Source organism: Agrobacterium salinitolerans, assembly GCF_002008225.1.
Taxonomy (GTDB): Bacteria; Pseudomonadota; Alphaproteobacteria; order Rhizobiales; family Rhizobiaceae; genus Agrobacterium; species Agrobacterium salinitolerans.
The window spans coordinates 1-57671 of record NZ_MRDH01000015.1 but is presented as its reverse complement, the minus strand read 5'-3'; the positions used below and the strand labels follow the sequence as shown (position 1 = coordinate 57671).

The following is a 57671-nucleotide window of genomic DNA, read 5'->3' as shown; positions in this document are numbered from 1 at the left end:
TCGCCGTCATGGAAGCGGCGGGAGTGATGGCGTTGACGAGAATGCCCGCCGTCGCCAGTTCCTTGCCGAGACTTTTGGTCATGGCCACAAGTCCTGCCTTGGAGGCGCTATAGGCGGCTGCCTGATGCATCCCTTCCTTGGCCTGAATGGAAGCGACATTAACGATGCGGCCGTAACGGCTCGTTCTAGCCGTTTCGATCATTAATGGCACCAGCGCGCGGCAAACCAGAAAAGAGCCGATGAGATTGATGTCGATGATCCTGCGAAACTCCTCGATGGGAATTTCCCACAAAGGAGCGACATTGCCGACAATACCTGCATTGTTGACGAGAATATCCAGCCTGCCGAACCGCTGCTTCAGATCGATGGCAGCCGTTTCGATGCTTTTTGCATTGCTGATATCAACACCGGCATTTGGGAAATCGCCAAGGGCACCATCTTTCACGGCAGCCGGCAAGTCCCAGTGAATTACCGTTGCCCCGCAGTCGCGTAGTCGTTGACTGATGGCGACACCGAAGCCGCCGGTAGCGCCAGTGACGACCGCCACCCGGCCGTCGAGATCATAATGTGTGGACATGTTTGAAACCATTGTTCCGCAGTGAGCCCGGCAGAGCTGGCCGGGCTCCTGGCGTTGCGACTATTTCGCGATCAGGCTGTTGGTAAAGAAGGCGTCCGCCGGCATATCGGTCTTGATGTCCTGATATTCTTTCATCAGATCAAGCGTTTGCTGCCAGTCTGCCGCGGCCATTTCGCCGAGTGGTGCGGATGGGGCAGAAGGTGATGGAAGAAGCTTGAGTGAGATTTCGAGCTGCTCCTTCAGAAGCTTTGGATCGCCTGTCGGCTTTTCCTTCACCGCTGCCGCAACGGCGGCGTCCGGATCCGCTTTGGCTGCCTCAATCGATTTTAGCGATGCGGTAACGAAGCGCTTCACCAGATCCTGGTTGCTGTCGACCAGCTTGGTGTTGGTGATGATCGTCAGGCCCTGCGTGTTGACGCCGAGCTCTGCAAAAGAAAACACCGTCTGCTCCAGGCCTTTGGACTTTAGAACGACGACCTGGTTTTCAAGTCCGCCGAGAATACCTGCCGCACGATCCTGCATGATGGCGATGATCTTTCCAGGGCCATCCACATTCAGAATGTTGACCTTGGATGCATCGACGCCGTTTTTCTTCCAGATGGCGGGCAGAAGAGCGAGAGAAGCTTCGCCGGCGCTGGCTGCTACCGTTTTGCCCTCCACATCCTTGATGGACTTCACACCGGAATCAGCGCGAAACGTCATCGCGTATGGTGAAGTGTTGAGCAGACCGAGCACGGATTTGACCGGCGCGCCTTTCGAAGCGCCGGCAATGACGCTGCCGCCATCCGCGATGCCGAACATGTCGCCGCCGGTCGCGACTGACTGGACCGTGCGCGCCGAGCCCTGGCCTTCGCCAATCTGCAGATCGATGCCAGCCTCCTTGTAGAAACCCTTTTCTGCACCGTAATAAAAGATTGTGTGGACACCACTCAAAAGGAAATTGAGACGGAGTGTGACCTTGTCTTCAGCCGCAGCTGACTGAATTCCTGCCAGACCAACGGCGAACGCGATCGCACCGCCCGCAAGCGTTTTCTTCATTGTGTTGAACATTTTATCCTCCCGTTTTTAATTGAAGTTCGAATTCAGGTCGCGCTTTTCCCGACAGCGAAGTCGTCACGGCGCTGTGAAACGTGCCAGGGGATCGCGAAGCGTTCGATCATTTCCACGATGCCGTAGAGAAGAAGGCCGAGAAGGCTGAGCACGATGATGACGGCGAAGGTCATGCTGGTATTCATGTTGCCGTTATAGTTCAGCAGCAGGTATCCAAGTCCGTTGTCGGAGGCGACGAATTCCGCCACCACGGCGGCCGTCGCGGACAGTGCCGCGGCCACCTTGAAGCCGGCAAAAAGCGAGGGCAGGGCGCCTGGCAGTTCCACCTTCCAGAAAATCTTCAGTCGTCCGGCGCGATAGCTCTTCGCGAGATCGTAGACGTCAGGTTCGATGGACTTGAACGCTACGATAGAATTGACCACGATCGGAAAAAAAGAAAGCAGGAAGACCAGCAGGATTTTCGACGGCAGGCCGAAGCCGACCCAAATAATGAAAAGAGGTGCGATGGCGATCTTGGGGATGATCTGCAGGATCACCAGCAGCGGATAGAAGATCGCCTCGAATGCGCGCGAATAGACGACCAGCAGGGCGAGCAACGTTCCCATGACGACGGCCACGAGGAAGCCGAGCACCATGGGCTGTAGCGTGTAGAGTGATGCGGTGAAGACAATAGGTACATTGTAATAAAGGTCCGCAAAGACCTTGCTCGGCGCCGGCAGGATATATTCCGGAACATTGAGGAGACGCACCGCGATCTCCCAGACAATGCCTGCGCCCACGAGGCTGCCTACGGTGTGGGCCTGTCCTTTGATGGCACCGATTACTTTCGAAAACATGCTTCCTCCCGAATTGCCCGCTCATTACCGGACAATTGTATAATGTTGGAACAATGTTCCATATGGACTAATGTTTCGTCAAGTGCTATTTCGGAGGCAGCAGAAGAATGAAACGCAGCGGGAGGAACGCATGTTGCAGAAGAAGAACGACAGGACCGGTTATGAGCCCGGCGTCCTACTGAAGGGCGTCAGCAAATATTTCGGGCATGCGGACGCGCCTGTTGTCGCCTTGGAAAAACTCGACCTGACGATTGGTGACGGGGAGTTCGTTGCAATTGTCGGTCCGTCGGGGTGCGGCAAGTCAACGATGATGCGGCTGATCTCGCGACTTTCTCACACCAGCACAGGCGAGATTTCCGTTTTCGGCGACGTATCCAACGAGCCGCCGCCTGGAATGAGTATCGTTTTTCAGAATCATGTGCTCCTCGCCTGGCGGACGATTATCGATAACGTGCTGTTCCCTGCCGAAATGACCGGGCGAAACCGCGAGGAGTTGCGGCCGCACGCGCTTGTGCTTCTCGAATCCGTCGGTTTGAAGGATTTCGCCGACAGGTATCCGCACGAACTTTCAGGCGGCATGAAGCAGCGCGCATCAATTGCCCGCGCTCTGTTGCTTCAGCCGCGATTGCTGTTGATGGATGAGCCTTTCGGTGCGCTGGACGCGCTGACGCGCGAACAGATGCGTATCGATTTGGAGGCGCTGTGGCTGAAGAACCGGATGACGGTTGTCTTCATCACCCATTCCATCGACGAAGCAGTTCTTCTTGCGGACCGCGTCATTGTCATGACCCCAAGGCCCGGACGGATCGAAAGGATATTGGAGATTGACATGCCTCGGCCGCGTGGTCTGGCGGCACGTCGAGAACCGGAATTCATCGAAAAATCCGAGGAAATTACCGAAATTTTTCTGTCTCGCGGAATTTTGCAACGGCATGCCTGAAAAGATGGGGCCATTTGTCCAGCTGTTAAGCGGTGCCAGAAGGGCCCTATATCCTCTTAATGATGCGTTGCCCTTTGCTGAAAATTGGTGACGCAGATGCGACCGGAGAATGAAATGGACAGGACGACCAATGTGCCAAGCGGCGGCGTCGAGCGGACGATCGCCATGCTGGAGCTCCTCGCCTTGGCCGAGGAGCCGCTCAAGCTATCCGATGTCGCTCATCAGCTCGACATACCGAAAAGTGCATGTCACCGCATCCTGACCTCGCTTATTGACAATGGCTGGGCTTGGCAGAGCCCTGAGAGCGATTGTTACGCGCTGACCATGCGTATGGCGCTGGTGGGACAGAAGCAGTTGGCGCGGCTACAGGTCTCGGATTTGCGCCAGCCGATCCTCAATGCGCTCGCCGAACGCACCCGCGAACTCGTTCGTTTGACGGCTGTGCAGAATAATAGACTTGTCTGGGTCGGCTCCGCCCGCGGTCGCCGCTCAGGCCTGGTGTTTGAACCCGATATGAGCGCCAGCATCGTACCCTATGCGACGGCGAACGGTAAAATATGGCTGGCGAGCCTGGAGCGGGAGAGGGCGCTCAGGATCGCCCTCGAAGCTGGATTGGGCCAGCCTGGCCATCAGGCCGCCAACGCCATCACCACAATCGAGGCGCTCAACAGGGAACTCGACGCCGTTGCAGGTCTCGGTTACGGCCGTGCAGTTGGCGAGGCCGAGGAGGGAGTGGGAGCAATTGCTGTCGCCATCCGCCAAGGGAATGAGGTTGTCGGCACCATGAGCGTGGCGGCGCCGTTAACTCGTCTTACGGATGAGCGTGTGGCGGAGATATTGCCGCTTCTGGCAAGGGCTGCGAGTGACATGGAAATCGCCTGGTAGCTAATCTGGCTATTTTGGGGCTCAAGCTTAAGATAGCCGAAAAGCAAATTCGGGCGGCAGAGCCGCCCGATTTCATTTTGGTGTCAAGCGACGTCGGCGTCGAACTGGATGCTGTGGAGCCGCTTGTAAAGACCGTCATTCGCCAACAATTCACGCCGGCTGCCCTGTTCGACCACTTCACCATTGTCCATGACGACAATCTTGTCGGCGCGGTTGATGGTGGAAAGGCGGTGGGCGATGACGATGGATGTTTTGTTGAGCGTCAGACGCTCCAGCGCATCGCGCACGAGGGATTCGGATTCGGAATCCAGCGCACTCGTCGCTTCATCGAGGATCAGAATATCCGCGTCTCGAAGCATTGCGCGAGCAATGGCCACGCGCTGGCGCTGACCGCCCGACAGACCCGAGCCGTTCTCACCGAGCCTGGTATCGTATCCGTCCTGCATCTTCATGATGAAATCATGCGCATTTGCGGCCTTGGCTGCAGCGATGATCTCTTCCTCTGTCGCATTGTCGCGACCGACGGAGATGTTGTGCTTGACCGTTCCGGAGAACAGGAAGGTTTCCTGGCCTACATAAGAAACGTGTTCACGCAGGCTGGCAAAGGAAACATCGCGCAGATCCGTGCCGTTGATTTCAACAGAGCCGTTCTGTGGGTCGTAAAGACGCATCATGAGGTTGATGATAGTCGACTTGCCACTGCCAGAGGGGCCGACCAGCGCCGTCATTTTGCCGCCTTCGAAAAGGACGCTGACGTCCCTGAGAACCGGCTGACCGGACACGTACTCGAAGCTGACGTTCTTGAGTTCGACATCGCCGCTTGCCTTCGGGAGCGCTACTGCGTCTTTCTTTTCCGTTAGTGTTAGCGGCGCATCCAGCACCTCGAACATCATACGCACGCCGATCATCCCGCCTTCGATCTGTACGCGCATTCTAGCAAGTCGCTTAGCCGGTTCGTAGGCTAGGAGAAGAGCGGTAATGAATGCCATCAGATCGCCGGGGGAGCCGCCTTTTTCGAGCACGGTGTATCCAGAGACAGCAATTACCACTGCGATGGCAAGGCCAGACAGGGTTTCCATGATCGGGCTCGTAGCTGCCTCGAGCTTGGCAATCCCATTGGCACGGTGCTCAACATCTGACACCGCCTTGTTCATGCGCTGGCGCATCAGTTTCTCGAGCGAAAATGCCTTGATGACGCGAACGCCAATACTCGTTTCCTGAACGACATTGACAATTTCACCCAGCGAGGCGAGTTCGGCCTCCATGATCTTGCGAACACGACGCAGGACGAGACGAACGCTGAAGATCGCCAACGGACCAATAATCATGGAAATCGCACTCAGAAGGAAATTCTGGGCGAACATCACGATGATCAGTCCCAGGAGCGAAAAAAGGTCCCGGACAAAAGAGGTGACGATCGTGTCTATGACGCTGCGGGCAGCTTGCGCGTTGTAGGTTACACGCACTAGCAGTTCGGAAGACGGCAGGTTCTGAAAAAAGGACACTCCTTGTTTCAACAGCCGATCATAAATCTTACGTTGCTGCTCGGCAACGATGCTGTTGCCAGCCTTGCTTAGATAATAGCTCTGCACAAAGGTGGCCAGGCCCTTCACTATGAAAATGGCTGCCACTGCAAACGCAATCTCGAGAACTACATCGAAACCCTGCTTTAAATAAACGCTGTTGACGATATCACGCATTATCCATGCGCTGAGAGAAGTCATGCCAGCGACAACGAGCATCGCAGCAATTGCCGCAGAATACCAGCCAACGTGTTTTTTGAAATTTTCCTTAAACAGCCGCGTTAGCAGCTTTTTGTCGTCTGGCGACAAAAATGATCCGATCACTGCAATATCCTTGCGAGTTCAAGATAAATAGCGTTGCATAGCAAGATTTGCTCACCGTCCTATGGCAAAGTTAATCATTTTGTCACATAGTCAGTGTGTCACTCGAATTCACCTCGTTAGGCCATCAATCCGCGCCGCGCGGCGATGTGCAGATCGCGAGTGCGAAAAGTAATCCGGAAAACTGCCTCTGCTAGGATTAATAGCTCCAACTCGATGACGTACATTGGTCGCTAGCAGATAGTCTCCCTCATTCTGTCTGTCAATATGTCAGGGGTCGACTGGCAGGCAGTGAATGGGTGAAGCTGATCTTCCCCTGTTTCGTCCTCAAGTCTTCCTCCATAGTGATATAGAAATTCCGGTTGAGCCAATTCACTACTTCACAACGAAAGCCCAAGTTGCGCGTCCTAGATGCCGTAGTGGACCGGCACCTCATGAGTAGCCAGTTGGGTGGCTGTGGCTAAGAATGATGATGTTTTGAACGAGGTCCGAGCGATCGTCCTCAGGCATCACGAGAGGAGCAGCCATGGAATAGTGTGCAGGAATCGACGTCTCGCTGAAAGAGAGCAACGTCTGGGTGGTGGACACGACAGGCAAGCTGGTTCGCGAGGTTAAGGTGGGCAGGGAGCCAGAATGGCTGGTTGGGTATTTTGCTCAACTGGATATTCGGGTAGAGCGCATCGGCCTTGAAGCGGGCCCGTTGTCCCGATGGCTGCATACAGCTCTTGTTGCTGCGGGTCATGATATGGTTTTGTTGGAGAACCGGCAGGTGAAGGCGGCGTTCTCAGTGATGACGGTGAAGACCGACGGCAGAGGCGCATGAGGGATAGCGCAACTCCTTCGAACGGGGTGGTATTGTCCGGTCCTCGCAGAATCGGCAGTGGCCCAAGAAACTCGAGCCCTTCTTGTTGGTCGCAAGCTTCTGCAATCCAAGCTACTCGACGTCGAGCTCAGCATCTGAGGTATCCCGCGTGGCTATGAAGGCGAGGTGAGCTGTCGCGTTTCGGGGCGCGCAATTCGCAAAAACTTTCTCGGGTAAAAGAAGTGCCAGAATAGTCTTGAAATCGGATGCCAGAGGCGGAAAAGACGCTGGCGTGAAATTCAACTAGTTCCCCATTGCTACGGCCGGGCCATAAGACTAGAAAGCCACACTCATTGACGCTGCGGAATGTACAAAACACACAAAGGAAATGCTGTGGAGCGGGAAATAATAAAGACGCTGTCATGTGGAGTGCAGCGCGTTGAGGCCATAATTTTCCTCATTATTTTGTCCCCATTGGCAAATTCTTGGCAACGCATTAGTCCCAGTTGGGACGACACGTTTTTTCTGCATAACGGGATATGTCTGGCGAGATCTTTTTGGAATGCCAATCTTCAAGGGATGGAAGGCTGCATGGGGCAGATTGCCAAATCTCCTATCATGGCGATGCTGTTGATACCTGCCGGACCAAGTGAATTGCGGTTAGAAAGTTTGAGCGTTGCGCCATTCATGTTATCGTTGGCCATAGCCACTATGATATTGGTTCTGCATTATTTTCTTCGACTTGCAAAGGTCCCTTACATAGCCATTCTCTTGGCTGCTTGTTTCGCGATTACCACTCCGTCTATGTGGTCAAGCGGAGCTCCTTTTATGGTTGATGGGCTCCTGGCTATCGTTGTAGCCTGTAGTATCGCGTTTGTTTTCGTTGAGTATGAGAATTCGACATTGTCGCCTACTGAATCGGTGAAGCGCGGCATGATTTGGGCTCTTCTGATTACGATAGGCATGCTTTCCAAAACGACCTATGCCGTCATTGCAATACTAATAGCGCCGATAGCAATATGGATGTCGATTTTGCGCAGCGGTATTAATATGACGCTTATGAAATTGCTTTCCCTTCTCGTTTTCTTAATTCCGTTAGCGATCATTCTCATTCGTTACGGTGACATTTACCTGGCTCATGCTAAAAATTCGTCGTTCGGCCCGCTTTCGTCTTTTTATAACGATGGACTATCCCCGTTCAGATTTATACTGGACAGCTGCGCTCAAAATTGGAGTTTATGGGTCGGGATTTTGCTTCTCGTGGTATTTGCCGTAGCGCGCGGATTAGAGCGCGAACGAGCTATCGCAGGTCTCTTAGTTGCGTTGGTGATTTTGGTCTACTTTGTCATCTCATCGACAAGCCCGAACAAGGATCCCCGTTTCTTTTGGCTCGTTTGGCTAACCTTGCCCTTTTGTGCTGCTTGTTCGATCGCACCGCAGCGGAACGGTTCGTTGTCTATTGGTCCTTCGCCGACGATGAAATTCTTATGCGCTTTGCTCATTGCTGTCCCCGCAGTGGGGCGTCTCGATCTTGAAAAATTCCGGACAAGTGTGGCTGCCATTGCAACCTTGCCTGCACATGCAAATGCGACACTATACGTTGCAACTGACAGTGCCCACTTCAACATCGAGACGTTGTTGCTAGCTCAGCAGTTGGAATGGAGGCAATATTCCCAGTTGCAAATCAGAACAGTTGTTTATGACGTTGTTTCCGAAAAATCGCCGCAGAAGTCCCTCGAGAGGTTGGCAAGTGCCGATTATGTACTAGGTCAGTTTCCAGTCCCCGGTGATGCGCCAGATTGGGCCAACAGGTATGCGTCCGTTTTCGAGCAGAGCTTGAGGATTTCCGACAAAGTGACTAAGGAACTCCCGGCTGATCCGTCTATCCACATTTTTTCCAAGCGAGGGCCTTGAGATACGTCGCAGTTTTGCGTTTAGGCGTTCCGAAGAGGAAGGATAGGCCAATCCGCTAATCTTGGTTGCATAACTCTAATAGCGTCCGTCCCCAGTTCGGGTTCAGCGGCAGCTTCTTGTTGCAGGGGAGGGCCTTTTTCGTTAGAGGGTGACGGACTTTTGGAAACAGATAACCTGCGGATTTGATTTACGATGAAGATTGGCACGCGTGATCCAGCGATACCGCTGAATGTGAATGTTATGGACAGCGAGGAGATTCTTGCGGCCAAAGCCGTTCTGGACTCCGGCTTTTTTACGATGGGGAAGAAATGCGCCGAATTTGAGTCTGAATTCGCGCGTTATGTTGGCTCCAAACATGCGCTTATGGTCAATTCCGGCTCTTCCGCAAATTTGATCGCGACGTTTGCCCTTGCAAACAAATTGCTTAATGATCCAAAGGGGCGTCGTCGCATTGAACCGGGCAGCGAGGTCATTGTTCCCGCGCTAACATGGTCCACCACGGTCTGGCCATTTGTCCAGGCGGGGGCCGTTCCTGTATTCGTTGACTGCGATCCCGCGACGCTTCAGGTTCATCCGGCAGCCATTGAGGCAGCAATTACGGATAAAACACGGGCAATCGCAATTGTTCACGTGCTTGGCGGTGCGGTTGATGCAAGTGCGGTGCGCGAGATCGCGGATCGCCGCAATATATGGCTCATTGAAGATACCTGTGAGTCGCTGGGCGTGCGCTGGGACGGTAAGCAGGTCGGCTCATTTGGCGATATCGGAACCTACAGCTTTTACTTTGCTCATCATATCACAACCATTGAAGGTGGTATGGTGGTAACCGATGACGATGATCTTGCGGATCTTTTGACGGCGGTCCGATCGCATGGCTGGACGCGGCATATGCGCAATCCGAATAAATATCTTGAAGCCAATCCCCATATTGATCCCCGTTTTCATTTTGTTACGACCGGATTTAATGTACGTCCGACCGAAATCAATGGCGCGATTGGCCTTGTTCAATTGGGCAAGCTTGACCGCTTTAATGAACGTCGGCGCGAGATCGGGGCGGCTCTCGACACTGCCCTGAAGCCATTGTGTGAGTCGGGCAAGCTTGTAACGATGAGTTTCAGCGAGCGTTGTGATGCCGCGCCTTTTGGTTACCCTGTTCTCTGCGAGAGCACGGAGACACGCAATGCGCTACTAGCACATCTCGAAGAGCAGGGTATTGAAACGCGACCGATCATCTGTGGCAATCTCGCCCGCCAACCGGCTATGAATGTTGTAGATCATGTGGTACCGGCACCACTTGATGGTGCAAATCGTGTGATGGATACGGGGCTTTATTGGGGCACGCATCCGCTGATGACCACCAACGACATAACATACATAACCAAAGCTGTGATGGATTATTTCAAATGAAGCGTGCGTTGATTAGCGGGATAACTGGGCAAGACGGGTCTTATCTGGCGGAATTTCTCCTGAATAAAGGCTACGAAGTGCATGGCATCATTCGACGCTCATCATCCTTCAATAGCGGCCGTATCATTCATCTTTTCAAAGACATTCATGAGAGTGACGCGCGTCTTAAACTCCATTATGGAGATTTAACCGATAGTAGCCGGCTAGAAAAGCTTATCGAAATCATTGAGCCGCATGAGGTCTACAATCTGGGGGCCCAGAGTCATGTGCGCGTATCCTTCGATGAGCCGGTTTACACCTCGGATGCAGTTGGGCTTGGCACGCTGAGGATGTTGGAAGCTATTCGGAATGTTGGCGCGGTTCAAACGGTGCGATTTTATCAGGCTTCATCATCGGAGATGTACGGCCTGGTTCAGGCGGTTCCGCAGAGCGAAACGACACCATTTCATCCGCGTTCGCCCTATGCTTGCGCGAAGGTCTATGCTCATTGGCAGGTGGTCAATTACCGTGAGGCTTACGATCTACACGCTTCGAACGGGATTCTTTTCAATCACGAAAGCCCGCGTCGTGGTGAAACATTTGTGACACGCAAGATCACGCGAGGCTTGGCAAGAATTTTGTCTGGCAAGGACAAAAAACTCTATATGGGCAATCTCGACGCAAAGCGTGATTGGGGCTTTGCTGGCGACTACGTTGAGGCAATGTGGCTAATGTTACAGCAGGATAATGCTGACGATTACGTAATAGCTACCGGCCAAACTTGGACTGTGAAAGATTTTCTGGACCGCGCTTTCAAGCTCGTTGATCTTGATTGGCGCGATTTCGTAGAATTTGACTCGCGCTATCTGCGCCCGTCCGAAGTCGATCTACTTATCGGTGACGCCTCCAAAGCAAAGGCGAAGCTTGGGTGGGAGCCAAGGACTTCCTTCGACGAACTTGTTCGCATGATGGTATTCGCTGACCTTGAGTTGGAAAATCAAGCTCATCGGATGGCCGCCTAATGTATCGTAGCCCGCTTACCGCCGAGGACTTTCATCCAGAGACACGGTCGTTTTTCAAGGGGCGACGCGTCGCGTTGTTTGGCGGTTCGGGCTTCATTGGTAGTCACGTCGTTGAACATCTGATTGCGCTGGGTGCGTCGCCAATTGTTCTAAGCCGACAGGCTCAGCCGACCTTTCTTCAGGCCGCCGGCGCCGACGTTGAGATCATTCAAGGCGATATCAGCGATTATTCCTGTACCGTTTTAGTTGCAAAAAAGGCGTCTGTCGTTCTAAATCTTGCGGCGGCTGTTGCGGGCATCGAATGGAACGCGGCGCACCCGGCGTCCATGTTCATGACCAATATGGAACTCTTCTTCAATGTCATACGCGCTTCTGCAGAAGCAGGTGTTGACCGTTTCCTAGCGACTAGCTCAGCGTGCGTTTATCCACGGCATTGCTCGGTACCAACGCCGGAAAGTGAAGGTTTTTTGGATCAACCCGAACCGACTAATTCAGGCTATGGCTGGGCGAAGCGTATGGAAGAATTTGTAGGGCAATCGGCAATAGTCGAATACGGTCTTTCCGTTGCTATCGCTCGTCCTTACAACGCCTATGGGCCTCGCGACGATTTTGACCTGAAAACATCCCACGTTCTTCCGGCACTCATTCGCAAGGCAATTGAGAGCCCTGATGGAAGGTTTAAGGTTTGGGGAGACGGTTCTCATTCTCGTAGTTTCCTCTATGTTGACGACTTCGCCCGTGGTCTGCTTGAGGTGGCCGCGCGTGCGCCTGATGGGGTTGCAATTAATATTGGGTCTTCGAAGGAAACCACAGTATTAGAAGCGGCGAGCCTTATAGCAAATGTTGTAAGTGAAATTCGGCAGACGGAAATTGTGCCAGTTTTCGATCCTCAGGGATTAACCGGTCAGCCACGTCGCGCCAGCGACACTCGTCTAGCAGAGGAATTGATAGGTTACAGATCGCGTGTGAGCTTTGAAGACGGCATTCGTAAAACGATAGAGTGGTATCTGGCATGAAGATTACGTTGTGCATTCTTACCCGAAATGAACGAGAATGTGTGGAGGTGATCTACCCGCGGCTGCCAGCGCCAGGGCCCGAGTCCGGTTTCGATGAGGTTGTCGTTATTGACGGTGGTTCCACGGATGGGACAGTCGAATATTTTATCGAGCGTGGGGTGAACGTTCTTGGCCAGAGTAAGCGAGGCAGGGGGGAAGCCTTTCTTATTGCGTTCGAACGGCTAGATACAGATGCTTTTTTGTTCTTTTCTCCGGATGGTAACGAAGATGTCGATGATTTGGCTAGATTTCGGCCGCTGCTTGAAAGTGGCGCTGATCTAGTAATTGCGTCACGAATGATGAAGGGCGCGGTAAATGAAGAGGACGTCAATTTCCTCAAGCCCAGAAAGTGGGCTAACAATGTATTTAACATCCTGGCCAATATTGCATTCCGCAGGCAAGGGAAGTTCGTAACTGATTCCATCAACGGCTATCGAGCGATTACTGCTTCTGCGGCAAGTCGCTTGGCGTTGGACGCATCCGACTATACAATCGAATATCAGATGACAATGAGGTCATTTAAAAGCCGTCTTAAGATCGCTGAGTTTCCAACCATTGAGCATCAGCGAGTGGCTGGCGGCACACAGGCGCATAGTATCCCTACTGGGCTCCGCTTTATCAAGGCGTTTTGGCGAGAACTGTTTATAAGAGCGACTGCGTCATGACTGGTTCTAGGAGTGGGATCATAGGAGAAAATCGCTCGCGCGTTTTACTGCCACTGCCGGCTGCGCTCAAAACCGTGGTGTCCGTCTCGATTTTGGTGGTGCTCTATTTGAAGTTCAGTTCACAGCTGCCAGCTATCACATCCGTGGATGTCGCCGCGATCGTTTGCGCCTCGGCGGTCTTGCTTCTTCAACCGGTGTTGATCGGCATCCGCTGGCGTCATGTGCTGATTGCATACAACATGCGCCCGCCAACTGGTGGGTTGATTAATATCACTTGGGTATCCGTATTCGCGAACCAGTTTCTGCCCGCCGGTGTAGGTGGCGATGCCATTCGAATATTTTATGCACAGCGTAGTGGCGTACCCATCAATGTCTCGATCGCCAGCGTTGTTGTGGATCGTTTGGTCGCGCTCGTTGCGCTCACCATCCTTTTGGTTGGCTCCGTCTTTTATATAAATGGCCTAGTTGACAGATATATAACTATCTCGCTTGCCTTGGCGCTTTCGTCGGGTCTTGTCATCGTCTACCTGCTTGCTCGCCGGCTTGAGCAGCCGCTTCCGCAAAAATTTAGCGAGCGGCCGCTCATGGTGAAAATCGCGACTGGCCTGCGTTTCATGCTTACTATACTCAACAGCCGGACTAATTGCCTTATTGTGCTTGTTAATGCTGTAGGTGTTCATCTCCTTTCGGTTTTGGCCTTCGTCATCGTAGCGCGCGCGATTGTTATAGATCAATCGACCTTCACCATAGTCACTGTGGCGCTTGCTCTTACCTTCGTTCAAATGATACCAGTCTCAATTGGTGGATGGGGCCTGCGTGAGATGGCGTCAGTTGGACTTTTTTCGGCTTATGGCGTCGATGGCGGGCATGCAGCGCTTGCTTCGATTTTGCTAGGGGTAGCGTATCTCATAGCGAGTCTTCCAGGTGCGGTTCTATGGCTTTTTACATCTAAGAATGAAGATACAGCCAAAGCATCAAATGGCTGAGAGCCATCTCGTTCTCAAAAACGGCGGGAATCTGTTCTATAGAGACGATGCAAAGATGTTACGATTATAGTCGTGGGAAAACTTGAGTTGGACGGTGTGACTTCTATTCTGGAGAGCTTTGTAAGTGCGACGTACTTTTTAGTTGCTGCATAAGTTCGCCGTCGGAACTGCGTAGGACTAAAATCGTATGGACTAGATATTAGGTTTCCTGAGGGCTAAAATTTGGAAATGAACGATATGGAATTCGGGGAAGGCTTATACATAGACCGGCTCGTCGTTGAAGTTAATCAAGTGCAGCGCAGCTTGTTTATCCGGCGAGGGACAACGGACTCTCAGATCGTTGGCCAGATTTTTGTGGACAACGCATTTAGTCTTTCCGGCCTGCCCTGTGAAGGTAAATTACTGTCGAAGTTAAGCGATATACGCCAATCAGGGAAGAGGCCGCTAATAGTAGACGCGGGTGCAAATATTGGACTTTCCGCAATTAGCTTCGTGGCACAGGTGCCTGATTCATTGGTTGTTGCGATTGAACCAGAACTGGGCAATTTTCGAATTCTGGTCGCCAACACGGAAGGTTTACCGATTCTGCCCCTCCCTTTCGCGCTCGGCGGCCGTTTTGGCTTAGTGGAGGTTACGAATCCATCTGAAGGTGAATGGGGCTATCGCACACACGCATTGGATAAAGAGCAGGCCGGCGTCGACGCAATCCCTTCAATAACAGTGGGGGATATCTTGAACGAATTTTCCGGCGCTTTTACACCCTTCATTGTCAAGCTTGATATTGAGGGTGCGGAGAAAGATGTCTTCAGCTATGACACTGGCTGGATTGACAAGGTGCCGCTTATAATCGTCGAGCCGCACGATTGGATGTTGCCTGGGGAGCTTTCATTTGCCCCTTTTCTTCGAGCGATTGCATTTTCCAACAGAGATTTCGTGATCCGCGGTGAGAATATTTTCTCCACTTGTTTGATGACTTAGTTCTTCGCGGTGGAGATGGAGAGAGATTTATGGAAAATTCGAGAGAAAACAGAGTTACTGATAAATATAAAGATCTATTACTTGTTGCCGCCGAAAGAATAAATGCCCATTCTGGTCAACTTGGCAACAAAGACTTTGATATTCAGTATCGGTTGTTAGAGTATACTGAGGCTGAAAATAGTCGTAAAATTCAAGATCTTAAGAAGAAAATCGACGATCAGAACTCAGAAATAAATAGTCTAACCATCAAAATTGCGTCGCTGAGGGCAGATAACCATATTCTGAGTGAGCTGCACCGTCTGAGTCAAATATTGGCTCGCCGGGCCGGTAGATTTCCCTTCTCAATTTATTTCCGTGTTAAAAAAAAATATAGACGTATACTCAGGTCTATTCGAAACTCCTCGGTTTCAGGTTCCAGTCTTAATGGGTACAGCGGCGCGTCGGCTTACGACCTCGCGACGCAGGACATATGTCAGCGATTTGGATCTTCGGAGCTGGATTTTTCCATAAAGCCCCTTCATATACTTGCTGGCAGCGAAGCTGTCGTGCGCAATGTTCTCGAACGGGCACCCGTACGGGCGAGTATTCCGACCAATGTTGCGCCAACCTTCAGCATAGTCACTCCCTTTTTCAAGCATGATGTTTTCTTTCGTAAATGCGTAGAAAGCGTCTCCGCGCTCTTTCGTTTTGAGGCGGCCAAAAACGTTGCTGACCTTCCTGAATGGGTAGTCGTGAACGATGATCCGAGTTTTTCGAAAGAAGATCTGTTAAGTTTTATTCCCGATGACCTGCGCCGGCATGTGCAGATAATTTCGGATGGCGAAAATATAGGCATTGCAGCTGCTTTGAATAAAGGGATTCGTTCGGCACGAAACGCCTGGGTGATGTTGCTCGATTGCGACGATATGATTGAAGCGAACGCGGTCGATGTGGTAACTCAAGCCATAAAGGCAAATCCCGGAGTTCGATATTTCAGTTCGGCTATGATCGACATCGACGATGCCGGGACAGAACTGCGTCGTAGAAAACAGGATAACGCGCCTACGGAAATTTTCAGTGCGGGAATGGTGATGGGTCACCTTGTCGCTTTCTCAGTCGACATGTTTGAAGAATATGGCGGATTCGATGAGAGTTTCTCCGGAGTTCAGGATTACGATCTTGCTTTAAGGGTTTCAGCTAAAGAAAAATTGGGGCGCATTTCAGATCACCTTTATAGATATCGATGGCATGGCGGATCTGTTTCCGTTAGCCGTCGACAGCGTCAGGCACGTCTGACAGATAAAGTGCGCATGGAATTTTTCCGCAATGAATTTAAAATCGAGCGCCCGTGTGCGTTCTCAAAAACAAAACTGAGAGAAACGCCGACCGCCCTGTGCATTATTCGCACACAGGGGAAACGCATGGAACTTTTGGCCTCGGCGGTCGAGTCGGTACGAGATCAATCTATCGCAATGACGCCTTGCATCGTTGTTCACGGGAGCGTTGCTGCCCGCGATTTTGTAGCGAGAAATCTGCCCGCTAATTTTTTCCAGGGTGCGGACAATTCACCCGTAGTTCTTTCGGCGCCTGACCTAGGCAGGCGTCGGGGTTATCCCTGTAATGTTGGTCTGCAATATCTTAAAGACCACGCCGACGCATATGATTTTCTTTGCTTTCTCGACGACGACGATCATTTACTTCCGCGGTTTGGTGAACAACTGTCGGACGCAGTGAGAATGAACGATGCTGATTTCGCCTATGGTATGACAAACGCTTTGCCACAGCTCGGTGCGCCATTTATCCAGCACAATCTCTTGCCAGCAACTGCACTTCTTGTTGGCAACTTTATACCCATACATAGCTATCTCCTGCGGACTGAATTGGTGTTGGGATCGAACCTCAGTTTTGACGAAGATCTCGATTACCTTGAGGATTGGGACTTCTTGGTGCAGATTGTTGGGGCTGGAGGGAAAGGTGTCCCTCTGTTTGAGGTCGTTTCGGAGTACAGGCTGTTAGGAGATGGCAATACCACCCAAAGGAATGATCCCGCTCATTTTGAAGAATGTACGAACAAAGTGGTTTTACGTGGAAAGTCCCAAGCAAAAAAAATTGGAGCTTCGCAGTTTTGGGCGGAAGTCTTAGACTTCCCCACAGACAGACGCAAAGCGCTGAATGTTCACGAGATTGCCCATCTTGACGCGACACGAAATCTCTTCCGGCCCTTGGAGATAAAATGAACGATCGCTTTCCCGGCATTAGCGTCCTGCTGCCAGTGTTTATGAGGGATGTATCAGTAGAAAGTATCGGTTTGCTGAAGGTCGCAATTCAATCAATTGCTGATCAGGAGTATGCTGGTCCGCTGGAGATACTGCTGATTGATGATGGTAGCCCTGTAGCCGTTGAAAATTTCAAGGATGAAGTCGGTTCTGCCGCAAACTTGGTGCGTTGGATCCGATTGCCGCACAATCGTGGTATTGTTTTCGCTCTTAATCACGGGATAAAGCATGCTCGATATGAGTTCATTGGTCGAATGGACGCAGACGATTGCTGGCTACCCGGCAAGCTGCGAGACCAAATGAAGCTATTTGCCGAAGATAGCGATCTCTCGATAGTCGCTACAGGTATGAGTCGCGTTGATGCCACGGGCGGCTTCATCGACAATCACATTCGTCCAGGCGACTGGAAGGGCATATTGAGTTTTTTTGTGGAAGGCGGCTGCCCGTTTCCCCACGGCAGCGTCGTAGCGCGACGAGAGATTTATCAGTTGCTGGGAGGATATTCTCACGCGGCAGATGTACAGCATTGTGAAGATTACGCTCTATGGGGTACATGGCTACGTTTTTTCAAGCCTGCAATGGTTGAGAAGCCTCTTTACCAGTATCGCGTGAGTGGAAGTTCAGTGTCATCACAGCACGAGTCCGCACAACTGACGGCATCCCGTTTGGTCCGGCAGAGATTTGCGTCACTTCAACTGACAAACGATTTACCTCAGGCGCTGCAGATGTTTGCGAATGCACTAGACTCCTCTCTGATAGAGGCAGGCAAAATCGCATATGCAATGTGGCAGTATGGCGCGTGCGTTGCGCTGCCAGATTCAGCGCGCGAACCTCTTAGTGTCATTCTACCTGACCGGTTGATTAGTAGTTGTGAAGCAGCTTTGAGTTGGCGATCTATCATAGGCTTATCTCCCACTGGAAATGAAGGGAAATTGGTTGGCTTGGCAGCGCGGCCCTATTAGGGGTTGGTATGGCGATACGTTTTCTGCGACTTGGGGCGGCATCTGCTTAGCGTATAGCGAATTCGAGTGTTGACTAGCAAATAGTTCATATTTGAATATTGGATCAATCTCTCGACTTAACTCGGGGAATAGGATATCCGCCTTCAGGCTAGGGCAGCGTATCCGCCGAGGAAAACAATGACTAAAGACCTTGACTATGACGGCGAACGTTATTTACAGGCTAACGATGGAGATTTCCGCATTGAGCGTCTACATCGATATCATCTGGCGAAACATGCTGTCAGAGGCAAAGATATTTTGGATTTGGGAAGCGGTGATGGGGCTGGAACCGCACTTTTAGCGGAAATTTGCCGGTCGGCGGTTGGTGTGGAAGCTTCAAACGAAGCAGTGCTTCATGCTCGCACAAAGTATAACGCTGAAAACATTTCCTTCAGAGTCGGATCGTGGATTGATATTCCCGCGTCTCCCACGTCTGTGGATGTTATTGTCTGTTTTAGAACGTTAGAAAATGTCAAGGATCATGAACGTTTTATACAGGAGGTAAAGCGTGTTTTGCGTTCTGACGGGGTATTGCTTGTCTTCAAGCCCGAGGAGAAAGGTGGCGCAACGGCTGGACCGGTTAGTTCTCTCCTATCGAATGAACTATTCAATCGACATTTCCGCGAAGTGTTGGAAGGCGATTTCGATCACATGTCAATTTACCGCCAAAGAGTCAGTTTTGACTCGATCCTGACGTCGGAAAGCCACGTTCCACCTTCATTTGATTCGATAGCCCAGAATGCCGCAACTAACAATGGAGTCATGGCGCCTATTGATTTGCCAACCACAACTTGGGATCTTCCAGATGAGAACACCAGCGCGAGCGAGGTTGTCTCGCAAGGTGTCAAATCGACTGAAACGGTTCTGAGGCATTTAGAGTTGGAAAAGGCCCAGTGGTCTGATGCTCTGATGAGGGACATCGATCATATTTCGGGACAGGTGGACGCACTTCAGCGAAGTAATTGGATGAGCAACGCTTCGTTGGGAAAACTATTGAAGCGACTTATTTATGCTAGAATTCTTTATGCGTTATCAAATTTTAAAGTCTTTGATGCGCGTCGGCGAAAAAGATTTTTGAAGTCTGCCGAGAAACGTGATCCCATGTTGTTATCCCGCAAGGTAGATCAATTTTGCGTCGAATATTATCGGAAGATAACGGCGAATAAAATAATCGCTGACAGCCGATCGAATATCAAAGCGCGTAGTGGAGTAACGGTAACTGCGATTGTGCCGAATTTCAACCATGCACGATATCTCCCGCAGCGTCTAGATAGTATCTTGGCTCAGACATATCCGCTAATCGATATTCTTGTGCTCGATGACTGTTCCAGCGACGATAGCAGGCTGATCATCGACTCCTACGTCAAGCGATTTCCAGAGCGAATTAAAGCCATCTATAATACTGTAAACTCCGCAAATGTTTTTCACCAATGGCAAAAAGGGCATTCTCAGGCAAAGGGTGACCTCATTTGGATCTGCGAAAGTGACGATTTCTGCGAGCCGACATTTATCGAGCGGACGATAAATACATTTAGAGATCCCAGCGTAATGTTGGCCTTCGGTCGGACTCAGTTTGTAAATGAGGAGGGCGACTACTTTGCGGGGCTGGACCAATACCGAGAAGAAAGCGAGCCTGGCATTTGGGATGGTCGTACGGTCCGTCCGGCCGCGCAATGGTTTCGCGGCGGCTTCGGTGTGAAGAATGTGATTGCAAACGTTGGCGGTAGTTTATGGCGTCGTTCCGATATTCCGAATGAAGTTTGGGAAAAAGCGCGAAGTTTTAAAATCATGGGAGATTGGTATCTTTATTCCGTTATAGCCGCCGGTGGTCAAATAGCTTACGAGCCGAGCGCAGTGAGCTATTTCCGTATTCATCGGAGCAATACCTCAGGTAAGAGCGCGCAATCTAAACCGGAATATTATAGAGAATATAGCCGCCTGATGACGAGCTTAAAGGAACGTTGGGATATTGCCGACGACACCCTCGATCGCTTTATCGAAGTTTGCCGTAGGGTTGCGAGGGGGGCGGGAATTGTCGGGGTGCACTTCGATGCGATGCTAAATGAACCTGCTCTACGCGCCGTGCAGCGAAAGAACATTCATGTTCTTATTGGGATTTTAGGTTTTTCTTTCGGGGGTGGGGAGATATTCCCGATACACCTCGCAAATGCGCTTCGCCGTAAAGGCGCTATGGTTTCGATACTCCAGATACATGATGCCGACGACCATCCGGAAGTCCGGGGAATGCTGAATGCAGGCATTCCAGTGTATACTGTAAACGCGGTACGTGATGTGGGAGTCGATAACTTCATCGAAAATGCAGGCATATCGATCGTGCATTCACATGTTGCGAATGTTGAAGGATTTTTGTTGAGGCGCGATGATATTTCCGTTCCATATATAACGACTTTGCACGGCTCGTACGAAGCGATGGATGTTGGAACAAAGAGGATCGCGCGATGGAGCAAAAAGATCGACAGATTTGCGTATACTGCCGATCGGAATCTGGAGCCATTTAATAATATACAGGTCCCAAAAAACAAATTTCTGAAAATAAAAAATGCTATGCCTATCGATATGGCGGCATTTCCAAGTACTCGTGCACAATTAGGTGTAGGCGAAGATGCAGTTGTCTTTTCGCTAGTTGCAAGAGGACGTGAAGGGAAGGGCTGGTCTGAAGCGGTGAAAGCCTATCTGCTTCTACGGCAAAAACGGCCTGATATACCTATGGCCCTGCTTATGGTTGGAGACGGTCCCGAAACGGAGGCAGCAAAGCAATTGGCGCTTTCGGATCCAACGATCCATTTTCTTGGCTTTGTGAAGGAGATTCACGGACTGTACCGGATGAGCGATGTTGCTCTAATCCCAACGCGCTTTCCAGGAGAATCTTATCCTCTTTGCCTAATACAGGCGCTGCAGGTTGGTGTGCCATGCGTCGCTACCGACATCGGCGAGATTAAAGCCATGTCCCGGGTGGGTGACAAACAGGCTGGGATCATCATCGCTAATGAAAGTGATGATGATCGGTTCATAGCCCACCTAACGGTTGCAATGGAGAATATTCTCGATGGCGCGGTCCGTGAAGTACTTCGGGAAAATGCCGGGATATTGGGAAAGTCGTATGATATAGATGTGTTGGCGAGTGAGTATCTAGATGAGTATAACTCGATTATAAGTCGCCGCCGTTCCGCAGCCGAAATGAGGTGATAGGCTTTTTATGAAGATATTGGTTCTCGGCGGCGGTGGGTTCATCGGCTACCATCTTGTCGAAGATTTGGTGGTCGCGGGACACGAGGTGAAGGTGCTGGGAAGAAGCCGTCTTCCTGTTCGTCCGCTGCCGGCAGGTGTGCAGTATGTTTCGGGAGAGTTGGCTGATAGCCAGCTGATGCGCGAGCTTCTGGTGGATGTCGGCGCCGTGGCGCATCTTGTCAGCGGGACGGTGCCGTCCACGGGAGATAAGGACCCCGGCAAGGATGTTGAGCTTAATCTTCTCGGAACCCTGAGCCTCCTCGAGGATATGGCAGCATGCAATGTAACCCGCATTCTCTACCTATCGTCGGGTGGAACTGTCTACGGCAAGCCGCAGGAGGTCCCAATTCCGGAGGGGCATATACTCGATCCGATATGTTCGTATGGCGTAGTGAAGGTTGCGATAGAGTCCTATCTTAAACTCTATGAGATCAAGGCCGGTATACGGCCTGTTGTGATCCGAGCCTCCAATCCTTACGGTCTCTATCAGGGTAACCTGGGCGTCCAAGGCATAATAGGCACATATCTCAACCTTGCCCTGAAGCACCAGCCCATCGAAATATGGGGAGATGGCTCCACGATTCGCGACTATATTCACGTCAAAGACCTTAGCAGCCTATGCGTCACCGCGCTTCTCAGTGACAGGGTCGGCGTCTACAACGGGGGTAGCGGAACTGGGACTTCCGTCCTCCACATCGCGGAAATCGTACAGGAGATTACGGGTAATCCCATTCCAATAGTCTATAAGCCTCATCGAAGCCTCGACGTTCCAGTATCCGTTCTCGACATAGAGCGGGCAAAGATGGATTTTGACTGGGAGCCAAAGATAGGTTTGAGAGAGGGGATTGCCGGCGTCTGGTCATGGCTGAAGGAACATGAATAGCGATTGCTATTACGCACTCGTTCGCTTCATGGTTGACGTTTGATAGATTCGACTGCGCCCTTGAGAAAGCCGGCGGCCTTGGCCCGCCGGCGCGCTGAGAATAAAGCGCTGGGCGACATGATCAGCGCGAAGGCTTGAACGAAAGTCGAAAGTCTTGGAAGCGGCCGCCGGTGCTTGATACCGGTATAAATTCTCGATTGCGCCATATGAAACGCCTTGAGCCGAGCGATTTCGGGAGAACGGCCTGACGAATGCCCAGCCGCATGGGAAACAAGGGCATCGCGTGCAAATACGAGTTGCCCTAATTTTGCAAGGCGCAACGATAGGTCATCATCTTCGTGATAAAGAAAGATAGCTGGGTCAAAGCCATCAACCGCGTCGAATTTTTGTCTTGAAACAAAAAAAGCGGCCCCGCTCAAAACGGGAACGACGGTATCGACTGCGGGCCAGCCCTTTTTCATGTAGCGGCGGCGTGGCAATAACCAGGACCGCCGCTTGAAATATTCACTTCCGTCCGAGTTGGAAATTCTTGGATTAAATGCAACGCCCGACGGGTGACGATCAATGGCCTCCAGCAAGGCTTCAATCGCGCCTGCGGTCAATCGGGCGTCAGGGTTTAAAAACAGGATCCAAGGTGTCTGCGCCACCGCCGCGCCTGCATTGCAGCCGCGACCGAAGCCCTGATTGTCCTCCAACTGAACAATCCTGATTTTTCTGCCGGCAGGGAGGTTCGCAAAACTATTCGTTTTTCCGTTGTCGACGAGTACTATTGGTGTTTCCTCAGGCACCGTCGCGATCATCTCCGCTATGAGCGCATCACTCTTGTAGCAAACAGAGATCACCGTTACGTCCGAGAGTGACAAACTAGGCATTTTGACTCCAGAGACCAGGCGCACGATCCTGCCTCAACTTGGCAACCTTTGATGAGTTGCTGTAGCGGAAGGTGTTAATGCGGTTTTGTTCAACTCGAAGCGGAGGCATATGACAGCGCACTTACGAGGAAGCGAGTCTCCTTAGATATACGCCATAATCACCTTTACCGGCATTTTCTGCGAGTGCTGAGAATTCGGATCTCGTGATGAAGCCTTTGCTCAGAGCAATCTCTTCCGGGCATGCAATCTTGAAGCCCTGCCGCTTTTCAAGCGTCCGCACAAACTCGCCCGCCTCGAGAAGACTGTCCGGTGTGCCGGTATCAAGCCAGGCGTAACCGCGTCCCATGATGGATACTTTCAGCTTGCCGCGCTCGAGATAGGTCCGATTGACGTCCGTAATCTCGTATTCGCCGCGTGGCGATGGTTTGAGATTGGCGGCGATGTCGACAACATCGGCATCGTAAAAATAAAGACCCGTGACCGCCCAGTTGGATTTGGGTTTTGCCGGCTTTTCCTCGATGGAGAGCGCGCGCATTTCGCTATCGAAATCGACCACGCCATAACGTTCGGGATCGTTCACATGATAGGCGAAGACGGTAGCACCGTCGCTAACGCTCGTACCGGCCTGCAAAAGTTCCGGTAATCCGTGGCCGTAATAGATGTTGTCACCCAGGATGAGGCAGGATGGTGAACCCGCCACGAAATCGGCGCCGATCATATACGCCTGCGCCAGCCCATCCGGGCTTGGCTGGACCGCATATTCAATGGAAAGACCCCATTTTGAACCATCACCCAAAAGGGACTGGAAAAGCGGCATGTCATGGGGGGTCGAGATAATCAAAATCTCGCGAATGCCGGCCAACATCAGCGTGGTCAGTGGATAATAGATCATCGGCTTGTCGTAGACCGGCAGGATCTGCTTCGAGACCGCCAATGTCATCGGATGCAGGCGTGTGCCGCTGCCACCGGCCAGAATGATGCCCTTCATGGCTTTTCCTTTTTGCTCTGCGCAAGAGCGGTGACCACCGCGCGCGTTGATGTTTGCCAGCTCGGCAGCTTTATACCGTAAACCTCTTCAAGCTTGCTGCAATCAAGCCGCGAGTTTGCCGGACGCCGGGCCGGGGTAGGGTATTGTGCAGTCGTGATGTCGTTGACGATCATCGACTTTCCACCGTGTTCTTCCGCGAATGCGAATATTTGTTTCGCGAAATTCGCCCAGTTCGTTTCACCTGATCCAGACAGATGAAACACCCCACGAAGAGGGGCCGAGGCATCTTCCACGAGCTTTCTTGCGATTGTTACCACCGCGGCAGCGATATCGTTGGCCGAAGTAGGGCATCCGAACTGGTCCGCAACCACATTGATCTCGTCGCGGTTCTCGCTCAGCCTCAGCATGGTCTTCACGAAGTTGTTGCCATATTCCGAATAGACCCATGCGGTCCGCAGAACCACGTAATTGTCGGTAGCCTCCGAAACGGCTCGTTCGCCTTCGAGCTTCGAGCGGCCGTAGACGGAAGTAGGGCCTGTCGGATCGCTTTCGACATAAGCGGTGTCCTTGGCGCCGTCGAAAACATAATCCGTAGAAAGATGAATGACGGGAATGCCGAGGTCACTTGCCGCTTGCGCGACAGCCCTTGCTCCATCCCGGTTAACGGCAAAAGCGATGTCAGGCTCGCTTTCTGCCTTGTCGACGGCAGTATAGGCCGCAGCCGATACCACGGCATCGGGTTTTACCTCGCGTAGCGCCTTCAGAACAGTTTCAGGCTGCGCAAGGTCGAGTTCCGGCCGACCGAGAGCCACGATCTCCAGCTCGGCGCTCGCCAGTGCTAGAAGGGCGCTGACGACCTGACCATTTTTGCCTGTAACTGCCAGCCGCATTAACTCAGCCCTTCGTCAGAACGCCAAGGCGTTCTCCGGCGTAAACTCCCTCGCGAAGCGGCTGCCACCACCACGCATTGTCGAGATACCATTCCACCGTCTTGCGGATACCGGTGGCGAAGTTTTCCTGGGCTTTCCAGCCGAGTTCGGTTTCGAGCTTCGTCGCGTCAATGGCGTAGCGCGCATCGTGACCAGGGCGATCCGTCACATATTTGATGAGCTCGGCATAGGGTTTGGATTGCGGGCGCAGCTCATCGAGAATGGAGCAGATGCAGTTCACCACATCGATATTCTTCTGTTCGTTTCTGCCGCCGACGTTGTACTTCTCGCCGGCAAGACCTTTCTGGACGATAAGCCACAGGGCGCGGGCATGATCCTCCACATAAAGCCAGTCGCGGATGTTCGCGCCGTTGCCATAGACCGGCAGCGGTTTGCCTTCCAGCGCGTTGAGAATGATCAGCGGAATGAGCTTTTCCGGAAAGTGGAAGGGGCCGTAATTGTTGGAGCAGTTGGAAATGACGACCGGAAGGCCGTAGGTGCGCTGCCAGGCCGTGGCCAGATGATCGCTTGCGGCTTTCGAAGCGGAGTAAGGCGATGAGGGATCGTAAGGGGTTGTTTCTTCAAACAAACCGTCATCGCCGAGAGAGCCGTAAACCTCATCGGTTGAAACATGCAGCATACGGAAATTCGCCTTGGCGTCTTCCGCAAGGTCGCTCCAATATTGGCGTGCCGCCTCCAGCATCGTGAAAGTGCCGTTGATATTGGTTTGAATAAAATCAGCAGCGCCGGTTATGGAGCGGTCGACATGGCTCTCGGCGGCCAGATGCATCACGTAATCCGGCTGGAATGTCGCGAATGCCTCATTCATCGCCACCCGGTCGCATATGTCGGCCTGGAGAAAGCGGTGGTTAGGCGCATTTTCAATGGGCTTGAGGGAAGCCAGGTTCCCTGCATATGTCAGCTTGTCTACGGTGAGAACATCCGCGCCAACCTCGCTCACGAGATAACGTACGAGGGCTGAGCCGATAAATCCGGCGCCGCCGGTAACTAGAACGCGCATCATCAGTTTCCAGTTTTTTGGTAGGTGAAATATTCAGGCAATTCGGACAGAAGAGGCTGCTTTGTATCCTTGTCGGAAAGGATGCAGCCTTCCTGCTTCGGCCAGTTGATGCCTATGGCAGGATCATCCCACTTAACACCGCGGTCACTGGCTGCGCTGTAAGGGGCCGTCACCTTGTATGCGATGACCGTATCGTCCGCGAGCGTCATGAAGCCGTGGGCAAACCCCGCCGGAACCCACAACTGTTCGCCATTTTCGGGTGACAGCTCGACAGCGGCCCATTGCCCGAAAGTGGGCGATCCTGTTCTGATGTCGACAGCGACATCCAGCAGCCGCCCACGAATGCAGCGAACGAGCTTGCCCTGTGCAAACGGCTCTGTCTGGAAATGAAGCCCACGTACAGTGCCGGCTTGAGCAGACAGGGATTCATTGTCCTGTACGAACTCCACATCCGATACATTTTCGCGAAACCAGTCCTTCTTGAAAACCTCGCTGAAGTAACCCCGGCTGTCCCCGAAACGAGCTGGAGTTATCTTTTTCAAGCCTGGTATCGAGAATGCTTCTACTTGCACTATGCGGATCCTGTCTGGTCTGCCTACTCTGAGGTGATATGACTTTATCGGCAGGGACAGTCAATAACGCTTTATTGACCGCCCACACAAGAGAGATCGAATTTCGGCCGAACAGCAGGCGAAAGGCGTGTGCCAATGCCAGTTTTCATACTTTAATGATCGACGGCAGGGAAACGCCCTGAAGCCGAGCCTGCCGAAATTGTCCGGCGGGCCGAAACGAGGGAGAGATCGAGTATGGATCAGGCCTTCGGTTTCGTTCGGTCGTGCGGTTTGAAAGTTGTGATTACCGGTAGCCTTACTTCCACATGGCCCGCATCCGCGCACCCACATCGATGCGGATCTGCTGCGCGCTGCGCTCGGAAGCGGCAGCCGACACCAATGGCCAGGTCGCCGTTTCGAAAAATTGCAGCAAGGTCGCCGGGATGAAGCGGGTTCTTGCAGCGTAAACATGCCTGTCTCCCTGCTGGCTCTGGCCGCCGGTGAAGAAGCGTTGCGGCGTGATCAGCGCGAGGCTGTCCTTGGCGCGCGTCATGGCGACATAAAGCAGCCGGCGTTCTTCCTCCAGTTCCTGCGTGGTGCCGACCCCGAGATCGGAGGGGATGCAGCCGTCAACCACATTCAGGATGAAGACGGAGCGCCACTCCTGGCCTTTGGCCGAATGGATGGTCGAGAGGCTGAGATAATCCTCGTCAAGCAGCGGCACGCCGGCCTGATCGCTGGTGGCGTCCGGTGGATCGAGCGTCAGCTCGGTCAGAAAGCGCTCGCGTGAGGGGTAGCCGCCGGCGATCTGCTCGAGCTGGAGCAAATCGGTCTTGCGGGTGTCCGCATCCTCATGGATGCGTTCCAGATGCGGTTCGTACCACAGTCGCGCCTGCCCGATCTGGCCCGGCCAGTCGTTCGGCGCCTGTCGCAGGCCCGCCAGCATTTGCGTGAAGGCCACCCAGTCATCGCCGGTCTTCGGCGGCGGCGGAATTTCGGCAAGGGCAAGCAGCGGCTCGGGGTCTGTCGCAATCGTATCGAGAATATTGCCGGCCTTCTTCGGCCCGATGCCTGGCAGCATCTGCAGCAGCCGGAAACCGGCGACACGGTCGCGCGGGTTCTGCGCAAAGCGCAGCACGGCCAGCATGTCCTTCACATGGGCGCTGTCGAGAAATTTAAGGCCGCCGAATTTGACGAAGGGGATGTTGCGGCGGGTCAGTTCCACTTCAAGCGGCCCGCTATGGCTGGAGGTGCGGAACAGCACGGCCTGCTGTTTCAGCGTCATGCCGGTTTCGCGGTTGGCGAGAATCTGGTCGATGATGAAATTCGCCTGTTCGGTTTCGTCCTTCACTGTCACGAGTTTCGGACGCTCCAGCGACTGCCGCTCGGTCCAGAGGTTCTTGGTGAACCGCTCGCGCGCCAGATCGATGACGCCGTTGGCGGCCGCAAGGATCGGCTGCGTCGAGCGATAGTTGCGGTCAAGCGTGATGATGTCGGCCGCCGGGCTGAAGGAAGCCGGAAAATCGAGGATGTTTCGCACCGTCGCCGCCCGGAAGGAATAGATCGACTGCGCATCGTCACCCACCACGGTCAACCCGCGACCGCCGGGTTTGAGCGCCATCAGCACCGAGGCCTGCAGGCGGTTGGTATCCTGATATTCGTCGACCATCACATGGTCGAAGCGGTTGCCGATATCGTCCGCCAGAACGGGATCGCTCACCATCTGCGCCCAGTAAAGCAGGAGATCGTCGTAATCGAGCACGTTCTGGACCTGCTTTGCCTCCACATAGGCTGCAAACAGTTCCTTGAGTTCGCTCTCCCAGTTGGCGACCCAGGGATAGTGCTGGCGCAATATCTCCTTGAGCGGGGTCTGGGAATTCACCACACGCGAATAGATCGCGAGACACGTACCCTTTGTCGGAAAACGGCTTTCCGTTTTGGAAAAACCCAACTCGTGCCGGGAAAGGTTCATCAGGTCGGCGCTATCTTCGCGGTCGTGGATGGTGAAATCGATGTTGAGCCCGATCTGTTCGGCATAGATGCGCAACAGGCGCGCGCCAATGCCGTGAAACGTGCCGGACCAGGCGAGCGCGTCGGTCATGATTGCAGAATTCGCCCCGATAACGTGTTTGCAGATACGCTCGACCCGCCGCGACATTTCCGTGGCGGCGCGTCTGGAAAACGTCATCAGCAGGATGCGGCGGGGATCGGCGCCGTTCACGATCAGATGGGCGACACGGTGGGCGAGCGTGTTTGTCTTGCCCGAACCCGCGCCGGCGATGATCAGCAAAGGCCCGGCCGTATGCCCGTCAGCGAGCCCAACGCCATGCTCGACCGCCCTGCGTTGCTGTTCGTTGAGCTTTTCCAGATAGGCAACCGCCATGCCAGCAATCCTTTAGATAACCTGCCTGTCCCCACGGATGAGAACCCTGTTCAGAGATGGCAGTCGTCGCGAAGCTCCGGCCACTGTCTGCTCGTTGTTGGAATGATTAGCAAAGACTCAAACAGCAATCCAGAACAAATGCTGAACGCGCCGTTGCGTGGTGTGAGGGGGCTGTCAGATACAGATTATCGCTTGACTCGGCGTCCCAAAATAATGCTAATGCGCATTAGCAGCTAATACGTATTAGCAAATATCGAATGTCGGGGAGGGCATCGGTTGACTACTCACAGACGTCTCACCCAAAACGATATCGCCAAGCTCGCCGGCGTCAGTCAGGCAACCGTGTCGCTTGTTTTGAACGGTGCGCCGGCAGCGATCGCCCGCATCCCGGAGGAGACCCGGGAAAGGGTGCAGGCCGTCATTCGCCAGACAGGTTATGTCGCCGATCCGATTGCGCGGCGAATGGCTAAAGGGCTGAACCGCATCCTTGGCGTGTTCACCTATGAGCCGGCATTCCCAAGTGCGCAGGCTGACTTCTTCACGCCGTTTCTGCTCGGTATCGAAGAAGAGGCACAGCAGCAGGCTTACGATCTTCTGCTGCTGACCAGCGCCGGTGTCGGCGATAACCGCAAGATATTTTCGGAAGGCAACAGGCTTCGGATTGCGGACGGCTGTCTGGTTCTCGGTCGCGAGTTCGATCGCAAGGAACTCGCGAGACTGGTTTCGGAAGACTATCCCTTCGTCGCGATCGGCCGGCGTGAAGATGCCGGTGGGCCGGTTCCCTATGTCGGCGGTGACTATGCCGCGGGCACGCGTCAGCTCGTCGAAGATGCCATCGCGCTGGGACACACCAAGCTTGCCTATATCGGCCCGCATGGTCCGGCAGAATCGATTGCCGATCGCTGGCAAGGTTTCAGCGCGGCGCTGGGAGACGCGGCCACGCTCGCCCTGCATATCAAGGCGGTCAACCGCTCGGCTGAGAAAATACTCGATGCGATCCTCGAGAGCGGGGCCACAGTGGCCTTCTTCATAGAATTGGCCGATGCCGTGCGCGTCGAGGCGCTGGCGCGGGCGAGGGGGCTTGTGGTGCCTGACGCTTTTTCAATGATCGTACTCGGCAGCCATATCAGGGCCGCCCGCAGCCCGGTGCGCTTCACCTCCTATGAAATTCCCCGCGAGGAGATGGGGCGGCAGGCGACCGCGATGCTGGTCAACCGCATCGAGACCGGCAGCGCCGGTGGGCAGATCCTTCTCAAATGTGAACCCGTCAAGGGAGAAACGCTGGGGCCGGTCCCAACCGGTTCGGCAAACAAGTCCTCAGTCAAGAAAACGGATGTGACGTCGTGAAAGACATGAAAGCAGATATTCTCGTGGTCGGTGGCGGCCTTGGCGGCGTGGCGGCGGCAATGGCGGCTGCAAAGGCGGGCAAGCGCGTGATCATGACCGAAGAATATGACTGGATCGGCGGGCAATTGACCAGTCAGGCCGTTCCGTCGGACGAGCATACTTGGGTCGAACAGTTCGGCATCACCCGGTCCTACCGCGCGCTGCGCAACGGTGTGCGGCAATTTTATCGCGACCACTATCCGCTGACGGAAGGTGCGCGGGCATGGGGCGATCTCAATCCGGGTGGCGGATGGGTGAGCCGCATCTGCGCCGAGCCGCGCGTCAGCCTCGCGGTCATGGAAAGCATGCTGATGCCCTATATCGGTGCTGGCCGCCTGACGGTGCTCAAACCCTGGCGTCCCGTCGCGGCTGACGTCGACGGCGACAGGGTTCGCTCGGTGACTGTTCGCCATCGCGACAGCGGCGCGGAAATCGTCATTTCCGCCGATTACGTTCTCGACGCCACCGAGCTTGGCGATCTGTTGCCCATGACCGGCACGGAATATGCCAAGGGATTTGAGGCGCAGTCAGATACAGGCGAACCCAGCGCGCCGGCTGAAGCCCAAGCCGACAATGTGCAGGCTGTCTCGATCTGCTTTGCCATTGACCATGTCGATGGCGACCAGACAATCGACAAGCCTGAGAATTACGATTACTGGCGCTCTTACCAGCCGCATTTCTGGGGCGGGCCGCTCCTTGGTTTTACCGCGCCAAACCCACGCACGCTCGAGCACACCACCCGCTCCTTCACGCCCAATCCCGATGACGATCCGCTTCTGGTCGACGCCGACCAGCGCAAAGGCGGCGGCGATGAGAACCTGTGGATTTTCCGGCGTATCGCGGCGCGGAAAAACTTTACGCCCGGCTTCTACCAGTCCGATATCTGCCTCGTGAACTGGCCGATGATCGATTACATGGACGGCACGATCATCGACGTGACCGAGGAGGAAAAAGCGCGCCATCTGAAGGCGGCGGCAGACCTTTCCTATTCGGTCTTCTACTGGCTGCAGACGGAAGCGCCGCGTTTCGATGGTGGGCAGGGGTTCCGCGGGCTGCGGCTGCGCGGCGATATCACCGGCACCGACCATGGGCTCGCCATGGCGCCCTATATTCGCGAAAGCCGCCGCATCAAGCCGGTAACGCGCATTGTCGAGCAGGACCTGTCCTACACGGTTCGCGGTGAAAGAGGCGCTGTCCACTATCGCGACAGCATCGGCATCGGCATGTATCGCATCGATCTGCATCCATCCACCGGCGGCGACAATTATATCGACGTGCCGTCATGCCCCTTTGAGATCCCGCTCGGCGCGCTGATCCCTGAGCGGGTAAGAAACCTCATCCCGGCCGGCAAGAACATCGGCACGACGCATATCACCAACGGTTGCTACCGCCTGCATCCGGTCGAATGGAACATTGGCGAAGTGGCGGGAATGCTCGCGGCGCATTGCCTGGAGAATGGCCTCACGCCGCACCAGGTGCAGGAAGACGACAAGCACCTGCACGCCTTCCAGGCGCAACTGACCCGCGAGGGCATCGAGATTCGCTGGCCGGATATCGCAGCATACTAGGACGGCGGTTTGCCGTCTGATCGAACCCATCTTTGGAGGAGGACCGGGAATGAACAATCATTTTAAACTGAAATCCACGGCCTGTGCGCTTGCGCTTATCGGCTCGTTTACGCTTGGCGGTGCTGCCAAGGCGCAGGATGCAGTCAATCTGCGCATGACGATCTGGAGCGCCAATGAGGCGCATCTGAAGCTCTTCAACGATATCGCAGCGGGTTTTAAAAAGGATCATCCAAATGTCAGCGTTACCTATGAGTCCCTGCCATTTGATACCTACACGACGGCGCTCACCACCCAGATCGCGGGCGGCAACCCGCCTGACATGGCCTGGATTTTCGAGACGTCGGCCTATGACTTCGTCAAGTCCGGCGCGCTCTACCCGCTCACCGACACGCTGAAGGCCGCGCCAGGCTATAATCTTGAGGAAGTCAGCGCCGGGGCCACGGAACGCTGGTCGCAGGACGGTACGCTTTACGCCTATCCGTTCTCGACGTCACCCTTTGCCGTCTTCGTCAACAATGATCTCATCAAATCCGCCGGCGCCAAAACCCCTGCCGACATGATCGCTGCCGGCGAATGGACCTGGGAAAACGCCATCGCCACGGCCTCGGCTGTCGCCAAGACCGGCAAGGGCGGCCTTGTCGTCCGCGATTTCAATTACCAGAGCTGGCAATATCTCACCTCGGTCTGGAATGGTTGGGGTGCTTCCCCCTGGAGCGCTGACGGCGCAACCTGCACCATGGCGGAAAAGCCGATGGCGGATGCCATTTCGTTCATCCACGACGCCATCTTCGACAAGAAGGCCATTCCTGGTCCCGGCGAGACGGTCGATTTCTTTGCAGGCAATGCGGCAATGACGATTACACAGATCAGCCGCGCCTCGCTTCTGCCGAAGGACAAGCCGTTCGGTTGGGACCTCGTGCCTCTTCCGAAGGGCCCTGCCGGCGAGTATGCGCTGATCGGCCAGGCGGGCATCGGCGTCATGCAGTCCGGCAAGAATGCGCAGACCGCGGCGGAGTTCGTCGCTTACATGACCAATCCGGAAAATTCCGCCAAGCTCAGCCAGTTCTTCCCTTCAGCGCGCAAGTCTTTGCTGAATGCGCAGGTGCTGAAAAAGACCAATCCGCTGCTCAGCGAGGAGCAGATTGAAAAGGTCGTCATATCGGGCATCGCGACCGGCAAGGTCATGCCCGGCCACACCGGTTTTGCCCAGATCCAGCAGATTGTGCGCTCAAACCTCGACGCGGTCTGGCGGCCGCAGGCCGATGTCGCCGGTGCGCTTCAAAAAATCTGCGGCCAGATCGGGCCGCTCTTGAAGCGCTGAGGAGAAAACGATGGCTGTCGCGCAGGAAGTTACCCGTCGTCCAGATCGCCCGGTGTCGGCGTTCTGGACCATCGCGCGGCGCGACAGCCTTGCAGGCTTCCTGTTCATTGCCCCGCAACTGATCGGGATTATCATTTTCGTGCTGATCCCGCTCGGGCTGGTGTTCTGGTATTCGCTGCATGAATGGAATGTGCTGGCCAACACCTTCACCTATACGGGCGCCCAGAACTACCGGATGTTGATGGAGGACGGCAATCTTCGTGAGGTGCTGGGCGCGACCGCGATCTTCTCCGCCGGGCTAGTCGTGTTCAACCTGTCGCTGGCGCTGCTTCTGGCCGTGTTGCTGAACCAAAAACTGGCCGGCATTGCCATCTTCAGGACCCTGTTCTTCTCGCCGGTCGTCGTGTCGCTGGTTGCCTGGACGATCGTCTGGGGTTTCCTGCTGCAGAAGAACGGCGGCATCAACGGCATGTTGCTGATGATCGGCATCGAAGGCCCAAATTGGCTGCGTGAGGAAACGACCGCGATGATTTCCGTCATCGTCGTGCAGGTCTTCAAGAATGTCGGGCTTAACATGATCCTGTTTCTGGCGGCACTTCAGGGCGTGCCGAAGGAACTCTATGAGGCGGCCCGCATCGATGGTGCGCCCGTCTTCAAGCAGTTTCGTCGCATTACCCTGCCGCTGATCAGCCCGACGATCCTGTTGACCTCGATCATCACCATCGTCGGCTCGCTGCAGGTCTTTGCGCAGATCGCTGTCCTGACCCAAGGCGGTCCGGGTCTGTCGACAACGGTGCTGGTCTATTACCTCTACCAGCAGGCCTTCCAGTTCCATTTCTTCGGTTATGGCTCCACGCTTTCCATCCTGCTGTTCCTGATCGTCGCGGTATTGACCTTCGCCCAATGGCAGATGCGCAAAAGGATCGTCTTTTATGAAAGCTGACCTTTCCCCCCGTATGCAGGTGGCTCTCTACGGGCTGTTGTGCGTGCTGCTGATCCCCTTCGTCTTTCCGACCTGGTGGATGGTGACTTCGTCCATCAAGCCCATCAGCGACATCTTCGCCTTCCCGCCGCAGCTCATCCCGCAGAGCTATGACTGGACGACCTATTCGAAGGTCTTCGAGCTGCAGCCTTTCGTGCGGCAATATTGGAATTCCGCCTATATTGCCGCTGTGGTGACAGTGGGAACCATGATCATTTCCTCGATGGCGGGATATGCTTTTGCGCGGATCCGGTTTCCGGGTTCCAACGCCATCTTCATGATCGTGCTGCTTGGCCTGCTCATTCCGTCGGAGGTGACGATCGTGCCGCTTTTTCAGATGTTTCTGAAGGCGGGCATGGTCAACACGCATTGGCCGCTCATCCTCGTGCCGATCTTCGGCGCGCCCAGTGTCTTTGCCACCTTCGTCATGCGGCAGTTTTTCGTGACGCTTCCAGGCGAGTTGGAAGAGGCGGCGCGCGTCGATGGTCTCGGGCGCTTCAAGATTTTTCGCAAGATCGCACTGCCGCTCGCCAAACCGGCGCTGGCCTCGGTCGCAATCTTCACCTTCCTGCACTCCTGGAACCTGTTCCTCGAGCCTATCGTCTTTCTCTCCAGCGCCGAGATGTTCACGCTGCCGCAGGCGCTGACCCAATATACCGACGCCTATGGCGGACCGATGTGGAATATCCAGCTTGCCGCAGCGACGCTGACGGCGCTGCCCGTGCTCATCGTCTTCGTGATTGCCCAGAAGCAGTTCGTCGAAGGCCTCGCCCATACCGGCCTCAAGGGCTGAAGAACCGGATTTAATCGATGGCTAATGTTTCCCTGTCCGACATCCGCAAAAGCTATGGCGCGGTAAAAACCATTCACGGCGTCGATCTCGACATCAACGATGGCGAATTCGTCGTTCTTGTCGGCCCCTCCGGCTGCGGCAAGTCGACCCTGCTGCGGATGGTCGCCGGTCTCGAAACGATTACCGGTGGCGAACTCAGGATCGGCGAGCGGATAGTCAACGATCTCGACCCGAAGGACCGCGATATCGCCATGGTGTTCCAGTCATACGCTCTTTATCCGCATATGACGGTCGCCAGCAATATGGGTTTTTCGCTGGAGCATCGGGGTTCGAGCAAGCAGGACATCGCCGAGAAAGTGAACTGGGCTGCCGAAATCCTTGGCCTTACCGCCTTACTCGACCGTTATCCACGCCAGCTTTCCGGCGGCCAGCGTCAGCGTGTCGCCATGGGCCGGGCTATCGTTCGCAATCCGCAGGTGTTCCTGTTCGACGAACCCCTGTCCAATCTCGACGCGAAACTGCGCGTCGTCATGCGCGGCGAGATCAAGGCGCTGCACCAGAAGCTCAAAACCACCACGATCTATGTGACGCATGACCAGGTGGAGGCGATGACGATGGCGGACAGGGTCGTCGTTCTGAATGGCGGCAGGGTCGAGCAGGTCGGCACACCGCTTGAACTTTACGACCGTCCGGCAAACCAGTTCGTTGCCGGCTTCATCGGTTCCCCCTCCATGAATTTCCTGCCTGGCGTGATATCGCAAGCCGGTTTTGAAACCGGCGGTGTGGTCCTGCCGCTGCCGGCCGCTGCCGCAGCTCTTGCGGGAAGAGGGGCCACTTATGGCATCCGCCCGGAGCACTTCGCGCTTGACCCTTCCGGCGTGCCGGCCGAAATCCTGCTCGTCGAACCGCTGGGATCGGAAACGCAGGTCACCATGACACTCGGTGGTTCACGGGTGCTCGGCGTCTTTCGCGAACGTATAGGACAGGCGGTCGGCGAGGAGATAAGAATTTCACCGGCTCTGGACGGAATTCATCTGTTCTCGGATGAGAACGGCAATCGTCTGAACTGACTTTGGCATCTACGGCGGTTACGAGCCGCAGACGCCGGGCATGTCCGGGAAAGCCCGACCGCGCTTCGGGCGTCGCCGTCATCGCGACCGGTCATTTCAAAGAAAGCTGCTTTCGAACAGCTCGCCTGAATAGGCGGCATGGGTAATACCCGCTTCAAGGTCGGCCTTGGTCAACTCATCGACAAACACGCCGTTCTGCATCACCAGAACGCGGTCGCACATATGGGCGATCACCGCGAGGTCGTGGCTGACGAGGACAAAGGTCAGGTCGCGTTCTTCGCGCTGGTCGGCAAGCAGGTTCAGGATTTCCGCCTGAATGGAGACGTCGAGTGCAGATGTCGGCTCGTCGAGCAGCAGGATCGGCGGTTCTAGGATCAGCGCGCGGGCGATCGCCACGCGCTGGCGCTGGCCGCCGGAAAGTTCATGCGGGAAACGCTCGGCGAAATGTGCGGGCAGGCCCACCTGTTGCAGCGCGGCCGGAACCTTCGACCAGCCGTCGCCAAGCCCCAAGGCGCGGATCGGTTCGGCGAGAGCCCGGCCGATGCGGTGGCGCGGGTGCAGCGAACCGTAGGGGTCCTGAAACACCATCTGGGCCAGTTTCAGTTCGTCGCGACTGCGGGTCTTCCCGACCGGTTTGCCATTAAAGCTTATGGAGCCGGTCCAGCCGGCCTCCAGCCCAGCCAGCGAGCGCAACAAGGTGGACTTGCCGCAGCCGCTTTCGCCGACGATGCCAAGGGTTTCCCCCTTGTTGACCGTGAGGCTGACGCCGCGCACGACGTGATTGCTCTTTTCCTTTACGCCGTAGACGACGTCGAGTTTGTCTACTGTGATCATCGCAGCACCTCCGCGTCGATTGCCTGACGATCCAGCACCTTGAGACGCCTAACCGGATTGCGGGGATCGGGCATGGCCGCGATCAGGCCCCGCGTATAGGGATGTTGCGCATCCTCCAGCTTCGTCAGCGTTTCCACGACGCGCCCGCCATACATGACCAGCACACGCTCGCAGAAGGCCGCGACCATGCGGATGTCATGGCTGATAAGGATAAGTCCGGAATTATTCTCGCGCACCATCTCGTCCAGGAGCAAGAGCACATCCTTGCGCACACTGACATCGAGGGCCGAGGTCGGCTCATCGGCGATGACGAGTTTCGGCTTGGCGAGCAGCATCATGGCGATCATCACACGCTGGCCCATGCCGCCCGATATCTGGTGCGGATAAAGTGCCATGACACGATCAGGATCGTTGATGCGCACACGCAGCAACATGTCACGGGCTGCATCTCTCGCCGCCTTTCCGGTCAGCGCCAGATGCAGTTCGGCGGCTTCCGCCACCTGTTTGCCGATGGGCAGCACCGGGTTGAGCGAATAACGCGGGTCCTGCATGATCAGCGCCATCTCGCTGCCGCGGATCGCGCCCATTTGCCGCTCGGATTTTGAAAGAAGCGGTTCGCCGAGAAAATCCATTCTCTCTGCCGTCACCGTTGCACTTTTCGGCAAAAGCCGCATGGCGGCCCGGCCGGTGGTGGATTTGCCGGAGCCGGACTCACCGACGATACCGACCCTTTCTCGCCCGACATCGAAATTGACGTTGGACACGGCAGGAATGGTGTTGCGGCCAAAACGGACATTGAGGTCGCGGACCGAAAGGATGGGGGAGCTATCAGGAACGGGCATGACGCGGATCCAGAAGGTCGCGCAGCGTATCGCCGGCGATGTTGAAGGCAAGGCTCGTCAGCAGGATGGCGATGCCGGGCATGACGGCGACCCACCAGTAATCGAGCATGAATTTGCGGCCGCTGGAGATCATCGCGCCCCATTCCGGAAGCGGCGGCTGGGCTCCCAGGCCAAGGAAGCCCAGTGAAGCGGCGGTCAGGATGATGCCGGCCATATTCAACGTCAGGCGAACGATGACCGAGGGAATGCACATCGGCGCAATGTACAAAAACAGGATGCGCATCGGCGAGGCGCCATAGAGACGGGCGGCGGCGACATAGTCGGTATTGCGCACCACAAGCGCTTCCGCGCGGGCAAGACGCGCAATCGGCGGCCATGCGGTGAGCGAGATCGCAATGATTGCCGTGCCGAGACCGGCGCCCATGGCGGCCGCAAAAGCAAGCGCCAGCACGAGTGACGGGAAGGACAGGACGATATCGGTCGCGCGCATCAAGATCGCGTCGGTGCGCCCGCCAAAGAAGCCGGCCATGACGCCGATGGCAAGGCCGATCGGACCGACGATAACCGAGACCGACAGCACCGTCTGGATGGTGATGCGGGTGCCGTAGACGAGCCGGCTGAAAATGTCGCGACCGAATTCGTCGGTTCCGGCCAGATGCACCCAGCTGGGAGGCTGGAGCGCGTTTTCGAGCGCCTGGCGCGCAGGATCGTAGGGTGCAATGAGTGGCGCGAAAATCGCAACCACGACCAGAATGGCCAGAATGGCGAAGCCGAACATGCCAAGCGGTTCGTCTGCGAGCTTACGAAGCGTCCGCATGGTTGTGGTCGAGAGGCGCGACAGGGCGCCGGGGCGATCAACGGTATTGTTATGCGCGATATCAGTCATCGTGCAGCCTCCCGTGTACGGGGATCAAGCGTGGTGTAGGCCAGATCGGCGAGGAAGTTGAGCAACATGAATATGAAGCCGATGACGATTGTGGCGGCGAGGATCGCATTCATATCGCCGATGAGCAGCGCATTCGTCATGTACTGGCCGATGCCGGGCCAGGAAAAAACGATCTCGGTCACCACGGCGCCTTCCAGCAGGTTGCCGTAGGAGATAGCCAGAACGGTGATGAGCTGCACGGCGATGTTGGGCAGTACATGACGGGTTATGGTGCGTGCCGGGCTGACGCCCTTCGCTCGTGCTGCGATGACATAGTCCTGGCTGAGCTGTTCAAGGGTGAATGCCCTCGTCATGCGGGTGATGTAGGCCATGGCCATATAGGCGAGGATGATGGCCGGCAGGATGATATGCCCAAGCGCGTTCCAGAAGATTTCCGTCTCGCCCGCAAGCAGGCTGTCGACGAGCATCAACCCCGTCTTCGGCTCGACAATGCCTTCGTAGAAGACGTCGACCCGGCCGGGTCCGGCGACAAGGTTGAGGTTCGCATAAAAGATCACCAGCCCGACGATGCCGAACCAGAAGACCGGTATCGAATGCCCCACAAGCGCAAAGACCCGCGCGAACTTGTCGATGAAGGTGTCGCGGAAGAGCGCGGCGGCAAGACCGAGTGGGACGCCGATGACCGTCGAGATGATGATCGCTAGCGTGGCAAGTTCGAAGGTTGCGGGAAAGGCCTGCGCCAGATCGCGGGTAACCGGGTTGCCGGTGAGGATAGCAATGCCGAAATCGCCATGCAGCAGTCCGCGCAGGTAGATGAAAAATTGCTGGTAAAGCGGCAGGTCGAGCCCCAGCCGCGCCCGCATGGCCTCGTAGGCCTTGGGGTCGGCAAGTTCGCCGACGATGGCACCGACCGGATCGGTCGGCATGACCCGGCCGATGATGAAGGTGATGCACAGAAGAATGAAGAGGCTGACGATCAGTTGCAGGAAACGATGTCCAAGCCCGCGCAGTGAGATCTCCGTCATTGCTGGCCGCACTTCTCTGTAAGAAAGCCGTCAGCGGCCAGGGTATTGCACGCTGCTCGCCGCAGACGCGCAATTCTCCTTTGCAAAAACTCTCGATGGTACTTCATCCCAACTCCTCCCTGAGTTAACATGAAAACATATGATGTGCGGTCATGTCATCATATGAGTAACGAAGGGATTCGTATTCTGCAAGAGGGAAGAGTGGCATGATGGGCGACAAGGCGAGGCCGCGGGAGAGGCGGGCGCAACAGATCATCGATAATCTCAGCGCAGAAATTCGCAGTGGAAAACTGAAGAATGGGGATCAGCTTCCCACCGAGCCGGAGCTTGAGCGCAGCTATGGCGTGAGCCGCACCGTGGTTCGCGAGGCGATCGCGGATTTGCGTTCCGCCGGCTATGTCGTTCCCATCCAGGGCAAGGGGGTTTTTGTCAGCAACGCCAGTGAGTGGGCCGGCGTGAAGCTGACGCAAACCGAAGTCGGCACCATCGCGGAAACGCTGGAAATGCTGGAGTTCAGGCTTGCGACCGAAGGGGAGGCGGCCGCAATCGCCGCCTATCGCCGCACCGCCCAGCAGGAGGCCGCAATCTCTGCGGCGCACCGGAAAATGGCCCGCGCCATCGATGCGGGTGAAACCACCGTCGATGCCGATTATGAGTTCCATACGGCCATCGCGATCGCCACCAACAACCGCTTTTATCTGGAGGCTCTGCGTCAGTTCGGCTCGCGCTCGATACCGCGTGGGCAATTCCCGACGCTGCCGGAAACTGGTGATGCGAATTATCTTCGCAAAGTGCAGGCCGAGCACGAGGCGATCCTGCGCGCCATCGTCGAACAGGACCCGGATGCGGCGCGAAAAGCCATGCGCGAACATATGCTTGCCAGCCAGCGTCGATACAGGTTGCTGTCGGAAGCGCAATAGCATCTCGACACTCATCTTATTTCATGCGATGTCATATGATGACTTGCATGGAGAGAGGAGAGAATCGATGTATGTCGGCACCCAGGTTGCTGCGCGCGATGACGAGGATTTCAAGGTTTGGGCGCAGCTTGGCGTCAAAAATATCAACGCGGATCCGCCCGGAAAGCCCGCGAGCTGGACTTTCGAGGACTTCGAGCGCCACCGTGACAAGGTCGAAAGCTTTGGCCTCGTTCTCGACATGGTGCAATTGCCCCTGCCATCGCGGCCCATCGAAGAGGCGTCCTATCCCGATATCCTGCTTGCCGGGCCGGATCGCGACCGGCAGATCGATGCCGTCTGCGCGATGATCGAAAATATCGCCAGGGCAGGAATCCCTGCCGCGAAATACAATCTCAACCTTATCGGCATTCCACGCACGGAAATGGAGCGCGGACGTGGCGGTTCGCTCAATGAAGCCTGGCGTTGGGACAAGGCGGACCATGATGCCGCGCCGGGCCTCGCTGGCGTCCTTTCCGAAGATGAGAACTGGGAACGCATCGACTATTTCCTCGAGCGCGTGGTGCCGGTGGCTGAAAGCAACAAGGTGCGTCTCGCCTGCCATCCGCACGATCCTTATACCCCGCCGGGTTACAAGGGGGTGACACGCGTTCTCGGCACGGTCGAGGGGCTGAAGAAATTCGTGCAGATGCGCGAGAGCCCCTATCACGGCCTGAATTTCTGCCAGGGGTCGATCGGCGAGATGCTTGATAATCCGCGCGAGGAGATCGACGACATCATTCGCTGGTTCGGTAGTCGCGACAAGATTTTCAACGTCCATTTTCGCAACATCAGCGGCGGAAAGCTCTCCTTCATGGAGACATTCCCCGATGAGGGCGACATGGACATGGTGCGGTCGCTGAAACTCTATCATGAGCTCGGTTATCGCTACATGATCATGCCGGACCATGTACCGACGATTGCCGGGCGCGATCCCGTCGGCGTGGCTTTCGCCTTCTGTTACGGCTACATCGCTGCCCTGATCGAAGCGCTTGATAACAAACATCTTTGACCGTTCTGGCTCGCGGCGCATCCGGCGTCGCGGCTTTTTCCTGAACATGAATTACCGATCTGTAGGAGGAGCAGGTATGAAAAGAACACTAATCCGTCTCGCATTCACCACCGTTCTGGGCGCAATGCTCGTGCAGGGATCGCCCGTCGCGGCCAAAACCCCCAACGACCAGCTGGTCATTGGAACGTCGCTGGCGCAGGTCCTGTCTCTTGATCCGCACCAGGCGACGGAGGCAAAGGCCAATGAAATCATGGCCAATCTCTATGACCGTCTGATTTCCGTCGATGGTTCGGGCAAGGTTTCCCCGCAGCTTGCCGAGCGTTGGGAGACAGATGACAAGGGCATCACCTTTCATCTGCGCGAGGCCAATTTCGCTTCGGGCAATCCCGTAACCTCGGCCGACGTCGTCTATTCGCTCACTCGCCTGCTGAAGATGAACCAGGCCGCGGCCGCCAATCTGAAGCGCGTGGGTTATAACGCCGATAATATCGACAAGCTGGTCAGCGCACCCGATGAAAAGACGGTTCGCCTCGATCTTTCCGGCGAGACGACCTCCGAACTGCTCCTCTATCGTCTGGCCATGGTCATCGCCAGCGTCGTCGACAGCAAGGAACTCAAGTCGCATGAAAGCAATGGCGACTGGGGCAATGGCTGGCTGAGAACCAATTCCGCCGGTTCCGGTCCCTTTACGCTCAATCGCTGGTCGCCCAATGAGATCATCATTCTCGAGGCCAACAAGAACTACGTGGCCGGTAGCCCGAAAATGCGCCGCGTCATCGTGCGGCATGTGCCGGAAAGCCAGGTTGAGCGCCTGATGCTGGAGCGCGGCGATATCGACATCGCCAGTGCGCTGACGGCTGCCGACCTTGCAACCTTCAACAACAAGCAGGGTTTCCAGATCCAGCGCGTGCCGACGGGCGGCTTTTACGTCCTGTCCATGAATGCCGGCAAGGAGCCTTTGTCCAACCCCAAGGTCCGCGAAGCGATTGCCTATGGCATTGACTACAAGGGCATGGAAAAGACCATCATGGGTCCTTATGGCAAGGCGCGCACGGTGCCGGTGCCGCAAAACTTCGAATACGCCATTGCGAGCCCTGACTGGAAGCTCGATGTGGAGAAGGCGAAGGCTCTCCTCAAGGAGGCCGGTTATGAGAACGGCTTCACGCTCACTCTGAAAACGATTGCGCAGACGCCGCGCATCGATCTCGCCACCGCCATCCAGGCCTCGCTCAGCCAGATCGGCATCAAGGTCAACATCCAGCAGGGGAATGGTTCGGAGGTTATTGCCGCCCACCGCGCGCGGGATTTCGATCTGCTCATTCCGCAGACCGGAGCCTACATGCCGAATGTGCTGGGCTCGATGGAGCAGTTTTCGTCCAACCCCGATAATTCGCTGGCCGCCAACAATGCCGGTAATTTTGTCTGGCGCTCGGCCTGGGACATTCCGGAACTGACGGCGCTCACGGCAAAGGCGTCGCTGGAACCCGATGCCAAGAAGCGCGGCGAAATCTACACGCAGATGCAGGAAATGTTCGTCGCCCAGAAACCGGCGGTGCTGCCGATGTTTGAGAGGTTCGAGCCGATCGTGCTGAATGCGCGCGTCAAGGATTATGTGGGGCATCCCAGCCAGACGACGCGGCTTGAAAACGTAACGAAGGACTGAGGACAAACGACAGCCTTTGCAACAAGTGACGGGCGGTTTTACCGCCCGTTTTTATGAGGTTTTGGGCCCATGCCCCGGAAGGCTTCCGCCGCAAGGTTCATCCGGCGCTTTGCGCTCACGAAGCAACGCGGCAACAGGCGATTGCCGCCGGCATCCCACAATTTCAGGGGGTTTTCTCAAGGACTTCATCGGTTTAGACCGTCCCGCAACTGTTCCTTCCGTCGGGCGAGAGTCGCGAACTCCGCTCACCCACCTCCCGAAGAATGCGTTGACGACAATGAACCTTGCACAGATAAAACTTCCGTCGCGGCCGCTGAGCCTCAAACGCGGCGTCATTTCGGCGCCTGCAGCCTATTATTTTTCCATTCCGGTGCTTCTGGCCATAACGGTCGTCATGCTTGTCGCCGAAGGCCCGGGCATATTGCGCGACTATCAGATCAGCAAAGATCCGCTGGAGATTGAAAACGGCGATATCAGCGGCAGCTGCAAGACGCGCAAGGCGATCTTCACGACCTGCAAGGCCGATCTTTCCTATGACCATGCGGGCGTAAGCTACAAGAAAGACGTCGAGGTCATGTTCGTCGATTTCCATTCCGGCGATTATGAAACCGGACTGGTCATCTCCGCGAAGAACCCGGAACTCGCAACGATTTCGCTGGGTCTTGACATGCTCTGGAACCGCATCATCACGCTTGGCGTGTTTGTTGTTCTTCTCGGTTTCGGCAGTCTGGCGATGCTGTTCACGCTTCTGCGGATCCTGCGGGTTCGTCTGCAACTGCGCAAGCCTGCGCCTTTGTCCGTTATTCCGGTGGCGCTGACGGCGGTTGCCGAAAAACGCAGCCGGCTCTTCGTCACCTATGCCGATACGGTGAGGGACGATAAAACCAAGCGGCAATCTTTTGCGCATCTGGAGCGGGGCCGCATTCCCGTTGTCATTGGTCACACTGGAAAACAGGATGTGGCGCTGGCGGTCCTGCATGGCGACAGCGCCTTGCCGGTTCTGCTTGACGATCAGCTGGAGCGGATCGACCTGACCGAGCAGGAAAGGGCGGAAGCCCTTGCATCAATTGCCCCGATGCTCGCCAGTGAGGCGCAGGAGGCTGCAACGGCCCAGGCCGCGGCGATGAAGAAGGGACCGGGCCTGCTGCGCAGACTGGGCATTTTCGCTGCGATCGTCGCCGTCATCGTCGTCGCGGTGTTCGGTTACTGGCTGTGGTATGTCACAAGCGCTCCCTCGCAGTTCAACTCGCCCGGAATGGACATCAACAACATGCTGCCGGCGGCGCTTAACGAATGGGGTTGCGCCCGGTTGCAGGAGCGTTTCGCCGATGGCGCGGCGCCTTTCGGATGTGCCGCGGCAGATTACCGAAGCTGGAAATAAAGTTTCGGTCAATGATTTTCCCGGGTCGGTTTGCCATAAGCGTGACAGCCTGGCGCGCCGGCCCGCTTTCTTTTTCGTGCGCGAAAAAATATTGAAACAATTATCATTGGTTGCATTAGAGATTTATAAATAAACCATTCCCATAGTGCCATCCTGAGCGGTTCTTCAGAGGCTGGGAGAGTGCGTCATGTTCACGGTTCTGGAATGCGTTGCCATACAGCACGACCACGCGGTCGTGCTTCTCGCGGCTGTTATCTGCCTTCTTGGCATGTTTGCTTTTTTTCATCTTTTATTGCGCGCGGAAGAAAGTCCGGCTGGCCGTAAACCCTACTGGGTGCTGATTGCGGCCTTTGCCGGGGGACTGAGCGTCTGGGCGACGCATTTCGTCGCCATGCTGGCCTACAAGGGTGCGGTCCCGATCGGTTATGATTTCGCCTTCACGGCTCTTTCTGCGGTTCTGGCCGTTTTCGGTTTCTGGTTTGCGCTCATTACACGCTCGCGGGCCGCTCACAGCCCGGTGATCGTCGGCACGCTCATCACCTTGTCGGTTGCCGTCATGCATTTCGTCGGAATGGCCGGAATGGATGTCGCCGCCACGATCAGCTACCGGTGGAGCGCGGTGGTGGGTGGTTTTGCGGTCGCCTGGGTGTCGTTTCTTCTGGCGTTTTTCCTTTTCCGTCGCCTCGGCTCCTGGCAGCGCATCGCCGCGCCGGCCGGATCGGCGATCTTCGCGATCTGCGCACTGCATTTCACGGCCATGTCGGCCACGGTGCTTTCGCCGGATCCATCCGTATCCGGGCCTGATCCCGACAATGTCGCCCGGCTGATCATGATCTGCGCCATTTCCGGCGTCACCTTCCTGATCCTGTCCACCACTGCCGCTGCTGCTCTTGTGGATCGTTACCTTGTCGATCTCAAGGGGCTTGTGGATGCGACGCTCGATGGTCTCGCCGTCGTGCGCGATGGGCGGATTGTGGAGCTTAACACCCGCTTTGCCGGCCTTCTGGGTCGGGAGGAAGCGTCGCTGCTCGGACAAAATCCCGACGATCTTTTCAAGGCCATCGACGGACAGCCCGCCTATCTGCCGCGCCACGCACCTGTGGAGGCGGTTCGCGAGCGCGCCGGCCAGGCGCAAATATTCGAGCTTAGTGTGCGCACGATCGAATTCCGCGGCCATCCTTGCGAGGTGATGGCCATTCGCGACCTGACGGAAAAGCGCGAAGCGCAGCGGGAAATCGAATATCTCGCCCGCCACGACGTCCTGACAGGCCTTTCCAACCGCACCATGTTCCAGACCCGTCTTCACCAGCAGATCGAACTCTGCGACGAGGAGGACCAATTCGCGCTTCTGGCGCTCGATCTCGACCGCTTCAAGGCGGTCAACGACATATTCGGCCATGCCGAAGGGGACCGTGTTTTGAAAAAGGTCGCCGCTATTCTCGATGAATGTGCAAGGGCAGGCGATGTGGTCGCCCGCCTCGGCGGCGATGAATTCGTCATTCTGACCGCACGGCAAACCAGGGCGGAAGAGGCCCGTTTGCTGGCAGAGACGATCCTTGGCATGTTCGCGCTGAAGATGAATGTCGCCAACGATCCGACTTCCGTTGGCGTCAGCATCGGCATCGCCGTCTTTCCGCGGGACGGGAAGGACCACGAAAGCATCATGCATGCCGCCGATCTGGCGCTTTACCGCGCCAAGATGGGCGGGCGCGGCATATTGGCCTTCTATGACCCCCTGATGGACCAGGAAGCGCGCGAACGCCGCCAGCTCGAGACGGATTTGCGGCTCGCTATTAATCGCAACGAACTGCTGCTGAATTATCAGCCGGTCCTTTCGGTCGAATGCGGCCAGGTGGTCGGTTACGAGGCGCTGGTGCGCTGGCAGCACCCAACGCGCGGCGTCGTGCCGCCGGATGTCTTCATTCCGATTGCCGAGGAGAGCGGCATCATCATCTCGCTCGGCGAATGGGTGCTGCGCGAGGCCTGCCGCCAGGCAAGCACTTGGGCGCCACATCTGAAGATCGCGGTGAATGTCTCGCCGTTGCAATTCTCGTTGGCCAATCTCGGCCATGTCGTCTGCACCGCACTGATGCAGACCGGGCTTTCGCCGAACCGGCTGGAGCTGGAAATCACCGAAGCCGCGCTTTTGAAAGACCGCAAGGCGACGCTGATCATCCTCAACCAGTTGAAGGCGCTCGGCGTTGCCATCGTCATGGACGATTTCGGTACCGGTTACTCCTCGCTTAGCAACCTGCAGAGCTTCCCCTTCGACAAGATCAAGATCGACCGAAGCTTCATCGCCGCCATGAGCGACGATGACAATGCCCGCGCCATCGTGCGCGCGGTAATCGGGCTTGGCCGCAGCCTCGATCTGCCGGTGACGGCAGAGGGGATTGAAACGGATGCGCAATACCGCATGGTGGTCGATGAGGGTTGCGCGCAAGCGCAGGGCTATCTTTTCGGAAAACCGGATGTCGCGCCCGCGCCGGCGGCAAACCCTGCCAGACGGAAGAGACACCCCGTTTGATAAAACATGCGACGGCACAATGGTGCCGCCGCCCTCCTTTCCCGTGCCCGATGGAACGAGAACCAAGGCAGATCGTTAGGTTAGCGTGTGGCGCGTCCATGCCGCTGTCAGCCCGACCGGGCGGTATGCCTGCCTGTCAGCGAACGCGCCACGGATGGATAAACCTATCTATGGGAGAGACCGCGATGACAGACCGCCTCGAGCCGCAAGACCCGCGCAGCCAGTATCCGCGCCCGCCGTTTTCCACCCCGACCCAGGAAATGCCTGGTCTGGTGACGAATATGACGCCTTTCCCGGACCATGGTGAGAAGACCTATCGCGGCGCCGGCAAGCTTGCTGGGCGCAAGGCGCTGATCACCGGAGGCGATTCAGGCATCGGCCGCGCGGTCGCTATCGCCTTTGCGCGGGAGGGCGCGGATGTGGCGATCTCCTACCTGCCGGAAGAAGAAGCCGACGCCGAGGAAGTTGTGGCGCTGATTGAGGCGGAAGGTCGAACAGCCGTGGCGCTGCCCGGCGATATTACCGATGAGGCGTGGTGCCGTGAACTGGTTGAGAAAGCAGCAGGCGATCTCGACGGACTGGATATTCTGGTCATCAATGCCGCAAGACAGCAGTATCGTGACGACATAGAGGAATTGTCGACAGCCGACTTCGACCAAACCATGAAGACCAATCTTTATGCGCTTCACTGGATTGCCCAGGCGGCTGTTCCCTATCTCAAGCCGGGGTCGTCGGTGATCACGACCGCCTCGATCCAGGCATATGAGCCCTCCGCAATCCTGCTGGATTACGCAACCACCAAAGCCGGTATCGTCGCCTACACAAAAGCGCTGGCCAAACAGCTCATCGAAAAAGGTGTGCGCGCCAATTCCGTTGCTCCCGGTCCGTTCTGGACGGTGCTTCAGCCAAGCGGCGGCCAGCCGGACGAGAAGGTGAAGAATTTCGGCAAGGACAGCGATTTCGGCCGTCCGGGACAACCGGTGGAACTGGCGCCCGTTTATGTGCTGCTGGCGTCGCAGGATGCGAGCTTCATCAATGGCGAGGTTTATGGTGTGACTGGCGGCAGGGGCATTGCCTGAGGCGATGCCCGCCATGCCGGACGAGCCCATCAGAAAGGAATTTGAAGAGCTTGGATGTCCGCGACCGGCTGATACTGGCGCTTTATGCACAGTTGAAAGCCGAGCGGCAAACCCGCGAGGCGATGGAATGGGTCATCCGCAATGGCGGGCTGTCGCCGGAGGTGCTTGAAGCCATGGCGTCCGACCCGGTGCCGGTTCTGGCAGAGGCGGACGTGCCCGCCATCGAGCGCATTCTGGCCAACGAGGGACGACGAGCATGAACCGGAGAGCGAGCTGGAGAGGCAAGCTGACCTTCGCCGATTTCAACTGCGAAGTTGGTCTTTATTCCGCACTGACCTCGGCGGAGAAAATCTCCTTCAATATCGTCAACCGCAAGACCGGCCACCGCGTCGAGCGGCAATATGTCGATAGCGATACCGGCGAGGCGGTTCTTCGCGAAGATCAGGTCAAGGGATACGAACTCGACAATGGCGACCATATCGTCATCGAGGGAGACGAGATCGCAAAGCTGATGCCGGAAAGCGACAAGGTTATCCGCATCAGTCACTTTCTGCCCTGTGACGAGATCGACAAGCTTTATTTCGACAAGTCTTATTATCTCGCGCCAAGCGATGAGGGTGGTGAAGAGGCGTTGACGCTTCTGGCGAAAGCCATGAACGACGAGAATGTCGCAGCTCTCGGCGAAGCGGTGCTTTTCCGCCGCAACCGTGTCCTGCTGATCCGTCCGAGCGGTAAGGCTCTCGTCGCGACGACGCTGAATTTCAGCTACGAGGTCCGTTCGCAGACATCCGTCTTCAAGTCGATCCCTGACATCGAGTTCGATGAAGAAATGCTCGAGCTCGCCGGGCACATCATCGAAAAGCGCGCAGGCACCTTCGATCCCGCCGACTATAGCGACCGTTACAACGATGCGCTGGCAGAACTTGTGAAAGCCAAGATCGAGGGCCGGGAAATCGAGAAACAGCCGCCACGCAAGGAAGACAATATCATCGATCTCAAGGAGGCCCTGCGTCGCAGCGCCGGGGCCGAAAAGGACAGCAAGAAAAGAGCGACGGCAAAAGGCCGCAAGGCGCCGCGGAAAGCGAGCTGATCTATGGGATTGCAGACCTACAACGCCAAGCGCAGTTTCGACAAGACACCGGAGCCCAAAGGCACGAAGGCCGAAAAGCAAGGGTCGAGCTTCGTTATCCAGAAGCACGATGCCCGCCGACTGCACTATGATTTTCGGCTGGAAATGGACGGCGTGCTGAAAAGCTGGGCGGTGACGCGCGGCCCTAGCCTCGATCCCGAGGACAAGCGTCTTGCCGTGCATGTGGAAGACCATCCGCTCAGCTATGGCGATTTCGAAGGCGTCATCCCGAAAGGACAATATGGCGGTGGCGCGGTGATCGTCTGGGATCGCGGTACCTGGCAGCCGGCCGGGGACGCTCGGAAGGGTTATCGCAAAGGCCATCTGGAGTTCGAACTGGACGGCGAAAAGCTGAGAGGCCGCTGGCATCTGGTGCGAATGCACGGAAAGCCCGGCGAAAAGCGGGAGAACTGGCTGCTGATCAAGGGCGATGACGAGGAGGCGAGGCATGAGGGTGGCGGGGATATTCTCGAAGAACGGCCGGAATCCGTAAAAACCGGGCGCAGTGTCGAGGAAGTCGCAGCCAAACCGAAGGATACCTGGAACTCCAAGCCCGTATCGAAAAAGACCGTCGCTTCTGCCGCCGGCAGGAAACAGGCGCATGCTCTGCCCAAAGGCGCGCGCAAACTGGCTATGCCATCTTTCGTGCCTCCGGCGCTCGCCACCCTCAAGCCTAAACCGCCGAGCGGAGATCGCTGGCTGCATGAAATCAAATTCGACGGTTACCGTCTGCAGGCGCGTGTCGATCAGGGCAAGCTTCAGCTGCTGACCCGCAGCGGGCTCGACTGGACGGAAAAATTCGGTGATGCCGTAGCATCCGCGCTGACGGCGCTACCGGCAGAAACGGCGTTGATCGATGGCGAAATCGTCGTTGAAGGCGATAACGGCGCATCAGATTTCTCCGCCTTGCAGAAGGATCTGAGCGAAGGGCGCAGTGACCGCTTCGTATTCTATGCCTTCGACCTTCTTTATCTCGATGGCAGCGATCTGCGCGCTGCGGCATTGAGCGAGCGAAAGGCACTGCTGGAAAAGCTGTTGCCGGCAGGCGATCCCCATCTCCGCTACAGTCAGCATTTCGAAGAAAGTGGCGCGCTTGTCCTAGACCATGCCTGCCGGCTGAGCCTCGAAGGCGTCATTTCCAAGGTCAGGAACAGCAAATATGTTTCCGGCCGCATGGGCGAATGGGTAAAATCTAAATGCTCGATGCGACAGGAATTCGTCATCGGCGGTTATACCGTCTCCTCGACATCGGACCAAGCCATCGGTTCGCTTGCAATCGGCGTTTATGAAAAAGGCAAGCTGCGCCATGTCGGCCGTGTCGGGACGGGTTACACGGGCGACGTGGCGGAAATGCTGCTTGGCCGGCTGAAGCCGCTGGAACGCAAGGACAGCCCCTTCGGTGACAAGCTCACCGCGCTTGCCCGCCGCAATCTCCATTTCGTGGAGCCGGAACTGGTGGCGGAAGTGGAGTTCCGCGCATGGTCGGGAGATGGCAATCTTCGTCACGCCTCCTTCCGGGGTCTACGGGAAGACAAGCCGGCTGGGGAGATCGAACGCGAGGAGAAGGCCGTGTCGAATAGCAAGGCGCCGCAGTCGAAGATCAAGTTCACTCACCCCGACCGGCTCTACTGGCCGGACGATGGTGTGACGAAGGAGGGACTGGCCGACTATTATGCGCAGGTCTGGCGGCACATGGCGCCCTTCGTGGTCAACCGGCCGCTCGCGCTGCTGCGTTGCCCGGAGGGCATAGAGGGCCAGCGTTTTTTCCAGAAACACGCCTGGCGCGGCATCAACAAGGCAATCGAGCAAATCAAGGATCCGAAGGACCGGGGCGGCGAACCGCTGATCCGCATCACCGATTTCGATGGCCTGATAGCGCTTGTGCAGTCCGCCGCGCTTGAAATCCACCCCTGGGGGGCAAACACCGCCAACTGGGAAAAGCCTGATATGATCACCATGGATATCGACCCTGGCGAGGATGTGGCCTGGGACGCGGTGATCGAGGCGGCGCACGAACTGAAGCGACGTTTCGAAGAGGCGGGGCTTGCTGCTTTCGTTAAGACGTCCGGCGGCAAGGGGTTGCATGTCGTCGCACCGTTAAAGCCGCAGGCGGGCTGGGCGCCGGTCAAGGCCTTCGCGAAAGCCATGGCGGCGGATATGTCGAAGGCCGAACCGGAGAAATATCTTTCCGTCGCCACCAAGGCGAAACGGCAGGGCCGTATCTTCATCGATTATCTGCGCAATGGCCGGGGCAATACGGCGGTTGCGGCCTATTCGACGCGCGCCCGGCCAGGGGCGGCCATTTCAGCGCCGCTCGAATGGTCGGAGCTGACGGCCGAGATCGGTCCTGCCCATTTCACCGTCAACAATATCGCCGCGCGCCTTTCCGCGCTGAAAAGAGACCCTTGGGACGGCTTTTTTGCTGCTGCCGAGCCGCTTCCGAAAAAGGCCGGCTGAAGGCATGGAGCCTCAGCTTCTCTTTTCGGAAGCAAGGCTTTTCTTAAGGGCATCCATGATGTTGATGACATTGCCGCCGCTGCGTGCCTTCGTGCCGGTTTTCTTTTTCGAGGAGGAGGCCTCCTCGCCCTTGGACTTCAGCAGGGACTTGATCTTTTTCTGAATGGGGTCCTGCACCAAAGCCGGCTTCCAACCCGTTACCTGTTTGCCGATGCGTTTTTCCATGGCGTCCAGCAGCGGCCGGTCGATTTTCATCTTCGGCTCCAAGGCGTCGATGCTTTCGCGCACTTCCTCACCGTAATGCAGTGTCCAGAGAATGATGCCCTTGCCTGAAGGTTCGAGGAGCACAGCCCTTTCGCGGCGATAGATCACCAGACGCGCAATGCCGAAAACATCGTTCACCTTCATGGCTTCGCGGATGACGCTGAAGGCTTCGGTGCCGATCTTGTCTTCCGGGCGCAGGAAATGCGGACGGTCGTACCAGATCCAGTCGATCGATCCTTTCGGCACGAAAGTCTTGATATCGATGGTGCGGGTGCTTTCCAGCGCCACCGCATCGATTTCGTCATCCTCCAGCAGAACGTAATCGTCCTCGGAGCGTGGAAAACCTTTCACCTGGTTTTTGGCGGCGACCGGTCGGTGGGTGATGCTGTCGACATACCGGCTTTCGACCCGGTTGCCGGTTTTGCGATTGAGTATGTGGAAACTGTATTTGTTGCCTTCCGTCGTCGCGGGCGTCAGCGAGACGGAGGCCGTCACCAGCGACAGCTTCAAATAACCCTTCCAAAAAACCTGCCGTGCCATGTCCGCGATCCACGTTGATCTCCCGGAACAACAGCCAAGGGCGGCGTTTGTTCCGGGAGAAGCGGCCCGTAGCGGCAGTAATGCAGCTATCAGAACAGCGAGGTCAGCCCGTAAACCGCAGCGGAGATCAGCGCAGCCGCCGGCATGGTCACGATCCACGCGATGACGATATTGCCGGCAAGGCCCCAGCGCACCGCCGAGACACGGCGGGCCGCGCCGACGCCGACGATGGCGCCGGTGATCGTGTGGGTGGTGGAGACCGGAATGCCGAGCCATGTCGCACCGAACAGCGTCAGCGCGCCGCCGGTTTCGGCGCAGAAACCCTGCATTGGGTTCAGCCGGGTGATTTTCGATCCCATCGTATGAACGATGCGCCAGCCGCCGAACAGCGTGCCAAGCGCCATGGCTGACTGGCAGGAAATCACCACCCAGAAGGGCACGTAGAAGCTTTCGCCGAGATGGCCCTGGCTGAAGAGCAGCACGGCAATGATGCCCATGGTCTTCTGCGCGTCGTTGCCGCCGTGTCCCAGCGAATAAAGCGATGCGGAGATGAACTGCATGACGCGGAAGGTGCGATCCACGGCAAAGGGCGTCTGCCGCACGAACAGCCAGGAGACAGTCAGCACCAGAAGCAAGGCGAGGAAGAATCCGATGGCCGGCGACATGAAAATGGCCCCCACGGTCTTCAGCAGGCCCGACCAGACGATGGAATTGAAACCCACCTTGGCAAATCCCGCACCGACGAGCCCGCCGATCAGCGCATGCGACGAGCTGGAGGGAATGCCGAAAATCCAGGTGACGATGTTCCAGACAATGGCGCCGATCAGCGCCGCGAAGATCACCTGCGGCGACACGATGGCTGGATCGATGATGCCGGTGCCGAGCGTTTCGGCCACATGCAGGCCAAAAAACAGGAAGGCGATAAAGTTGAAGAAGGCCGCCCAGGCGACCGCATATTGCGGGCGCAGTACGCGGGTGGAAACGATGGTGGCGATGGAATTGGCGGCGTCGTGCAGGCCGTTCAGGAAATCGAAGAACAGCGCAATGGCGATGAGGCCGACAAGCAGCGGCAGGGCAAGTGCGACATCCATCAGACGTTCTCGATCACGATGCCGCTGATCTCGTTGGCCACATCCTCGAAGCGGTCGACGACCTTTTCGAGTTCGCCGTAGATCTCGCTGCCGATCATATAGGCCATGGCGTCGCCGCTGGCGCCATGGCGGCGGAAGAGGTCCTTGAGACCTAGATCGTGAAGTTCGTCGGAGCGGCCTTCAACGCGGGTCACCTCTTCGGCGATGGATGACAGGCGATGCGCATTCGTGCCGACCTTGTTGAGAAGCGGAATGGCTTCTGCGATGAGGCCGGCTGCGCGCACGATCTCATGACCCATTTCCTTCATCAGCGGATCGAATTCCGTTTGCTCGAAAAGACGGATGGTCTTGACGGTCTTGTGCATCATGTCGATGGCGTCATCCATCGACTGAATGAGATCCTTGATGTCGCCACGATCGAATGGCGTGATGAAGCTGCGTCTGACCGCAAGCAGCACATCGCGGGTGATGTCATCCGCCTGGTGTTCCAGCGCGACGATGAGGTCGCAGTTTTTCTCGACGTCGACGCCGCTCAAAAGTTGGTCAAGGGCCTCGGCCGCTTTGATAACGGTTTCGGAATGTTTGCTGAACATCTCGAAGAAACGGTCCTCGCGCGGCATCAGCTTGCGAAAAATACTCATCATGCGAATTGGCCCTCAATGGCGCTATATTAGTTGTGGGGGGTGATTGTCATAAAACTGTCATAAATGTACGCGGGGCATTGATGCAACCCGGAAAATCAGCACTATCAACGGATATGAAACCCACCAAGAAAAGCCGGAAAACCCGCCCGGCTCGTGCACTGACATTGCTACAGCAGCTTGCTGCGGTTCCGGAAAAGCTCTTCACCGGCGCTTTCCGGCAGCAATATGCCGCGCTCTGCTTCCGTTATGCCGGCAATGGCGAGGAGGTCGAAATCCTCCTTGTCACGTCCCGTACCAGCGGGCGCTGGATCATTCCGCGCGGCTGGCCGATGAAACGAAAGAAGCCGCACGAGGCGGCGGCAATCGAGGCGTGGGAGGAGGCGGGCGTGCGCGGCCGGGTGAAAAAGAATGCGGTCGGCCGCTATACCTATCTCAAGATGCTCGATAATGGCGATGTCGTTCCCTGCATGGTCGATGTGTTCCAGATAGAGGTGACGGAAGCGGAAACCAGTTTCAAGGAACGCGGTGAACGCCTGCTGGAATGGGTGCGCCCGGACGAGGCGGCAAGGCGCGTTCGCGATATCGAGCTGAAATCACTGCTGGTCGATTTTCGCCCGAAGGGCAAAAAGAAACGTCAGAGCGGCGTAAAGCTCTAGGTGCCGGCCCATTACGGCATGTAGGAGGAATCGACATTCATCGCATCCAGATCATGATGGCGGCGAGACACCCGAGGCCAACATGGAAGCCTATCGGGAGGCGGCGAAATTGGTTCTGCGAGAGACCAGCATTTTGATCCGCTACGCAGTTACGACAGTTAAATTGGGCAGGCGGGGGGAGACATATCACGAGGACGCTGGGGAAGTCTTGGGGCAAAAATCGGCCGTTGTCGTCCTGATCGAGAAAGGAGCCAGGCTTGTGCCTGAGATCGCAATCAGCTTGGATCGCGTTATTGACGTCGGACCCATCAAGCCGAGCCACCTGATTTCGGCCGCAAAAAATGTATGGCAGATCGATATCGCGAGCGAGGCGGCCAGCCGACTCTGCCAACATACTTCGAGCCTGTTGTTCCGCGCGTTGCGAAAAGGACGTCTGATCGAAGTTGTCTTGGAAAAGCTTGTTGATGCATCGAAGGCTCCTGCGACCTTGGCTTGGGAGCCTTTGGTGGAGGAGCTCGAAGGGTACGGCGAGGCGCGTGACTGGGCAGAGAATCTAATCGTTGATCTCGCTGACTGGAAGACTGGCAAGATTGCTTGGCGTGACGTGGACGCAGGGCTTCTTCTCAGCGGTCCTCCCGGTACCGGCAAGACGCTCTTCGCATCAGCGCTCGCGCGTTCCTGCGGGGCGACGTTTATCGGCACATCGAGCGCGCAATGGCAATCAAAGGGACATCTCGGCGACATGCTGGGCGCAATGCGGAAGAGTTTACGCGATGCAGCCGCCGCAGCTCCGTCGGTGCTCCTCATTGATGAATTCGACAGCATCGGCGACAGGCGGACATTCAGAGGAGACAACGCAAATTATAGTCTTCAGGTGGTGAACGCCTTGCTTGAACTGCTCGATGGATCCGCAGGCGGGGAAGGGGTGATCGTCATCGCTGCATCGAATTTCCCGAACAATATCGATCCGGCATTGCGTCGACCTGGCCGCCTTGACCGCCACATCGCGATCGAGCTGCCCGATCAAGCGGCTCGCGAGCAGATGCTTGCGATGCATCTGGGCACCGCCAGCGCTCCGGAGGACCTCACCAAAGCTGCTCTGGCAACAGGTGGGTATTCCGGCGCAGACATTGCGCAGGTCGCCAAGGATGCTCGTCGGTTGGCCCGTCGTCAGGGCAGGGAAGTCCGAATGTCGGATGTGCTCGCAATCGTGCCAGCAATCGCAAGCATTGGCGACGATGAACTTTGGTCAGTATCTGTCCATGAAGCCGGTCACGCGATCGTCGGTGCCGTTCTATCGGTTGCGGAGATCGAGATGATTGTCGTAGCGAGGGAGGCTAGCCATCGAGATGCCAGTATCGGGCACGTGCAATGGCGGCGGAGTTACACACCAAATCGAAGCCGCCAGTCCTATCTGGACGAGATTGCGATGCTGCTGGGCGGAATGGCGGCCGAAGAGGTCATCCTCGGCGATATTTTCGATGGCTCCGGCGGCGTCGCTGGATCCGATCTTCAGCGAGCTTCGGATATCGCTACGGTTATGCTCGCAAGTCTGGGGCTGGAATCACTCCAATACTGTGATGTCTCGAGTTCCAGGGAACTGGAAGAACTGCGGCGTGATGATCCTGTTCTGCGACGGCGGGTCGAGCGGCTGCTGGAGGCGGAGCTGTTGAGAGCGACGACAATCATCCAAGCCCGGAGGCCGGAAGTGGAAGAGATTGCACGAGCTATCGCAAATCGCGGCGTAGTCTGGGGATGCGAAGTGATTGATATCGTTTCCAAGCCAAGGGGCGATGGGGTAGAGTGATGTTCGTTGGCATGTAAAATTGCCAGGCAACATAGAGCAGTGCCGCTTCATTCCGGGGCATATCCTTTTACCCCGAAATAGGTCGGCATTCTGTATGCGTGAATCGAGATACTAGAGTATCCGTTTTGATCAAGCGGATTTTGGCGTCCATTTTCGATTTTTCCGCAGCAGCGCGTTTGCCAGCACGATGAGCTTTCGCATGATTGCGGTGATGGCGACCTTGGGTGGTTTGCCGGCTTTGATGAGGACGTCATACTTCGTCTTGAGATCGTGGTTGAAGCGGCTTGCGACGAGGGCCGGCATGTAGAGTGCCTGCCGGACGATGGCCCTTCCTCCGGCGATGAAGGCGCGTCCGGTCCATCGTCCGGACTGGCGGCTCATCGGTGCAAGACCGGAGAGTGCGGCTGCGGCCTTTTCATTGAGGTCACCAAGCTCGGGCATCTCGATGAGAAATGTAAAGGCTGTGATCTGCGACACACCGGGGATCGAAACGAGGATGTCGAACCTGGCCTTCAGGGATGCATCCTCTCCAATCAAGGCCATGATGGCTTCGTCTACTGCCTTGATCTGGCGCTCGATCTGCCTGAGCCTGTCTGCGTTCTGTTGTAAGCGGCAAGGAGATCCCATCTGGCGGGTCTGATGCTGAGTAAGGTATTTCGGGCATACGAGTTCTTTGGATGTGAGGA

The 57671-nt window shown here is 56.1% G+C and carries 48 protein-coding genes and 1 pseudogene (1 of these 49 running past the window's edge); 31 read left to right on the top strand and 18 right to left on the bottom strand.

Features of this window, described 5'->3' with window-relative positions:
• The 3 genes in view from BS627_RS12105 to BS627_RS12095 are tightly spaced (at most 60 nt apart) and all read right to left on the bottom strand, a layout consistent with a single transcriptional unit that may run on beyond the window.
• Positions 1–577, bottom strand: partial view of an SDR family NAD(P)-dependent oxidoreductase gene (locus BS627_RS12105; protein ID WP_077983482.1) — the 5' portion only. Its footprint begins 173 nt before the window's first position; only the first 577 of its 750 coding nucleotides appear in the window; its start codon is at positions 575–577; its stop codon lies off the left edge, out of view.
• 60 nt (positions 578–637) lie between these two features.
• A complete protein-coding gene (locus BS627_RS12100) occupies positions 638–1627 on the bottom strand; it encodes an ABC transporter substrate-binding protein (RefSeq protein ID WP_077983481.1) in 990 nt (329 codons plus the stop codon).
• 32 nt (positions 1628–1659) lie between these two features.
• The gene (locus BS627_RS12095; RefSeq protein ID WP_077983480.1) at positions 1660–2463 is read right to left on the bottom strand and encodes an ABC transporter permease; all 804 of its coding nucleotides are present in this window, start codon (positions 2461–2463) and stop codon (positions 1660–1662) included.
• Positions 2464–2593: 130 nt separating this feature from the next.
• Here BS627_RS12095 and BS627_RS12090 point away from each other — a divergent pair, with 130 nt between their 5' ends.
• Both BS627_RS12090 and BS627_RS12085 read left to right on the top strand, forming a co-directional pair.
• A complete protein-coding gene (locus BS627_RS12090; protein WP_077983495.1) occupies positions 2594–3403 on the top strand; it encodes an ABC transporter ATP-binding protein in 810 nt (269 codons plus the stop codon).
• Positions 3404–3517: 114 nt separating this feature from the next.
• A complete protein-coding gene (locus BS627_RS12085) occupies positions 3518–4288 on the top strand; it encodes an IclR family transcriptional regulator (protein ID WP_077983479.1) in 771 nt (256 codons plus the stop codon).
• Positions 4289–4371: 83 nt separating this feature from the next.
• Here the strand turns inward: BS627_RS12085 and BS627_RS12080 are convergent, their stop codons facing one another.
• A complete protein-coding gene (locus tag BS627_RS12080; protein ID WP_077983478.1) occupies positions 4372–6135 on the bottom strand; it encodes an ABC transporter ATP-binding protein in 1764 nt (587 codons plus the stop codon).
• 541 nt (positions 6136–6676) lie between these two features.
• On the opposite strand from BS627_RS12080, the pseudogene BS627_RS25065 reads away from it, so the two are divergent.
• The 12 genes and pseudogenes from BS627_RS25065 to BS627_RS12020 all read left to right on the top strand — a co-directional run.
• Positions 6677–7090 (top strand): annotated as a pseudogene (locus tag BS627_RS25065) (transposase); the annotation flags it as partial.
• A 435-nt stretch (positions 7091–7525) separates the two neighbouring features.
• Positions 7526–8848, top strand: a complete 1323-nt coding sequence (locus tag BS627_RS12070) for a hypothetical protein (RefSeq protein WP_131829417.1) — start codon at positions 7526–7528, stop codon at positions 8846–8848.
• Positions 8849–9040: 192 nt separating this feature from the next.
• A complete protein-coding gene (locus BS627_RS12065) occupies positions 9041–10255 on the top strand; it encodes a DegT/DnrJ/EryC1/StrS family aminotransferase (protein WP_077983475.1) in 1215 nt (404 codons plus the stop codon).
• Positions 10252–11256, top strand: a complete 1005-nt coding sequence (gene gmd / locus BS627_RS12060) for a GDP-mannose 4,6-dehydratase (protein ID WP_077983474.1) — start codon at positions 10252–10254, stop codon at positions 11254–11256. The genes BS627_RS12065 and gmd overlap by 4 nt, the downstream gene beginning before the upstream one ends.
• Positions 11256–12272, top strand: a complete 1017-nt coding sequence (locus BS627_RS12055; RefSeq protein ID WP_077983473.1) for an NAD-dependent epimerase/dehydratase family protein — start codon at positions 11256–11258, stop codon at positions 12270–12272. Before gmd ends, BS627_RS12055 begins: the two co-directional genes overlap by 1 nt.
• The gene (locus tag BS627_RS12050; protein ID WP_077983472.1) at positions 12269–12976 is read left to right on the top strand and encodes a glycosyltransferase family 2 protein; all 708 of its coding nucleotides are present in this window, start codon (positions 12269–12271) and stop codon (positions 12974–12976) included. The genes BS627_RS12055 and BS627_RS12050 overlap by 4 nt, the downstream gene beginning before the upstream one ends.
• On the top strand, positions 12973–13962 hold the full coding sequence (locus tag BS627_RS12045) for a lysylphosphatidylglycerol synthase transmembrane domain-containing protein (RefSeq protein ID WP_077983471.1): 990 nt from the start codon (positions 12973–12975) through the stop codon (positions 13960–13962). The genes BS627_RS12050 and BS627_RS12045 overlap by 4 nt, the downstream gene beginning before the upstream one ends.
• A 228-nt stretch (positions 13963–14190) precedes the next feature.
• Entirely contained in the window at positions 14191–14940 is a 750-nt protein-coding gene (locus tag BS627_RS12040; RefSeq protein WP_077983470.1) for an FkbM family methyltransferase, read from the top strand.
• Positions 14941–14969: 29 nt separating this feature from the next.
• Complete coding sequence (locus tag BS627_RS12035; protein ID WP_077983469.1) at positions 14970–17156, top strand: glycosyltransferase; 2187 nt, start codon at positions 14970–14972, stop codon at positions 17154–17156.
• On the top strand, positions 17153–18157 hold the full coding sequence (locus BS627_RS12030; protein WP_077983468.1) for a glycosyltransferase: 1005 nt from the start codon (positions 17153–17155) through the stop codon (positions 18155–18157). The genes BS627_RS12035 and BS627_RS12030 overlap by 4 nt, the downstream gene beginning before the upstream one ends.
• Before the next feature lie 177 nt (positions 18158–18334).
• Positions 18335–21403 carry a glycosyltransferase gene (locus BS627_RS12025; protein ID WP_077983467.1) on the top strand — a complete coding sequence of 1023 codons (3069 nt, stop codon included), beginning with the start codon at positions 18335–18337 and terminating at the stop codon, positions 21401–21403.
• 10 nt (positions 21404–21413) lie between these two features.
• Entirely contained in the window at positions 21414–22328 is a 915-nt protein-coding gene (locus tag BS627_RS12020; protein ID WP_077983466.1) for an NAD-dependent epimerase/dehydratase family protein, read from the top strand.
• A gap of 26 nt (positions 22329–22354) precedes the next feature.
• On the opposite strand, the gene BS627_RS12015 is transcribed toward BS627_RS12020, so the two are convergent.
• The 6 genes from BS627_RS12015 to BS627_RS11990 form a co-directional block, all read right to left on the bottom strand.
• Positions 22355–23200 (bottom strand): glycosyltransferase family 2 protein, encoded by an 846-nt coding sequence (locus BS627_RS12015; protein WP_077983465.1) that lies wholly within the window; start codon positions 23198–23200, stop codon positions 22355–22357.
• 121 nt (positions 23201–23321) lie between these two features.
• Positions 23322–24188: a glucose-1-phosphate thymidylyltransferase RfbA gene (gene rfbA, locus BS627_RS12010; protein WP_077983464.1), complete on the bottom strand. Its 867-nt coding sequence runs from the start codon at positions 24186–24188 to the stop codon at positions 23322–23324.
• Positions 24185–25078, bottom strand: a complete 894-nt coding sequence (gene rfbD, locus BS627_RS12005) for a dTDP-4-dehydrorhamnose reductase (protein ID WP_077983463.1) — start codon at positions 25076–25078, stop codon at positions 24185–24187. Before rfbD ends, rfbA begins: the two co-directional genes overlap by 4 nt.
• A gap of 4 nt (positions 25079–25082) precedes the next feature.
• Positions 25083–26138 (bottom strand): dTDP-glucose 4,6-dehydratase, encoded by a 1056-nt coding sequence (gene rfbB / locus BS627_RS12000; RefSeq protein WP_077983494.1) that lies wholly within the window; start codon positions 26136–26138, stop codon positions 25083–25085.
• Between the two features lie 2 nt (positions 26139–26140).
• On the bottom strand, positions 26141–26710 hold the full coding sequence (gene rfbC, locus BS627_RS11995) for a dTDP-4-dehydrorhamnose 3,5-epimerase (protein WP_077983462.1): 570 nt from the start codon (positions 26708–26710) through the stop codon (positions 26141–26143).
• Between the two features lie 295 nt (positions 26711–27005).
• Positions 27006–29072: an ATP-dependent helicase gene (locus tag BS627_RS11990; RefSeq protein ID WP_077983461.1), complete on the bottom strand. Its 2067-nt coding sequence runs from the start codon at positions 29070–29072 to the stop codon at positions 27006–27008.
• Between the two features lie 276 nt (positions 29073–29348).
• Here BS627_RS11990 and BS627_RS11985 point away from each other — a divergent pair, with 276 nt between their 5' ends.
• From BS627_RS11985 to BS627_RS11960, 6 genes are read left to right on the top strand one after another with little or no spacing between them, the layout of a single operon-like run.
• On the top strand, positions 29349–30419 hold the full coding sequence (locus tag BS627_RS11985) for a LacI family DNA-binding transcriptional regulator (protein ID WP_077983460.1): 1071 nt from the start codon (positions 29349–29351) through the stop codon (positions 30417–30419).
• A gap of 5 nt (positions 30420–30424) precedes the next feature.
• Positions 30425–32026: an FAD-dependent oxidoreductase gene (locus tag BS627_RS11980; protein ID WP_077983459.1), complete on the top strand. Its 1602-nt coding sequence runs from the start codon at positions 30425–30427 to the stop codon at positions 32024–32026.
• 49 nt (positions 32027–32075) lie between these two features.
• The gene (locus tag BS627_RS11975; protein ID WP_077983458.1) at positions 32076–33347 is read left to right on the top strand and encodes an ABC transporter substrate-binding protein; all 1272 of its coding nucleotides are present in this window, start codon (positions 32076–32078) and stop codon (positions 33345–33347) included.
• 10 nt (positions 33348–33357) lie between these two features.
• Entirely contained in the window at positions 33358–34290 is a 933-nt protein-coding gene (locus BS627_RS11970) for a carbohydrate ABC transporter permease (RefSeq protein ID WP_077983457.1), read from the top strand.
• A complete protein-coding gene (locus BS627_RS11965) occupies positions 34280–35122 on the top strand; it encodes a carbohydrate ABC transporter permease (protein ID WP_077983456.1) in 843 nt (280 codons plus the stop codon). The genes BS627_RS11970 and BS627_RS11965 overlap by 11 nt, the downstream gene beginning before the upstream one ends.
• A 17-nt stretch (positions 35123–35139) precedes the next feature.
• A complete protein-coding gene (locus tag BS627_RS11960) occupies positions 35140–36192 on the top strand; it encodes an ABC transporter ATP-binding protein (protein WP_077983455.1) in 1053 nt (350 codons plus the stop codon).
• A gap of 96 nt (positions 36193–36288) precedes the next feature.
• On the opposite strand, the gene BS627_RS11955 is transcribed toward BS627_RS11960, so the two are convergent.
• The 4 genes from BS627_RS11955 to BS627_RS11940 form a co-directional block, all read right to left on the bottom strand.
• Positions 36289–37026 carry an ABC transporter ATP-binding protein gene (locus tag BS627_RS11955; RefSeq protein ID WP_077983454.1) on the bottom strand — a complete coding sequence of 246 codons (738 nt, stop codon included), beginning with the start codon at positions 37024–37026 and terminating at the stop codon, positions 36289–36291.
• Positions 37023–37868, bottom strand: a complete 846-nt coding sequence (locus tag BS627_RS11950) for an ABC transporter ATP-binding protein (RefSeq protein WP_077983453.1) — start codon at positions 37866–37868, stop codon at positions 37023–37025. Before BS627_RS11950 ends, BS627_RS11955 begins: the two co-directional genes overlap by 4 nt.
• Positions 37855–38685, bottom strand: coding sequence for an ABC transporter permease (locus BS627_RS11945; protein ID WP_374638333.1), 831 nt, complete (start codon positions 38683–38685; stop codon positions 37855–37857). Before BS627_RS11945 ends, BS627_RS11950 begins: the two co-directional genes overlap by 14 nt.
• 65 nt (positions 38686–38750) lie before the next feature.
• Positions 38751–39779, bottom strand: coding sequence for an ABC transporter permease (locus BS627_RS11940; protein WP_077983451.1), 1029 nt, complete (start codon positions 39777–39779; stop codon positions 38751–38753).
• A 206-nt stretch (positions 39780–39985) separates the two neighbouring features.
• Here BS627_RS11940 and BS627_RS11935 point away from each other — a divergent pair, with 206 nt between their 5' ends.
• From BS627_RS11935 to ligD, 9 genes are all read left to right on the top strand, one after another.
• Complete coding sequence (locus BS627_RS11935) at positions 39986–40699, top strand: FadR/GntR family transcriptional regulator (RefSeq protein ID WP_077983450.1); 714 nt, start codon at positions 39986–39988, stop codon at positions 40697–40699.
• A 67-nt stretch (positions 40700–40766) separates the two neighbouring features.
• Positions 40767–41747, top strand: coding sequence for a mannonate dehydratase (locus BS627_RS11930; RefSeq protein WP_077983449.1), 981 nt, complete (start codon positions 40767–40769; stop codon positions 41745–41747).
• Between the two features lie 124 nt (positions 41748–41871).
• The gene (locus BS627_RS11925; RefSeq protein WP_245307102.1) at positions 41872–43410 is read left to right on the top strand and encodes an ABC transporter substrate-binding protein; all 1539 of its coding nucleotides are present in this window, start codon (positions 41872–41874) and stop codon (positions 43408–43410) included.
• A gap of 277 nt (positions 43411–43687) precedes the next feature.
• Positions 43688–44791, top strand: a complete 1104-nt coding sequence (locus BS627_RS11920; RefSeq protein ID WP_089153247.1) for a hypothetical protein — start codon at positions 43688–43690, stop codon at positions 44789–44791.
• A 187-nt stretch (positions 44792–44978) separates the two neighbouring features.
• Positions 44979–47318, top strand: a complete 2340-nt coding sequence (locus BS627_RS11915; RefSeq protein WP_077983447.1) for a bifunctional diguanylate cyclase/phosphodiesterase — start codon at positions 44979–44981, stop codon at positions 47316–47318.
• A gap of 185 nt (positions 47319–47503) precedes the next feature.
• Positions 47504–48397, top strand: coding sequence for an SDR family oxidoreductase (locus BS627_RS11910; protein WP_077983492.1), 894 nt, complete (start codon positions 47504–47506; stop codon positions 48395–48397).
• Positions 48394–48657, top strand: a complete 264-nt coding sequence (locus BS627_RS11905; protein WP_077983446.1) for a hypothetical protein — start codon at positions 48394–48396, stop codon at positions 48655–48657. Before BS627_RS11910 ends, BS627_RS11905 begins: the two co-directional genes overlap by 4 nt.
• The gene (gene ku, locus BS627_RS11900) at positions 48654–49487 is read left to right on the top strand and encodes a non-homologous end joining protein Ku (protein ID WP_077983445.1); all 834 of its coding nucleotides are present in this window, start codon (positions 48654–48656) and stop codon (positions 49485–49487) included. Before BS627_RS11905 ends, ku (BS627_RS11900) begins: the two co-directional genes overlap by 4 nt.
• Positions 49488–49490: 3 nt before the next feature.
• The gene (gene ligD / locus BS627_RS11895; RefSeq protein ID WP_077983444.1) at positions 49491–51983 is read left to right on the top strand and encodes a DNA ligase D; all 2493 of its coding nucleotides are present in this window, start codon (positions 49491–49493) and stop codon (positions 51981–51983) included.
• A 12-nt stretch (positions 51984–51995) separates the two neighbouring features.
• Here the strand turns inward: ligD and ku (BS627_RS11890) are convergent, their stop codons facing one another.
• The 3 genes from ku (BS627_RS11890) to BS627_RS11880 form a co-directional block, all read right to left on the bottom strand.
• Entirely contained in the window at positions 51996–52787 is a 792-nt protein-coding gene (gene ku, locus BS627_RS11890; protein ID WP_077983443.1) for a non-homologous end joining protein Ku, read from the bottom strand.
• Positions 52788–52876: 89 nt separating this feature from the next.
• Positions 52877–53878: an inorganic phosphate transporter gene (locus BS627_RS11885; protein WP_077983442.1), complete on the bottom strand. Its 1002-nt coding sequence runs from the start codon at positions 53876–53878 to the stop codon at positions 52877–52879.
• On the bottom strand, positions 53878–54522 hold the full coding sequence (locus BS627_RS11880; protein ID WP_077983441.1) for a DUF47 domain-containing protein: 645 nt from the start codon (positions 54520–54522) through the stop codon (positions 53878–53880). Before BS627_RS11880 ends, BS627_RS11885 begins: the two co-directional genes overlap by 1 nt.
• A 113-nt stretch (positions 54523–54635) precedes the next feature.
• Here BS627_RS11880 and BS627_RS11875 point away from each other — a divergent pair, with 113 nt between their 5' ends.
• Both BS627_RS11875 and BS627_RS11870 read left to right on the top strand, forming a co-directional pair.
• The gene (locus BS627_RS11875) at positions 54636–55178 is read left to right on the top strand and encodes an NUDIX hydrolase (protein ID WP_077983440.1); all 543 of its coding nucleotides are present in this window, start codon (positions 54636–54638) and stop codon (positions 55176–55178) included.
• Between the two features lie 82 nt (positions 55179–55260).
• Positions 55261–56985, top strand: coding sequence for an AAA family ATPase (locus BS627_RS11870; protein WP_245307100.1), 1725 nt, complete (start codon positions 55261–55263; stop codon positions 56983–56985).
• 129 nt (positions 56986–57114) lie between these two features.
• On the opposite strand, the gene BS627_RS11865 is transcribed toward BS627_RS11870, so the two are convergent.
• On the bottom strand, positions 57115–57671 hold a 557-nt coding region (locus BS627_RS11865), incomplete at its 5' end, for a transposase (RefSeq protein ID WP_245307098.1).

Coding starts and splice junctions, on each gene's coding strand:
- BS627_RS12100 (WP_077983481.1), bottom strand. CDS start 1,627: ATGTTCAACACAATGAAGAAAACGCTTGCGGGCGGTGCGATCGCGTTC.
- BS627_RS12095 (WP_077983480.1), bottom strand. CDS start 2,463: ATGTTTTCGAAAGTAATCGGTGCCATCAAAGGACAGGCCCACACCGTA.
- BS627_RS12090 (WP_077983495.1), top strand. CDS start 2,594: ATGTTGCAGAAGAAGAACGACAGGACCGGTTATGAGCCCGGCGTCCTA.
- BS627_RS12085 (WP_077983479.1), top strand. CDS start 3,518: ATGGACAGGACGACCAATGTGCCAAGCGGCGGCGTCGAGCGGACGATC.
- BS627_RS12070 (WP_131829417.1), top strand. CDS start 7,526: ATGGGGCAGATTGCCAAATCTCCTATCATGGCGATGCTGTTGATACCT.
- BS627_RS12065 (WP_077983475.1), top strand. CDS start 9,041: ATGAAGATTGGCACGCGTGATCCAGCGATACCGCTGAATGTGAATGTT.
- gmd (WP_077983474.1), top strand. CDS start 10,252: ATGAAGCGTGCGTTGATTAGCGGGATAACTGGGCAAGACGGGTCTTAT.
- BS627_RS12055 (WP_077983473.1), top strand. CDS start 11,256: ATGTATCGTAGCCCGCTTACCGCCGAGGACTTTCATCCAGAGACACGG.
- BS627_RS12050 (WP_077983472.1), top strand. CDS start 12,269: ATGAAGATTACGTTGTGCATTCTTACCCGAAATGAACGAGAATGTGTG.
- BS627_RS12045 (WP_077983471.1), top strand. CDS start 12,973: ATGACTGGTTCTAGGAGTGGGATCATAGGAGAAAATCGCTCGCGCGTT.
- BS627_RS12040 (WP_077983470.1), top strand. CDS start 14,191: ATGAACGATATGGAATTCGGGGAAGGCTTATACATAGACCGGCTCGTC.
- BS627_RS12035 (WP_077983469.1), top strand. CDS start 14,970: ATGGAAAATTCGAGAGAAAACAGAGTTACTGATAAATATAAAGATCTA.
- BS627_RS12030 (WP_077983468.1), top strand. CDS start 17,153: ATGAACGATCGCTTTCCCGGCATTAGCGTCCTGCTGCCAGTGTTTATG.
- BS627_RS12025 (WP_077983467.1), top strand. CDS start 18,335: ATGACTAAAGACCTTGACTATGACGGCGAACGTTATTTACAGGCTAAC.
- BS627_RS12020 (WP_077983466.1), top strand. CDS start 21,414: ATGAAGATATTGGTTCTCGGCGGCGGTGGGTTCATCGGCTACCATCTT.
- BS627_RS12015 (WP_077983465.1), bottom strand. CDS start 23,200: ATGCCTAGTTTGTCACTCTCGGACGTAACGGTGATCTCTGTTTGCTAC.
- rfbA (WP_077983464.1), bottom strand. CDS start 24,188: ATGAAGGGCATCATTCTGGCCGGTGGCAGCGGCACACGCCTGCATCCG.
- rfbD (WP_077983463.1), bottom strand. CDS start 25,078: ATGCGGCTGGCAGTTACAGGCAAAAATGGTCAGGTCGTCAGCGCCCTT.
- rfbB (WP_077983494.1), bottom strand. CDS start 26,138: ATGCGCGTTCTAGTTACCGGCGGCGCCGGATTTATCGGCTCAGCCCTC.
- BS627_RS11990 (WP_077983461.1), bottom strand. CDS start 29,072: ATGGCGGTTGCCTATCTGGAAAAGCTCAACGAACAGCAACGCAGGGCG.
- BS627_RS11980 (WP_077983459.1), top strand. CDS start 30,425: ATGAAAGCAGATATTCTCGTGGTCGGTGGCGGCCTTGGCGGCGTGGCG.
- BS627_RS11975 (WP_077983458.1), top strand. CDS start 32,076: ATGAACAATCATTTTAAACTGAAATCCACGGCCTGTGCGCTTGCGCTT.
- BS627_RS11970 (WP_077983457.1), top strand. CDS start 33,358: ATGGCTGTCGCGCAGGAAGTTACCCGTCGTCCAGATCGCCCGGTGTCG.
- BS627_RS11965 (WP_077983456.1), top strand. CDS start 34,280: ATGAAAGCTGACCTTTCCCCCCGTATGCAGGTGGCTCTCTACGGGCTG.
- BS627_RS11960 (WP_077983455.1), top strand. CDS start 35,140: ATGGCTAATGTTTCCCTGTCCGACATCCGCAAAAGCTATGGCGCGGTA.
- BS627_RS11955 (WP_077983454.1), bottom strand. CDS start 37,026: ATGATCACAGTAGACAAACTCGACGTCGTCTACGGCGTAAAGGAAAAG.
- BS627_RS11950 (WP_077983453.1), bottom strand. CDS start 37,868: ATGCCCGTTCCTGATAGCTCCCCCATCCTTTCGGTCCGCGACCTCAAT.
- BS627_RS11945 (WP_374638333.1), bottom strand. CDS start 38,685: ATGCGGACGCTTCGTAAGCTCGCAGACGAACCGCTTGGCATGTTCGGC.
- BS627_RS11940 (WP_077983451.1), bottom strand. CDS start 39,779: ATGACGGAGATCTCACTGCGCGGGCTTGGACATCGTTTCCTGCAACTG.
- BS627_RS11935 (WP_077983450.1), top strand. CDS start 39,986: ATGATGGGCGACAAGGCGAGGCCGCGGGAGAGGCGGGCGCAACAGATC.
- BS627_RS11930 (WP_077983449.1), top strand. CDS start 40,767: ATGTATGTCGGCACCCAGGTTGCTGCGCGCGATGACGAGGATTTCAAG.
- BS627_RS11925 (WP_245307102.1), top strand. CDS start 41,872: ATGCTCGTGCAGGGATCGCCCGTCGCGGCCAAAACCCCCAACGACCAG.
- BS627_RS11920 (WP_089153247.1), top strand. CDS start 43,688: ATGAACCTTGCACAGATAAAACTTCCGTCGCGGCCGCTGAGCCTCAAA.
- BS627_RS11915 (WP_077983447.1), top strand. CDS start 44,979: ATGTTCACGGTTCTGGAATGCGTTGCCATACAGCACGACCACGCGGTC.
- BS627_RS11910 (WP_077983492.1), top strand. CDS start 47,504: ATGACAGACCGCCTCGAGCCGCAAGACCCGCGCAGCCAGTATCCGCGC.
- ku (WP_077983445.1), top strand. CDS start 48,654: ATGAACCGGAGAGCGAGCTGGAGAGGCAAGCTGACCTTCGCCGATTTC.
- ligD (WP_077983444.1), top strand. CDS start 49,491: ATGGGATTGCAGACCTACAACGCCAAGCGCAGTTTCGACAAGACACCG.
- ku (WP_077983443.1), bottom strand. CDS start 52,787: ATGGCACGGCAGGTTTTTTGGAAGGGTTATTTGAAGCTGTCGCTGGTG.
- BS627_RS11885 (WP_077983442.1), bottom strand. CDS start 53,878: ATGGATGTCGCACTTGCCCTGCCGCTGCTTGTCGGCCTCATCGCCATT.
- BS627_RS11880 (WP_077983441.1), bottom strand. CDS start 54,522: ATGATGAGTATTTTTCGCAAGCTGATGCCGCGCGAGGACCGTTTCTTC.
- BS627_RS11875 (WP_077983440.1), top strand. CDS start 54,636: ATGAAACCCACCAAGAAAAGCCGGAAAACCCGCCCGGCTCGTGCACTG.
- BS627_RS11870 (WP_245307100.1), top strand. CDS start 55,261: ATGGAAGCCTATCGGGAGGCGGCGAAATTGGTTCTGCGAGAGACCAGC.